The organism is Paenibacillus sp. FSL F4-0097 (assembly GCF_038593125.1).
Taxonomy (GTDB): Bacteria; Bacillota; Bacilli; order Paenibacillales; family Paenibacillaceae; genus Paenibacillus_AQ; species Paenibacillus_AQ odorifer.
In genome coordinates, this window is record NZ_CP151965.1 from 4,152,345 (window position 1) to 4,210,015 (window position 57,671).

At 44.2% G+C, this 57,671-nt stretch carries 60 protein-coding genes (2 of these 60 cut by a window edge); all 60 read right to left on the reverse strand.

Annotated elements, in window-relative coordinates; genetic code table 11:
* Nucleotides 1-293, reverse strand: the beginning of a protein-coding gene (locus tag MHH86_RS18540; RefSeq protein ID WP_340940485.1) for a polysaccharide deacetylase family protein. The gene continues 691 nt to the left of window position 1, outside the view; the window shows 293 of its 984 coding nt (coding positions 1-293); the start codon lies at nucleotides 291-293; its stop codon lies off the left edge, out of view.
* Nucleotides 294-528: 235 nt separating this feature from the next.
* On the reverse strand, nucleotides 529-2,631 hold the full coding sequence (pnp, locus tag MHH86_RS18545) for a polyribonucleotide nucleotidyltransferase (RefSeq protein ID WP_036688453.1): 2,103 nt from the start codon (nucleotides 2,629-2,631) through the stop codon (nucleotides 529-531).
* A gap of 293 nt (nucleotides 2,632-2,924) precedes the next feature.
* Nucleotides 2,925-3,194 (reverse strand): 30S ribosomal protein S15, encoded by a 270-nt coding sequence (gene rpsO, locus MHH86_RS18550; RefSeq protein WP_036656390.1) that lies wholly within the window; start codon nucleotides 3,192-3,194, stop codon nucleotides 2,925-2,927.
* 148 nt (nucleotides 3,195-3,342) lie between these two features.
* A complete protein-coding gene (locus MHH86_RS18555; RefSeq protein WP_036688455.1) occupies nucleotides 3,343-4,290 on the reverse strand; it encodes a bifunctional riboflavin kinase/FAD synthetase in 948 nt (315 codons plus the stop codon).
* A gap of 37 nt (nucleotides 4,291-4,327) precedes the next feature.
* Entirely contained in the window at nucleotides 4,328-5,242 is a 915-nt protein-coding gene (truB, locus tag MHH86_RS18560; protein ID WP_036688456.1) for a tRNA pseudouridine(55) synthase TruB, read from the reverse strand.
* Nucleotides 5,239-6,216 carry a bifunctional oligoribonuclease/PAP phosphatase NrnA gene (locus tag MHH86_RS18565; RefSeq protein ID WP_036688459.1) on the reverse strand — a complete coding sequence of 326 codons (978 nt, stop codon included), beginning with the start codon at nucleotides 6,214-6,216 and terminating at the stop codon, nucleotides 5,239-5,241. Before MHH86_RS18565 ends, truB begins: the two co-directional genes overlap by 4 nt.
* A 72-nt stretch (nucleotides 6,217-6,288) precedes the next feature.
* Complete coding sequence (gene rbfA / locus MHH86_RS18570; protein ID WP_036688461.1) at nucleotides 6,289-6,636, reverse strand: 30S ribosome-binding factor RbfA; 348 nt, start codon at nucleotides 6,634-6,636, stop codon at nucleotides 6,289-6,291.
* A gap of 18 nt (nucleotides 6,637-6,654) precedes the next feature.
* A complete protein-coding gene (gene infB, locus MHH86_RS18575) occupies nucleotides 6,655-9,315 on the reverse strand; it encodes a translation initiation factor IF-2 (RefSeq protein ID WP_036688463.1) in 2,661 nt (886 codons plus the stop codon).
* The gene (locus MHH86_RS18580) at nucleotides 9,308-9,631 is read right to left on the reverse strand and encodes a YlxQ family RNA-binding protein (protein ID WP_036688466.1); all 324 of its coding nucleotides are present in this window, start codon (nucleotides 9,629-9,631) and stop codon (nucleotides 9,308-9,310) included. The genes infB and MHH86_RS18580 overlap by 8 nt, the downstream gene beginning before the upstream one ends.
* On the reverse strand, nucleotides 9,624-9,932 hold the full coding sequence (locus MHH86_RS18585) for a YlxR family protein (RefSeq protein WP_036688467.1): 309 nt from the start codon (nucleotides 9,930-9,932) through the stop codon (nucleotides 9,624-9,626). The genes MHH86_RS18580 and MHH86_RS18585 overlap by 8 nt, the downstream gene beginning before the upstream one ends.
* 28 nt (nucleotides 9,933-9,960) lie before the next feature.
* A complete protein-coding gene (gene nusA, locus MHH86_RS18590) occupies nucleotides 9,961-11,058 on the reverse strand; it encodes a transcription termination factor NusA (protein WP_036688470.1) in 1,098 nt (365 codons plus the stop codon).
* A 26-nt stretch (nucleotides 11,059-11,084) separates the two neighbouring features.
* Complete coding sequence (rimP, locus tag MHH86_RS18595) at nucleotides 11,085-11,552, reverse strand: ribosome maturation factor RimP (protein WP_036688473.1); 468 nt, start codon at nucleotides 11,550-11,552, stop codon at nucleotides 11,085-11,087.
* Nucleotides 11,553-11,751: 199 nt separating this feature from the next.
* A complete protein-coding gene (locus MHH86_RS18600; RefSeq protein ID WP_076100393.1) occupies nucleotides 11,752-16,080 on the reverse strand; it encodes a PolC-type DNA polymerase III in 4,329 nt (1,442 codons plus the stop codon).
* A gap of 269 nt (nucleotides 16,081-16,349) precedes the next feature.
* Nucleotides 16,350-17,798: a proline--tRNA ligase gene (gene proS, locus MHH86_RS18605; protein WP_036688477.1), complete on the reverse strand. Its 1,449-nt coding sequence runs from the start codon at nucleotides 17,796-17,798 to the stop codon at nucleotides 16,350-16,352.
* A 25-nt stretch (nucleotides 17,799-17,823) separates the two neighbouring features.
* Nucleotides 17,824-19,098: an RIP metalloprotease RseP gene (gene rseP / locus MHH86_RS18610; protein ID WP_036688480.1), complete on the reverse strand. Its 1,275-nt coding sequence runs from the start codon at nucleotides 19,096-19,098 to the stop codon at nucleotides 17,824-17,826.
* A gap of 247 nt (nucleotides 19,099-19,345) precedes the next feature.
* Entirely contained in the window at nucleotides 19,346-20,485 is a 1,140-nt protein-coding gene (locus tag MHH86_RS18615; protein ID WP_036688483.1) for a 1-deoxy-D-xylulose-5-phosphate reductoisomerase, read from the reverse strand.
* A 23-nt stretch (nucleotides 20,486-20,508) separates the two neighbouring features.
* On the reverse strand, nucleotides 20,509-21,312 hold the full coding sequence (locus MHH86_RS18620; protein WP_076100390.1) for a phosphatidate cytidylyltransferase: 804 nt from the start codon (nucleotides 21,310-21,312) through the stop codon (nucleotides 20,509-20,511).
* Between the two features lie 20 nt (nucleotides 21,313-21,332).
* Nucleotides 21,333-22,100, reverse strand: a complete 768-nt coding sequence (locus tag MHH86_RS18625) for an isoprenyl transferase (RefSeq protein ID WP_036688488.1) — start codon at nucleotides 22,098-22,100, stop codon at nucleotides 21,333-21,335.
* A gap of 78 nt (nucleotides 22,101-22,178) precedes the next feature.
* The gene (gene frr, locus MHH86_RS18630; protein ID WP_036688489.1) at nucleotides 22,179-22,733 is read right to left on the reverse strand and encodes a ribosome recycling factor; all 555 of its coding nucleotides are present in this window, start codon (nucleotides 22,731-22,733) and stop codon (nucleotides 22,179-22,181) included.
* Complete coding sequence (gene pyrH, locus MHH86_RS18635; RefSeq protein ID WP_036688491.1) at nucleotides 22,733-23,461, reverse strand: UMP kinase; 729 nt, start codon at nucleotides 23,459-23,461, stop codon at nucleotides 22,733-22,735. The genes frr and pyrH overlap by 1 nt, the downstream gene beginning before the upstream one ends.
* A 102-nt stretch (nucleotides 23,462-23,563) precedes the next feature.
* On the reverse strand, nucleotides 23,564-24,214 hold the full coding sequence (tsf, locus tag MHH86_RS18640) for a translation elongation factor Ts (RefSeq protein WP_036688492.1): 651 nt from the start codon (nucleotides 24,212-24,214) through the stop codon (nucleotides 23,564-23,566).
* Between the two features lie 132 nt (nucleotides 24,215-24,346).
* Nucleotides 24,347-25,048 carry a 30S ribosomal protein S2 gene (gene rpsB / locus MHH86_RS18645; protein ID WP_036688493.1) on the reverse strand — a complete coding sequence of 234 codons (702 nt, stop codon included), beginning with the start codon at nucleotides 25,046-25,048 and terminating at the stop codon, nucleotides 24,347-24,349.
* Between the two features lie 161 nt (nucleotides 25,049-25,209).
* Nucleotides 25,210-25,866, reverse strand: coding sequence for an endolytic transglycosylase MltG (locus MHH86_RS18650; RefSeq protein WP_076223195.1), 657 nt, complete (start codon nucleotides 25,864-25,866; stop codon nucleotides 25,210-25,212).
* Entirely contained in the window at nucleotides 25,863-26,441 is a 579-nt protein-coding gene (locus MHH86_RS18655; RefSeq protein ID WP_076223193.1) for a hypothetical protein, read from the reverse strand. The genes MHH86_RS18650 and MHH86_RS18655 overlap by 4 nt, the downstream gene beginning before the upstream one ends.
* A 49-nt stretch (nucleotides 26,442-26,490) precedes the next feature.
* Nucleotides 26,491-26,805, reverse strand: coding sequence for a hypothetical protein (locus tag MHH86_RS18660; protein ID WP_036688496.1), 315 nt, complete (start codon nucleotides 26,803-26,805; stop codon nucleotides 26,491-26,493).
* A gap of 51 nt (nucleotides 26,806-26,856) precedes the next feature.
* Complete coding sequence (locus tag MHH86_RS18665; RefSeq protein ID WP_036688497.1) at nucleotides 26,857-28,260, reverse strand: FapA family protein; 1,404 nt, start codon at nucleotides 28,258-28,260, stop codon at nucleotides 26,857-26,859.
* 29 nt (nucleotides 28,261-28,289) lie between these two features.
* Complete coding sequence (locus MHH86_RS18670; RefSeq protein ID WP_036688498.1) at nucleotides 28,290-29,078, reverse strand: FliA/WhiG family RNA polymerase sigma factor; 789 nt, start codon at nucleotides 29,076-29,078, stop codon at nucleotides 28,290-28,292.
* An 89-nt stretch (nucleotides 29,079-29,167) separates the two neighbouring features.
* Nucleotides 29,168-29,572 (reverse strand): hypothetical protein, encoded by a 405-nt coding sequence (locus MHH86_RS18675; protein ID WP_036689092.1) that lies wholly within the window; start codon nucleotides 29,570-29,572, stop codon nucleotides 29,168-29,170.
* Nucleotides 29,573-29,580: 8 nt separating this feature from the next.
* Nucleotides 29,581-30,078, reverse strand: a complete 498-nt coding sequence (locus MHH86_RS18680; protein WP_036688499.1) for a chemotaxis protein CheD — start codon at nucleotides 30,076-30,078, stop codon at nucleotides 29,581-29,583.
* Complete coding sequence (locus MHH86_RS18685) at nucleotides 30,071-30,697, reverse strand: chemotaxis protein CheC (protein ID WP_036688500.1); 627 nt, start codon at nucleotides 30,695-30,697, stop codon at nucleotides 30,071-30,073. Before MHH86_RS18685 ends, MHH86_RS18680 begins: the two co-directional genes overlap by 8 nt.
* A 3-nt stretch (nucleotides 30,698-30,700) precedes the next feature.
* Nucleotides 30,701-31,162 (reverse strand): chemotaxis protein CheW, encoded by a 462-nt coding sequence (locus MHH86_RS18690; RefSeq protein ID WP_036688501.1) that lies wholly within the window; start codon nucleotides 31,160-31,162, stop codon nucleotides 30,701-30,703.
* 27 nt (nucleotides 31,163-31,189) lie between these two features.
* The gene (locus MHH86_RS18695) at nucleotides 31,190-33,256 is read right to left on the reverse strand and encodes a chemotaxis protein CheA (RefSeq protein ID WP_076100385.1); all 2,067 of its coding nucleotides are present in this window, start codon (nucleotides 33,254-33,256) and stop codon (nucleotides 31,190-31,192) included.
* A gap of 34 nt (nucleotides 33,257-33,290) precedes the next feature.
* Nucleotides 33,291-34,622 carry a chemotaxis response regulator protein-glutamate methylesterase gene (locus MHH86_RS18700; protein WP_076316348.1) on the reverse strand — a complete coding sequence of 444 codons (1,332 nt, stop codon included), beginning with the start codon at nucleotides 34,620-34,622 and terminating at the stop codon, nucleotides 33,291-33,293.
* A gap of 33 nt (nucleotides 34,623-34,655) precedes the next feature.
* A complete protein-coding gene (locus tag MHH86_RS18705; RefSeq protein WP_036688505.1) occupies nucleotides 34,656-35,537 on the reverse strand; it encodes a MinD/ParA family protein in 882 nt (293 codons plus the stop codon).
* Complete coding sequence (gene flhF, locus MHH86_RS18710; protein WP_036688507.1) at nucleotides 35,534-36,919, reverse strand: flagellar biosynthesis protein FlhF; 1,386 nt, start codon at nucleotides 36,917-36,919, stop codon at nucleotides 35,534-35,536. The genes MHH86_RS18705 and flhF overlap by 4 nt, the downstream gene beginning before the upstream one ends.
* Nucleotides 36,916-38,949, reverse strand: a complete 2,034-nt coding sequence (flhA, locus tag MHH86_RS18715; protein WP_036688509.1) for a flagellar biosynthesis protein FlhA — start codon at nucleotides 38,947-38,949, stop codon at nucleotides 36,916-36,918. The genes flhF and flhA overlap by 4 nt, the downstream gene beginning before the upstream one ends.
* 18 nt (nucleotides 38,950-38,967) lie before the next feature.
* Complete coding sequence (gene flhB / locus MHH86_RS18720; protein ID WP_036688512.1) at nucleotides 38,968-40,062, reverse strand: flagellar biosynthesis protein FlhB; 1,095 nt, start codon at nucleotides 40,060-40,062, stop codon at nucleotides 38,968-38,970.
* Nucleotides 40,063-40,084: 22 nt separating this feature from the next.
* Nucleotides 40,085-40,870 (reverse strand): flagellar biosynthetic protein FliR, encoded by a 786-nt coding sequence (fliR, locus tag MHH86_RS18725; RefSeq protein ID WP_036688514.1) that lies wholly within the window; start codon nucleotides 40,868-40,870, stop codon nucleotides 40,085-40,087.
* A gap of 9 nt (nucleotides 40,871-40,879) precedes the next feature.
* Nucleotides 40,880-41,149 carry a flagellar biosynthesis protein FliQ gene (fliQ, locus tag MHH86_RS18730; protein ID WP_036688516.1) on the reverse strand — a complete coding sequence of 90 codons (270 nt, stop codon included), beginning with the start codon at nucleotides 41,147-41,149 and terminating at the stop codon, nucleotides 40,880-40,882.
* A 21-nt stretch (nucleotides 41,150-41,170) separates the two neighbouring features.
* Entirely contained in the window at nucleotides 41,171-41,932 is a 762-nt protein-coding gene (fliP, locus tag MHH86_RS18735) for a flagellar type III secretion system pore protein FliP (RefSeq protein WP_036688518.1), read from the reverse strand.
* On the reverse strand, nucleotides 41,929-42,453 hold the full coding sequence (locus MHH86_RS18740) for a flagellar biosynthetic protein FliO (RefSeq protein WP_036688521.1): 525 nt from the start codon (nucleotides 42,451-42,453) through the stop codon (nucleotides 41,929-41,931). The genes fliP and MHH86_RS18740 overlap by 4 nt, the downstream gene beginning before the upstream one ends.
* Nucleotides 42,454-42,462: 9 nt before the next feature.
* On the reverse strand, nucleotides 42,463-42,828 hold the full coding sequence (locus MHH86_RS18745; protein WP_036688523.1) for a response regulator: 366 nt from the start codon (nucleotides 42,826-42,828) through the stop codon (nucleotides 42,463-42,465).
* A 26-nt stretch (nucleotides 42,829-42,854) separates the two neighbouring features.
* A complete protein-coding gene (fliY, locus tag MHH86_RS18750) occupies nucleotides 42,855-44,159 on the reverse strand; it encodes a flagellar motor switch phosphatase FliY (protein ID WP_036688526.1) in 1,305 nt (434 codons plus the stop codon).
* A complete protein-coding gene (gene fliM, locus MHH86_RS18755; protein ID WP_036688529.1) occupies nucleotides 44,149-45,147 on the reverse strand; it encodes a flagellar motor switch protein FliM in 999 nt (332 codons plus the stop codon). The genes fliY and fliM overlap by 11 nt, the downstream gene beginning before the upstream one ends.
* Before the next feature lie 39 nt (nucleotides 45,148-45,186).
* The gene (locus MHH86_RS18760) at nucleotides 45,187-45,654 is read right to left on the reverse strand and encodes a flagellar basal body-associated FliL family protein (RefSeq protein WP_036688532.1); all 468 of its coding nucleotides are present in this window, start codon (nucleotides 45,652-45,654) and stop codon (nucleotides 45,187-45,189) included.
* Nucleotides 45,651-45,875 carry a flagellar FlbD family protein gene (locus tag MHH86_RS18765; RefSeq protein ID WP_036688535.1) on the reverse strand — a complete coding sequence of 75 codons (225 nt, stop codon included), beginning with the start codon at nucleotides 45,873-45,875 and terminating at the stop codon, nucleotides 45,651-45,653. Before MHH86_RS18765 ends, MHH86_RS18760 begins: the two co-directional genes overlap by 4 nt.
* 89 nt (nucleotides 45,876-45,964) lie before the next feature.
* Nucleotides 45,965-46,783, reverse strand: coding sequence for a flagellar basal body rod protein FlgG (flgG, locus tag MHH86_RS18770; RefSeq protein WP_036688538.1), 819 nt, complete (start codon nucleotides 46,781-46,783; stop codon nucleotides 45,965-45,967).
* Nucleotides 46,784-46,887: 104 nt separating this feature from the next.
* Nucleotides 46,888-47,271, reverse strand: coding sequence for a TIGR02530 family flagellar biosynthesis protein (locus tag MHH86_RS18775; RefSeq protein WP_036688541.1), 384 nt, complete (start codon nucleotides 47,269-47,271; stop codon nucleotides 46,888-46,890).
* Complete coding sequence (locus MHH86_RS18780; RefSeq protein ID WP_036688543.1) at nucleotides 47,268-47,765, reverse strand: flagellar hook capping FlgD N-terminal domain-containing protein; 498 nt, start codon at nucleotides 47,763-47,765, stop codon at nucleotides 47,268-47,270. Before MHH86_RS18780 ends, MHH86_RS18775 begins: the two co-directional genes overlap by 4 nt.
* 33 nt (nucleotides 47,766-47,798) lie before the next feature.
* The gene (locus tag MHH86_RS18785) at nucleotides 47,799-49,280 is read right to left on the reverse strand and encodes a flagellar hook-length control protein FliK (RefSeq protein ID WP_051491577.1); all 1,482 of its coding nucleotides are present in this window, start codon (nucleotides 49,278-49,280) and stop codon (nucleotides 47,799-47,801) included.
* A gap of 24 nt (nucleotides 49,281-49,304) precedes the next feature.
* Nucleotides 49,305-50,222 carry a kinesin gene (locus tag MHH86_RS18790; protein ID WP_036689098.1) on the reverse strand — a complete coding sequence of 306 codons (918 nt, stop codon included), beginning with the start codon at nucleotides 50,220-50,222 and terminating at the stop codon, nucleotides 49,305-49,307.
* A gap of 39 nt (nucleotides 50,223-50,261) precedes the next feature.
* Nucleotides 50,262-50,705, reverse strand: a complete 444-nt coding sequence (gene fliJ, locus MHH86_RS18795; protein WP_036688544.1) for a flagellar export protein FliJ — start codon at nucleotides 50,703-50,705, stop codon at nucleotides 50,262-50,264.
* Between the two features lie 9 nt (nucleotides 50,706-50,714).
* A complete protein-coding gene (gene fliI / locus MHH86_RS18800) occupies nucleotides 50,715-52,028 on the reverse strand; it encodes a flagellar protein export ATPase FliI (protein ID WP_036688546.1) in 1,314 nt (437 codons plus the stop codon).
* Nucleotides 52,021-52,869 carry a FliH/SctL family protein gene (locus tag MHH86_RS18805; RefSeq protein WP_036688548.1) on the reverse strand — a complete coding sequence of 283 codons (849 nt, stop codon included), beginning with the start codon at nucleotides 52,867-52,869 and terminating at the stop codon, nucleotides 52,021-52,023. Before MHH86_RS18805 ends, fliI begins: the two co-directional genes overlap by 8 nt.
* On the reverse strand, nucleotides 52,862-53,878 hold the full coding sequence (gene fliG / locus MHH86_RS18810) for a flagellar motor switch protein FliG (RefSeq protein WP_036688550.1): 1,017 nt from the start codon (nucleotides 53,876-53,878) through the stop codon (nucleotides 52,862-52,864). Before fliG ends, MHH86_RS18805 begins: the two co-directional genes overlap by 8 nt.
* Before the next feature lie 4 nt (nucleotides 53,879-53,882).
* The gene (fliF, locus tag MHH86_RS18815; RefSeq protein WP_036688552.1) at nucleotides 53,883-55,469 is read right to left on the reverse strand and encodes a flagellar basal-body MS-ring/collar protein FliF; all 1,587 of its coding nucleotides are present in this window, start codon (nucleotides 55,467-55,469) and stop codon (nucleotides 53,883-53,885) included.
* 34 nt (nucleotides 55,470-55,503) lie between these two features.
* On the reverse strand, nucleotides 55,504-55,815 hold the full coding sequence (fliE, locus tag MHH86_RS18820; RefSeq protein WP_036688553.1) for a flagellar hook-basal body complex protein FliE: 312 nt from the start codon (nucleotides 55,813-55,815) through the stop codon (nucleotides 55,504-55,506).
* Nucleotides 55,816-55,848: 33 nt separating this feature from the next.
* The gene (gene flgC, locus MHH86_RS18825) at nucleotides 55,849-56,295 is read right to left on the reverse strand and encodes a flagellar basal body rod protein FlgC (RefSeq protein ID WP_036688555.1); all 447 of its coding nucleotides are present in this window, start codon (nucleotides 56,293-56,295) and stop codon (nucleotides 55,849-55,851) included.
* A 6-nt stretch (nucleotides 56,296-56,301) separates the two neighbouring features.
* Nucleotides 56,302-56,709, reverse strand: a complete 408-nt coding sequence (gene flgB, locus MHH86_RS18830) for a flagellar basal body rod protein FlgB (protein WP_036688558.1) — start codon at nucleotides 56,707-56,709, stop codon at nucleotides 56,302-56,304.
* A gap of 388 nt (nucleotides 56,710-57,097) precedes the next feature.
* Nucleotides 57,098-57,671: the final stretch of an ATP-dependent protease ATPase subunit HslU gene (gene hslU, locus MHH86_RS18835; RefSeq protein ID WP_036688559.1), read on the reverse strand. 827 nt of this gene lie beyond the right edge of the window; only the last 574 of its 1,401 coding nucleotides appear in the window; its start codon lies off the right edge, out of view; it ends in the stop codon at nucleotides 57,098-57,100.

The window sequence follows — 57,671 nt, forward strand, 5'->3', positions numbered from 1 at the left end:
AGAGCATTCCGATATGTACTCTCTACATCAATCTCAAGTCCGTTATAACCCGGAATCGCCTTCCATACCCGATCAACCACGGCATTCACTGGAGGGGCATTAAGTTTGGCTGCGGCGGTCTCAATCCGTGTCCGAAGATCATTGTTCTCCGGCTTAGAAATATCCTTCCACACAGCTAGGTCATCCTGCGGCTTCAATTGCGCAAGCATGTCCTTTACCGGTCCCTGAGTGCTGCCAATTCCTATCACGATCGCAATACAAGCAATCACTAAAGCCACTTTTTCCGTCTTCATGACGACTTCCTCCCCGGCAGAAACGACTTGTAGTCCGTTCCACACGAATACAAAGACACTTTGTCCCAATCTATGAGACAAGAGAGGAATTTATGTCATAAGAACAGAGGCAAGAGGCGTGATAGTGATGCACTTTACTTTATTTCATATAAAAAAAGAGCCAGAACGCAATCGCTTCTGTCTCCTTTTATTATGCTATTAGGTACTTTAGAAAAGGTACCTCTACAATTGAAACTTAAGCTTTAGCTCCAGTTTCCGAAGTCAATACCGCTTTACGCGACAGGTTAACCCGGCCTTGTTGGTCGATTTCGGTAACTTTAACGGTAATTGTATCCCCGACAGCTACAACATCTTCAACCTTAGCTACGCGCTCAGTGGATAATTGGGAAATGTGTACCAATCCGTCTTTACCCGGAATTAGTTCAACAAATGCTCCGAATTTCTCAATACGTCTAACTGTACCCACATAGATTTCTCCGACTTGTACTTCACGCACTAGTCCTTCGATAATCGAACGTGCCTTTTGGATCATCTCTTCATCTGAAGAACCGATAAAGACACGGCCATCTTGTTCGATGTCGATTTTTACGCCGGTTTCTTCAATAATTTTATTGATAATCTTACCACCAGCACCGATAACATCACGGATTTTGTCCGGATTGATGTTGATAATAATAATTTTCGGAGCATATTTGGACAGATTAGGTCTTGGCGCAGAGATCGCTTCATTCATTTTGTCCAAGATGAACAGACGGCCTTCTTTAGCCTGCTGAAGTGCATCCTGAAGAATGTTGCGGTCGATACCGGCAATCTTAATGTCCATTTGAATAGCTGTAACACCTTCTGCTGTACCAGCTACCTTGAAGTCCATATCTCCGAGGTGATCTTCCATACCTTGAATATCCGTCAGGATGGAGACATGCTCTCCGTCTTTGATCAGACCCATTGCTACTCCGGCTACCGGTGCTTTGATTGGCACACCAGCGTCCATCATAGCCAGAATGCTGGCACAGATACTTGCCTGGGAAGTAGAACCGTTAGATTCAATCGCTTCTGATACTAGACGAATCGTGTACGGGAATTCAGTTTCACTAGGTATAACCTTGGATAATGCACGTTCTCCAAGTGCTCCATGACCGATTTCACGGCGTCCTGGTGCTCTAAGCGGACGAGCTTCCCCTACGCTGAACGGTGGGAAGTTGTAATGGTGCATGAAACGTTTCGTTTCAGTAGGATCGATTCCGTCGAGAATTTGCACATCACCTAGTGCTCCAAGGGTACAAACGCTAAGGATTTGTGTTTGTCCACGTGTAAACAGACCGGAACCGTGTGTACGCGGTAACAGACTTGTATCACATTCAATCGGACGGATTTCATCAAGTTTACGTCCATCTGGACGAACCTTATCATGTGTGATTAGACGTCTTACTTCATCCTTCACGATATCATGTAGGACTTCTTTAACATCTTTCAGAAGCTCCGGTGCTTCTATGTACTTCTCTACGAAATACGCAACCGCTTCATCATTAACGACATCAATCGCTTCCTGACGCGCATGTTTTTCAGCTATTTTAACGGCTTCCACCAGACGAGCCTCAGCAAATGCACGGACCTCAGTATTCACGTCAGCATTCACTGTATGCAGCTTCACAGCCATTTTTTCTTTACCAGCCACTTTAACCAGTTCTTCAATGGTTGCAACGATCTTGCGGATTTCATCATGACCGAACATAATCGCTTCGAGCATCACATCTTCCGTCACTTCGTTCGCTTCTGCTTCAACCATCATGATTGCATCCTTCGTTCCAGCAACCACTACATAAACATCACTGATTGCTTGCTGAGACATATCCGGATTGATCACAAACTCTCCATTAATCCGACCTACAGCAACGCCGCCGATTGGTCCATCAAAAGGCACATCGGAAATACTAAGTGCAGCTGAAGTACCGATCATAGCAGCAATATCTGGTGCGCAGTCCTGATCCACACTCATTACCATGTTCAACACCTGAACATCGTTACGAAATCCTTCAGGGAACAGTGGTCTGATTGGACGGTCTGTCAAACGGCTTGACAGAATCGCTTTCTCACTCGGTCTACCTTCCCGTTTAATAAATCCGCCAGGAATTTTACCTACCGCATATAATCTTTCCTCATAGTTGACTGTAAGCGGGAAAAAATCCAGATCCTTAGGCTCTTTCGAAGCCGTAACGGTACATAATACCGAAGTATCCCCGTAACGCACCATAACAGCTGCATTTGCTTGTTTAGCCAGGCGGCCCGTTTCCAGCACAAGGCGTCTTCCACCCAGCTGCATTTCTACACGTTTTTCCATAAATACCTCCTTGAATAGTAGTAGACCCGCAGTCTAAAATAGCAGGTTCACATATCGATCTAAATGAATTGGAAAGGCTTGTCCCAAAGGGAGGCTACCTATTCTGTATGCATATAAGAAGAAACGGCTGGGCCTTACTGAAAAGTAAAGCCGCCGTTTTTGCGAATAATCTCATCGATCCTAATATTAAGTTTTCCCTAAATTTTCAAAAAGCAACCCAGCTGTCCCGCTGTCGCTCCGAGAAGGACATACGGTATACAACCAGGCTGCTTTAAGAGTAATCTTATGGAAAATTAACGACGCAATCCCAGTCTTTCGATCAGGGCGCTGTAACGTCTGATGTCTTTGTTTTTCAAATACGCCAGAAGTTTACGACGTTGTCCAACCATTTTCAACAATCCGCGACGGGAGTGATGATCTTTCTTGTGCGTACGCAAGTGGTCAGTCAAATTAACGATGTTCTCCGTTAGGATAGCAACTTGCACCTCAGGGGATCCAGTATCGGATTCGTGAGTTTTGTGCTCGTCGATCAATTGATGTTTACGTTCTTGAGTTAATGCCATCCTGTTCACCTCCTTCAATATAATCGCCACTAGCCTCGTCACCGTCGGTGAGAACGTGCAACCAAGCTAAGGTTATGATGCTGTAAGCCAGCAACGTTACTTAGTATAGCATCTCCATTAACAAAAGTAAACGGCTTGTCCGGGATGACTATAAATTATACTCCAGAATCTTCTTCGCGGTTTCTGCATCCTCGCCAATCTGAGTAATCAATGCCCCAATGGAGTCAAACTTCCGTTCTGGACGAATGTAAGATACAAATTCTACCTTAAGCTCTTGATCATACAGGTCACCCTCGAAGTCAAACAGATGTACCTCAAAGCTCGGAGTCAACACACCCTCATGAAAGGTTGGTTTAACGCCCACATTCATAACCCCGTACAGAACTTTATCCTTATAAAAGACTCGAACCGCATATACACCTTTGGTCGGAATGACAAAATGATCACTGAGCTTCAAATTGGCAGTTGGAAAACCAATTGTGCGGCCTCTCTTCTCACCATGCCCCACTTCACCACGCAGATGATAGCAACGTCCGAACCAGGAGTTTGCCAGTCCCAGATCTCCATTTTGGAGACTTTTGCGAATGCCGGAGCTGCTAACCTTTTCGCCTTCAAGCAGAAAAGGAGGAGCAACTTCCACATTCATAACACCTTCACCCAGCTTACGAAGCATCTCAACATCGCCTTCACCTTGGTAGCCAAAGCGAAAGTCAAAGCCAACAACTGCAGTTACAATATGTAGCGGCAAAAGCATAACAGAGACAAAATTCTGTGGACTAACCCGGGAAAGCTGCTCATTAAATTCAATAACATACAGGATATCTACACCCATGCTGGCAAGAATCTCTTGCTTTTCAAAGGGTGGCGTCAAGTACCCTTCATAATCCCCCTTACCCATAACATCTTTGGGATGAGGATGAAATGTAAGGACTGCAGCCGGCACACCTTGTTTACGGGCTAAGGCCACAGCGGATGTAATGACACTGGCATGTCCACGATGCAGGCCGTCAAACTGCCCTAGAGCAGCCACTTGAGGTTGTGCCCATTCGGCAGCAGTCTCCGGCGACATCGGATAGGTTAACGTTACGGTTCTCACGCTGTTTCTCACCTACAATTCACTTGGTAAAATTGATTTAAGCTTGTGCAAACACTTTTACTGGGGCAATAGCACCTGTCTCTTCCAGCTCATAAATGCCAAGAAACAATCCCTGAAGATCGTATAGCCGAATTTGACCTGCTGTCTTCACTTCTGGAGCAATGAACCGCGAAGACAAACGTTGACCCTGCAGTGCTGCCTTCTTCTTCTCATCCATAACGGTATGCTTAGGCAAATGCGAAATTGCCTCATCAGCAGCGATTAAATGATCTTCTAATGTTCCGGCTTCCTTGTGCGCGGCAATATCCTCAAGGGATAAACAATGGCTGGCAGAAATTCCTGCCGACATTGTTCTCTCCAGCTTCACCATTACACCCGGCAGTCCAAGCGCACGACCGATATCAACACAAAGTGTTCGAATATACGTGCCTTTGGAGCATAATACCCGGAAAGTGATGTCGGGATGATTACCTTCCCAAGTCATATCCGTCATTTCGATTTCATAAATCTCTACTTCACGACTTTTTCGTTCAACGGTCTTGCCTTCTCTAGCCAATTCATAAAGACGTTTGCCATCCACTTTCACCGCAGAGTACATGGGAGGAACCTGAGAAATTACACCTTTGAAAGAGGCAAGCACTGCAAGAATCTCTTCCTCAGTTACATGAACCTCATCTACAGTTTCCGTAATGGTTCCAGTTAAGTCTTCAGTATCACTGGACATCCCCAGTCTCAGTGTTGCCACATATTCTTTGGGCAGCTCCTGAATATACTCCACAACGCGAGTCGCACGTCCCAGACAAAGCGGCAATACACCAGTCACTTGGGGATCTAGTGTCCCCGTATGACCAATCCGTTTCATGCCGAGAATACGACGTGCCTTGGCTACAACATCATGTGAAGTGAAGCCTGCCGGTTTATAAACCGCCAGAACACCTTCTAGTTCACTCATAAATGACGTCTTACCTCCTCAAGCACCTGAGCTATTGCCTCTTCAAGCGTAGCTTCTATACGCGCACCTGCAGCACGGGTATGACCGCCGCCTCCAAACGTTTGCGCCAATGCAGCCACGTCTACTTTACCTGCAGAACGTAGACTAACCTTGACCGCATGTTCGTGAATAACTTTAAAAAGAATGCCTACTTCCACGCCCCGAATATTACGAGGGTAGTTTACGATTCCTTCCAAATCTTCATTAGCAGCAGCACATTCGATCATATGCTCGGGTGTAACATATAGCCAGGCAATATCTCCTTCAGGAGATAATTCCAGCGTATTTAAGGCTTTATTTAATATTTTAACCTGTGGCAGCGTCATTTCTTCAAGCAATGTCTCAGCGAGTTCAGGACCGTTAACTCCAAGGGATAATAGCTCAGATACAGTTGCCATTACTTTTGGTGATGTGTTGGTATAACGAAAACCACCGGTATCTGTTAACAGACCCGTATATATAGCTGTGGCGATATCAATATCCCATTCGATCTCGAATGTCTTCAGCAGGTCGAACAATATTTCCGCTGTCGCAGCTGCATCCGGTTTGATTAAATTAACGAATCCATAACCGTTATTTGTTGGATGGTGATCAATGTTCAGGATAAGAGCCTCATTCGCAAAATAGCGGTTTGTCAGCCCTACTCGCTGAAAATCCGCACAATCCACACAGATGACGTTGCTGTATTGACGGGGCGGTTCACTAGAGGCCATATTGATGATTTCATCCGAATGCCATAGGTATTCCATTCGCTTCGGGATCGGTCCTTCATTCAGCATAGTGTATTTTTTGCCCAGACATGAGAGAAGCCAGCCCACCGCAAGGGTGGAGCTGACTGCATCTCCGTCCGGCTGAACATGCGACACTACAAGGTAATCGTCGTGTTCCAGCAGAAACTCACGGGTCTGCTGGAGACTTTGTTCATAGCTCTGCATTCGCCGTCTCCTTTTTAAAGGTTGTTCAAAATAGCATAACGCTATTTTGAACCCCACTTTAATCACTTATTTCTAATCGTTCTTATGAAGCTCTCCAAGAAGCTTCTCAATATGACTGCCATAAGCGACAGATTCGTCGATCTTGAAGATCAGCTCCGGTGTATGCCGAAGGCGAATGGCCTTGCCAAGCTCTGAGCGAAGAAAACCATTGGCTTTCTCAATCGCTTTAAGCGAGTCTGCCTTCTGCTCTTCATCCCCGAACACGCTTAAGTATACCTTGGCTTGCGATAGATCGTTAGTCACATCTACGCCAGTTACAGTTACAAAACCGATTCGAGGGTCTTTCAGACCGCTTTGGATAAGTTGACTAAGCTCTTTCTTGATCTGCTCGCCCACTCGTCCTGCTCTAATTTTAGACATCTATATTCACCTCTTCGCTTAGCGCTCTACAGTTTCCATAAGAAACGCTTCGATAATGTCGCCCTCTTGGACGTCATTATAGCGTTCCAAAGTTATGCCACATTCATAACCTTGCGCCACTTCTTTGGCATCATCTTTGAAACGTTTCAAAGTATCAACCTTACCTGTGAACACTACGATTCCGCTACGGATCAAGCGCATTTCAGCATTACGGGTAATTTTACCAGAAGTAACCATACATCCTGCAATGGTACCCACTTTGCTGATTTTGAACACGCTGCGAACTTCAGCGTGACCGATAACATTCTCTTTATAGATAGGATCGAGCATACCTTTCATGGCACTTTCGATTTCTTCAATTACGTTGTAGATAATGTTGTGCAGACGAACATCTACTTTTTCTTGCTCAGCAGCTGCTTTGGTCTGTGCGTCTGGACGAACGTTAAAGCCGATAACGATAGCATTAGATGCTGCTGCAAGCGTAATATCGGATTCAGTAATCGCACCAGCACCGCTGTGAATGATCTTCACTCGTACGCCTTCCACTTCGATCTTAGCCAAGGATCCTTTAAGCGCCTCGACTGAACCTTGTACGTCAGCTTTGATAATCACGTTAAGGTCTTTGATCTCGCCATCTTTAATGTGCTGGAACAGATCATCCAAAGTTACACGGGTGTTCGTATTCAGCTCAGATTGACGTTGGGAAGTAGAACGTCTATCAGCAATCGCACGGGCTTTACGCTCGTCTTCGAATGCCATAAACGGATCGCCAGCTTGTGGCACCTCAGTCAAACCAGTAATTTCTACTGGAGTAGATGGTCCAGCTTCTTTAATCTTACGACCTTTATCATTGACCATAGCACGTACACGTCCGAAGCAGTTACCTGCTACAAAGGCATCGCCGACTTTCAACGTACCGTTCTGAACGAGTATACGAGCAACTGGTCCACGGGATTTATCAAGCTCAGCTTCTATAACAGTACCGCGTGCCCGTTTGTCAGGGTTCGCTTTGTACTCATTAACTTCAGCTACGAGCAGGATCATTTCCAGCAGTTCTTCCAAGTTAATACGTTGTTTCGCAGAGAGGTTAACGAAGATGGTATCTCCACCCCACTCTTCAGGAACAAGTTCATAACTTGTAAGCTCTTGCTTCACCTTATCAGGATCTGCGCCCGGCTTGTCGATTTTATTAACAGCGACAATAATCGGAAGTCCAGCAGCCTTAGCGTGTGCAATAGCTTCAACGGTCTGAGGCATAACACCGTCATCAGCAGCAACTACGATAATTGTCATATCCGTAACCTGTGCACCACGAGCACGCATAGCAGTAAATGCTTCGTGACCAGGTGTATCAAGGAACGTGATTTTCTTTTGATTAATTTCGACTTGATAAGCACCGATGTGCTGAGTGATTCCGCCGGCTTCGCCTAGAGTCACATTTGTCGAACGAATAGCATCAAGCAGTGTAGTTTTACCATGGTCAACGTGACCCATAATAGTAACTACTGGAGGACGAGTCTGAAGATCCTCTTCATTGTCATTCTCTTCCACTGTTTCGAAGCTGTCCTCATCAACAGGAATCTTCACTTCTACTTCTACGCCAAATTCAGCAGCGAGTAGCAAAATGGTGTCGATATCAAGTTCTTGGTTGATGGTAGCCATAACACCCATTGAAATCAGCTTTTTGATTACTTCAGAAGCATCCTTGTGAAGCAATTTCGCTGTTTCACCAACGGTCATGCTGCCACGAACGATGATTTTCTTAGGTGTGTTATCGATCTTCTCGCGGTGTACCATTGGCTGGTTCTTGCCACGACCATTCTTACCACCACGACCGCGGTAGTTACCACCTTTACCATCATCAAAACGTCTTTGATTATTATTCGGTCTGCCACCAGTTGTGTTCTTTTTAGGACCTCTGTCATCACCGCGTGTGAAACCTCCGCCTGTGCCAGATTGACCTTGTGGACGGCTGTCAGTGCGTGGTGCACTGTTTTGTCCTTGCGGACGGCTGCCACTTGTGTTGCTTCCTTGTGGACGGCTTCCACCAGTGTTGCTGCCTTGTGGGCGGCTACCACCAGTATTGCTGCCTTGCGGACGGCTGCCACTTGTGTTGCTTCCTTGTGGACGGTTGCCGCCAGTATTACTGCCTTGCGGACGGCTGCCACCGGTATTGCTACCTTGTGGGCGATTGCCGCCGGTAGTGCTGCTTTGCGGGCGGCTGCTACTAGTACTGCTAGTACTGTTAGTACGTGGAGCACCGCTTTGTTGCGGACGTGCATTCTGCGTTGAACCTGTTTGTGTTCTGCGGGAATCTTGTCCGCTTTGGGGCCTTGGGGACGTCGTCGATTGGTTGTTGTTTTGGTTACTGTTCATACCTACCTGCTTTTCCTGTTGATTTTTGTTGGCATTCTGAGCACTTTGAGGTTCGGCTGTTACCGCACCGGTTGTTACCGGCCGGCTGCTGGTGCCGGTATCCCGCTTGGCTGCAGCGTTTGATTTGATATCCTTAAAGAACTGTTCAACTTTGTTCACGGATCCATTCTCCATGACACTCATATGATTATTCACGGGGACATTCAAACGCTTCAGAATAGTAATAATTTCTTTACTGCTCATGTTTAGTGACTTTGCGTATTCGTACACGCGCAATTTATCTTTGTTCTCTTCTTTAGTCAATAAATCCACCTCCGACAGTATCTCCGAGTTGCTTGGAGATCATTTCCGCGAATCCTTTATCCGTAATGGCCAGTACTACACGCTGGTCTTTACCAATACTTGCACCGAGTTCATCCCGGTGAAATGCGATTACTAGTGGAATATCGTAAGTTCCGCATTTATCACGGAACTTTTTTTGGGTATTATCTGAAGCGTCACCTGCCAGAACGACCAGCTTCGCCTCTGAAGACCGTACAGCTTTGAGTACAGCCTCGTCACCGGTGACTATCTTGCCTGCTCTCATGGCAAGCCCTAAATAAGAAAGCGCCTTACTCATTATCCTCACTATCCTTTGCTGCTAGAAACTGCTCTTCCACGGATGTAAACTCCCGGGCTAGCTGGGCGTAGATTTCAGGACTCACTTGACATTTCAATGCACGGTCAAGTGCTTTGTTCTTTTGTGCCAGCTGAAAGCATTCAAGCTTGCCGCATATGTAAGCACCACGGCCTGACTTCTTACCCGTCAGATCAATCAGCACTTCACCTTCAGGCGTTCTTACCACACGAATCAGCTCTTTTTTAGGCATCATCTCTTGGGTAGCAACGCATTTACGCAGCGGCACCTTTTTTTGTTTCATACCAAACGCCTCCCGTCAAGCAGGTTAATTAATCTATGGAGACGGAATCCTGATGCATTTCATCAATAGAAGATTTCGGTCTGCCGTATTCCTGCTCCGCTTGAGTTTCACTCTTGATATCAATCTTCCAGCCGGTAAGTTTAGCGGCAAGACGTGCATTTTGCCCTTTAATACCGATAGCCAGTGATAATTGATAGTCAGGAACGATAACTCTCGCCATCTTCTCCGCTTCAAAGACTTGAACTTCAAGAACCTTGGAAGGGCTTAGTGCATTCGCAACATATTCCTGCACCAGATCAGAATAACGGACGATATCGATCTTCTCACCGCGAAGCTCAGTAACGATGGTCTGAACGCGTGTGCCTCTTGGACCTACGCAAGAACCAACGGGATCTACTTCTGGATTGCGGGAATACACAGCAATCTTCGAGCGGAAGCCAGCTTCACGAGCTACAGAACGAATCTCAACTACACCGTCAAATATTTCAGGAACTTCAAGCTCGAACAGACGCTTCAGTAATCCAGGATGACTGCGGGAGAGCATAATCTGCGGACCTTTTGTTGTATTCTCAACTTTTGTGATATAAGCCTTGATGCGTTCGCTTTGTTTGAACTTTTCACCTGGCATCAATTCGCTAAGCGGAAGAACCGCTTCGATTTTACCAAGATCAATGTAAATGTTCCGCATATCTTGACGTTGAACTAGTCCAGTAACGATATCATCTTCTTTGTCGATAAAAGCATTATAGATAAGTCCACGCTCTGCTTCGCGAATCCGTTGAGTTACAACCTGCTTAGCAGTCTGTGCGGCAATACGTCCAAAATCACGTGGTGTCACTTCAAGCTCAGCGATATCTTCCAGCTGGAAATGCGGGTTAATTTCTCTGGCTGCCGGCAATGAGATTTCAGTCCTTGTATCCAGGACCTCCTCAACAATTAACTTGCGGGCAAACACTTTAATGACACCTGTATTGCGATTCATGTCAACACGCACGTTCTGTGCTGCATTGAAATTACGTTTATAACTAGAGATCAGCGCCGCTTCAATCGCTTCAAACAGCACATCTTTACTGATGCCTCTCTCCCTCTCCAGCTCATTCATTGCTTCAATAAACTCCATACTCATGAATTTCCGGCCCCCCTTTCAAGACGTTAAAAAATAATGGCCAATCTCGCACTTGCGACCTTGGCGTACGGTACTGCATGTTCTTTTTTGCCCGCGGAGATGAGCAGTTCCTCGTTCTCGAACGAGAGCAAACGACCTTCAAATTCTTTGAGTCCTTGAATCGGCTCATAAACAGTCACATACACGTCCTTACCTACCGCTTTAGCTACATCCGCAGCTTTTTTGAGAGGACGCTCTGCTCCCGGCGAGGAAACCTCAAGGAAATATGCCTCAGGAATAGGATCATTCTCATCTAACTTCTGACTGAAATATTCGCTAATGATCCCGCAGTCATCAATATCAATGCCGCCTTCTTTATCTACGAATATACGCAGAAACCAATTGGAGCCTTCCTTCACGTATTCAACGTCCACCAGTTCGAAACCATTGTCGTCGAGATAGGGCCCGAGCATCTGCTCTACCGTTTGTTTAATTTTAGATTTGGGTGTGCTCAAAAGAAAATTACCTCCACGAACTTGTCTTTTGCTATATACCAAAGATAAAGAGTGGGTTTCCCCACTCTTTACACAACGGACTTATCTCATTATTACCAAAGAAATTATACCATAGGGAAACTGGACTGACAAGTGCTAGCCCTTGACTCCCCCTTTGGAGCACTCTTTTCTAGCCATGAAATAAGTGTTGTTAAAGCCTTTAAAATAGGGAAAGTTGATTGCTTTCCGGTAAGCCGCGGAAGCAGCCCATGCCAGTCAGCAGCTCAATAACCGTCTTACTTGCCTTTGATTTCTGCTGGAAATCTTCAATAGACAGGAACTCTCCAGCATCTTTCGCAGCAGCTATGTTGATAGCAGCATTCTCACCAATTCCCGCTAATGCGGAAAACGGAGGAATCAAACTCTTGTCATCAACAATAAACTTATTCGCTTCTGAGCGGTAAAGATCAATGTTTTTGAATGTAAACCCACGTGCCGTCATCTCCAAAGCCATCTCAAGGACAGGCAACATAGCCTTTTCCTTAGGCAAAGCCTGAAATCCTTTTTGCTCGATTTCTACGATCTGACGGTTGATGGCTTCATACCCCTTACAGCACAATTCAATATCAAAATCTGCTGCACGTACAGAGAAATAAGTCGCATAATATTCAATAGGATGATACAGCTTGAAGTAGGCGGTACGTACTGCAGAAATTACGTATGCAGCAGCATGCGCCTTCGGGAACATGTATTGAATCTTCAGACAAGAATCAATATACCATTGTGGGACCTTGCACTTTTTCATTTCCTCGATCCATTCGTCAGACAAACCTTTACCTTTACGAACACTCTCGGTAATTTTAAAGGCCAAGCTCGCATCCATTCCCGCTTTATAAATTAAGAAGAGCATGATGTCATCACGACAACCGATAACGGTCTTAATGTTACACGTGTTATTCTTTATAAGCTCTTGAGCGTTACCAAGCCAAACTCCAGTACCATGAGACAAACCTGATATTTGCAGTAAGTCAGCAAAGCTGGACGGCTTCGACTCAATAAGCATTTGACGTACGAACTTGGTACCCATTTCGGGCACACCATAGGTCGCAACCGGTGATCTGATTTCGTCAGGTCTTACTCCAAGTGCATCTGTAGAGTTAAACATGCTCATTACTTTCGGATCATTCATCGGGATAGAAGTTGGATCAACACCTGTCAAATCCTGAAGCATCCGCATCATCGTCGGATCATCATGACCCAGAATATCAAGCTTCAGCAAATTCGCGTCAAAAGCGTGATAATCAAAGTGTGTGGTCTTCCATTCAGCATTGACATCATCTGCCGGGAATTGTACTGGCGTAATATCTTCTACCTCCATATAGTCTGGAACAACGACTATACCACCCGGATGCTGTCCCGTACTACGTTTAACGCCTGTACAGCCAGCCGCCAGACGGCCAACTTCAGCTCCACGCCAACGTTTCTGGTGCAGTTCTTCGTATTTTTTTGCAAATCCGAAGGCTGTCTTCTCAGCTACGGTACCAATCGTTCCGGCACGGAATACATTTTTCTCACCAAACATTTCTTTGGTAAAGTTATGTGCATTCGGCTGATATTCCCCTGAGAAGTTCAAGTCGATATCGGGGACTTTATCCCCTTTAAATCCAAGGAAGGTCTCGAACGGAATATCCTGGCCTTCACCTTTGAGCTTCTGACCGCAATCCGGGCAGACTTTATCTGGTAAATCGAATCCGCTCCGCACACTACCGTCCAGGAACCATTCACTATGGCGACACTCGGGATCTAGGCAAATATAATGCGCAGGCAAAGGATTAACTTCTGAAATCCCAAGAAATGTAGCGACTACAGAAGAACCTACGGAACCCCGCGAGCCTACGAGATACCCATCCTGATTTGATTTTTTTACGAGACGTTCAGAAATCAAATAGTTGGCAGAGAACCCGTATTTAATAATCGGTGCAAGCTCTTTCTCCAAACGGGCAATAACTACTTCAGGCAGCTCTTCACCGTAAATGGATTTGGCTGTATTGTAGCAGGTCTCGCGAATTTCTTCGTCCGCCCCGTCAATAATTGGTGTAAATAGCTTATCTGGAAATAGCTCCAGTTCTTCAAAACGCTCCGCCAGCTCAACTGTATTTGTGACAACGACTTCCATCGCTTTTTCAGCACCGAGAAATTCGAATTCAGACAGCATTTCATCCGTTGTGCGGAAGTGTGCATCCGGTTTGCGTTGGTCTTTAAGCGGACTAAAGCCTGTGATCCCATTAATCGTAATATCACGATACAGCTTGTCCCGGGGTTCAAGATAATGCACATTCCCCGTTGCGATAACAGGTTTATTTAACTGTTCCCCTATTTCGCAAACCTTGCGGACTACATCGCGAAGCTCATCAGGGCCTGCTACAAAACCCTTGTCCACCAAGTGCATGTACATGGTCAATGGCTGAATCTCCAGCACATCATAAAAATGAGCAACCTCCATGGCTTCCTCAGTCGTTTTGTTGAGTACTGCTTCAAAAAACTCTCCACGTTCACAACCGGAAATCACTAGCAGTCCATCTCTATGCTCTTCCAGCTTGGATTTTGGAATACAAGGTACACGTTTGAAATATTCCGTATGTGACATGGAAATGAGCTTATAAAGATTTTTTTTGCCTATTTGATTAAGTGCATAAATATTACAGTGGAACGGTCTTGTGTTCGAAAGATCATTACCCACATAATCGTTTAGTCGATCAAGGCGGGTCATGCCCTTCATCTTTTCAGCATCTGCGAGCAATCCTGTTAATATACCGCCGAGTGCTATGGTATCATCAATCGCACGGTGATGGCTTTCCAGAAGAACTTTATATTTATCGGCTAATGTGTTCAGCCTGTGATTCTTCATGCTTGGATATAGTAAGCGAGCGAGCTCAAGCGTATCAAGAGATGGATTCGGAAGATCAGGTTCACCTATTTTACGTAACGAGGCCTGAATAAAACCCATATCAAACCTGGCGTTATGAGCTACAAGGATACTGTCACCCACAAATTCAACAAACTTACGCAGTACTGGTTCAAGATCAGGAGCATCTTTTACCATTTCATCCGTAATATTGGTCAATTGCTGAATATGATAAGGGATTTTCTCATGCGGATTAACAAAAGTAGAATAACGGTCTACTTCTTTGCCTTCGCACATTTTAATGGCCGCCAGCTCCGTAATATTATTGCGGGTAATCGATAAACCCGTGGTTTCTATATCAAACACTACATAGGTAGCTGTCTTCAAGTCCAAAGGCTGAGCATTCTCGACAATATTCACAGAGTCATTCACAACATTAGCTTCCACACCATAAATCATTTTTATCTTATGCTTATGAGCTGCATGGTTTGCATCAGGAAAAGCCTGAACGCCACCATGATCAGAAATAGCAATCGCAGGATGACCCCACTGGGCAGCTGTTTTGACATAGGTAGTGATCGGAGTGACCGCATCCATCGTACTCATCGTAGTGTGAAGGTGGAATTCCACCCGTTTCTTAGGAGCAGTATCTTTACGTGCAGGCGGTGCCTTAACTTCCGTTAAATCCGAAGGGATCATCACGAGCTCAGGAATCTGCATAAAACGGTCATATTCTACTTTTCCGCGTGCTCTTACCCATTTGCCATTAGCTAGCTGACTCATAACCTTCAGATCATCTTTAGTCTTCGCGAACATCTTCATTTGTAGAGAATCCGTAAAATCGGTCAGACTGAAAGTGAACAAGGTACTGCCATTGCGAAGCTCCTTACGATCCAGACCAAAAATGGTACCCTGAATTGTAATTTTCTTCTCTTCATCTTGAATTTCAAGAATCGGCACAGCCTGTTCCTTAATTTCATACCCCACTTGAAGCTTAATTACTTCATTAGGATCGCTATCATCAGCAGGAGCTTCTGTTTCCACAGCAGTCATCATCTGCTCAACAATCTCGCGTTGTTCTTGCTGAAGCTTTTGCTGAAATTCTTCGAATGCTTCAACATTATTATTTTCGTTCTCCGCCATTAGTAATTTAACTTTTAAGGAGAGACCGAAATACTTATCATAAAATTTAATAATTGCTCCATCGATGCCTTTTTTGCGAGCCAGCTCCATCGAAGTGGAATCACTCATCGTTAACATTAAAGTATCCTCTTTAAGCTCCTGTGAGGAGCGGGTCAGCCAGCCGTTTACCGATGGAATCTCCCGATGCACCCACTCCAGAAACAGTCCCCAATATTCTTGGACAAGCTCCGCTCTACTAACCTTCTCATCATATAGGAACAAAAAGCTTACTTTAGCTATATGCTGTAGCTTCTCCCGCATTCTAAGGCTAAATGTCCGATATACCTGTGCTGGAACCAGACTTTCTTTCGTAATAACGATTTGCCAGTCCCGGTTGCCGCGACTGATCTCAACACGTTCTATATACCCGTCTAAAAAGTAGGGATCCATGATTGCAGGCGGAATTTCACCCTGCTTCATCAAGAGCTCGAACCTTTTTCTTCTCTCCTGGTTTTGTTCCATGCTTTCCTCCCACCTTTAATAACCCAGTTAAAACTATCCATGATATACAGTGAAAGTACAATATGATAAGAAGAAACGATGTTGTCGCCTTTTAAAGACGATAACTGTTTCTCGTAAAAATATAAGGATAATTTATAGCGAATTCCTATAAATTCTTATATTTTAAAAAGCTTCTGGTTTCAAAAAGCATTGGGTTCTTACGGCCCGCCGACTCCTCTCTCCAGAAGCTAAATTAAAATACTACAAGACTGTTGATCGGTGCCTAAAGATTAATATGCCTTTGCAAAAACCACAGTATGCTTGGCTGGTTGGCCACAGCAAATGCAGACTTGCTTAGTCTCCGCTGGATCAAAAGGAATATTGCGGCTACCCGCACCTGTCTCTTCCTTAACTTTGGACTCGCATTCTTCGGAACCACACCATCCAGCTAGAGCAAATCCACGTTTTTCATCCATCGAAGCCTTCATTTCCTCCAAGGAATCCACAGAATAGAAGTGGTCCTCGCGGAATTTCAGGGCACGTTCGAACATTTCGTTGTGAACCTGTTCAAGCATTGTTTGAACCTCTTCTACGAGGTTTTCCTGTTGAATAACCTTCTTCTCACCGGTGACACGTGAGACGAGAACGCAGACGCCATTCTCCATGTCGCGTGGTCCAAGCTCCAAACGTACTGGCACTCCACGCATTTCATATTCATTAAACTTCCAGCCTGGAGTAACATCTGAACGATCATCCACACGTACACGAACGCCAGCATTCTTCAATTCCTTGAACAGCTCGTCCGTCCGCCCAATCACAGCTTCGCGGGTCTTAGGAGGTCCGATAGGAATCATAATAACTTGCGTTGGAGCTACCTTAGGCGGCAGAACAAGACCGCGGTCATCTCCATGTACCATAATCAAGGAGCCAATCAAGCGAGTGGTTGAGCCCCATGAAGTAGTGTGTACATACTCCAAATTATTGTCACGGCTTAAATATTGAATCTCAAAAGCTGTGGCAAACTTGGTGCCGAGGTAATGTGAAGTAGCAGCCTGAACAGCGCGTCCATCCTTCATCATCGCTTCAATAGAATACGTATCTACCGCACCGGCAAAACGCTCGGAAGGTGTCTTTTGTCCAGTAATAACCGGAATGGCAAGATAGGTCTCGACAAAATCACGGTAGTTATCCAGCATCCGCATAGTTTCTTCGCGAGCTTCCGCTTCATTCTCATGCGCGGTATGCCCTTCTTGCCAAAGAAACTCAGTCGTGCGGATAAATGGTAATGTACGTTTCTCCCAACGAACCACGTTCGCCCATTGATTGATAAGTACAGGAAGGTCACGATAAGATTGAATCCATTTAGAGTACATGTGGCCGAACATGGTCTCTGAAGTAGGACGAACTGCGAGACGTTCCTCAAGTACGTCACCACCCGCTTCTGTTACCCATGGCAGCTCTGGATTAAAGCCTTCAATATGATCCTTTTCCTTCTGAAAGAAACTCTCTGGAATGAACACTGGAAAATAAGCGTTTCGATGCCCAGTTTCCTTGAGGCGACGGTTCATTTCCTCCTGAATATGCTCCCATATTTCATAGCCTTCTGGCTTAAATACAATACAGCCACGAACAGGAGAGTAATCCATCAAGTCTCCTTTTTTAATAACATCAATATACCAGCGTGAGAAATCCTCGCTTTGCGGCGTGATTTCCGTAACGAATTGTTTATCTTTAGCCATGTAATGGAATGCCTCCCGAAGAAAATTAGCCGCTGATCAAACGTAAAATATCATTATACGTAACAGCAATCATTAATAAAAATAGCAGTGCAAAACCTACAAAGTGAACCATGCCTTCATGACCCGGATCCACAGGTTTGCCACGCAGTGCCTCAACACCTAGGAATGCCAGACGGCTTCCATCGAGTGCCGGTATCGGCAAGAGGTTAAATATCCCCAGATATAGACTCAAAATAGCGGCCCAGTATGTAAGATACTGAATACCTTGTTGAGCAATTTGACCGGTTACCTCAAACGTACGAACCGGACCTCCAATATCATCCATATTGAATTTATTGATCAATTGTTTAAAGCCCAAAAAGATAGCTTCTGTCGTATCGACCATAGCTTTTCCTGAACCTGTTATCGTCTCGCCAAAACCAGCTTTACGAGTAGGTAGCTCAGGAGTGATGCCTATTTTACCGCCTTCTTGTCCTTCCATACTACGAGGAACTAGCTTAACGTTAAGGGTTTCTTCTCCCCGTTGCAGCGTCCAGTTCATTTCTTTACCTTTGGACTCCGAGGTCAAGCTAATCATTTTTTGGTAATCAGCACCGATTTTCTCACCATTGATGGAGACAATGATGTCGCCCTTTTGGAGTCCTGCTTCTTGCGCCGGCATTCCTTCGGAGACGTCGCCAATCTTAACAAAAGTAGGATTTTCAACTTGAATCCCGACCATTTGCAAATGAATGGCGAAGAGTACAAAAGCTAACAGAAAGTTCATCACAGGACCCGCAACGATAGCCAACGCACGCTGACCCACGGTCTTGCTGCCGAATTGACGATCTTTAGGTGCAATTTGTGTCTGTTGCGTCCCTTTAATCATCATCGCTTGCGGATGGACATCATAAGTAGTAACTTCTCCGTCCACATCTAAGGTAATCTGCAATTTATCTTCGAGATCGGTACTCAGCGCCTCACCACGGATAACATTTCTACGGGTATCTAGTGCATCCAGATAAATGTTTTTAACTTTATTGTCTTGTCCGAGCCTTACCGCAATGGTCTGTCCAGAACCAATCTCGACAATCTCAGGATCTTCACCAGCCATGCGGGCATAACCGCCAAAAGGCAGTAAGCGAAGAGTGAACTGAGTCTCATTCCGTTTATAAGAAAACAGTTTCGGACCGAAACCGATAGCAAATTCCCTCACGAGAATACCGGCGCGTTTGGCAAAATAATAGTGACCCCATTCGTGTACAGTCACAAGTACAAAAAACATGAGCACCGTTAAAAAAACGACCTGAACCATTTCCAAACGTATCATCCCCCTTTAGGTGTAAGACCGAAGTATGTCCTCTTAATTTATCATTATTCTCCGATCAGGCACAAGAGAATCAACTGTCCCAACCTATTTTTAGGGCAAAGTAAGTATTTCCAGTCAAGCAATAACGCCATCAGTGTTCCTTAAGGAGACGGTACGCGTTTACGCGAGAAATATAAGGATAATGTATAAAGTGAAACTTATACTTTCTTATATTTTTAAAAGGAGATCTTTCTACGTTCTACAGCGTAGCTGCCAGCTCTCGAACACGTCTATCACAGGATTCAATTTGTTCCAGATTCGGATTATGCTCGTTATTATGACAATCTAGCACTTCTCCGATAATCTCCTCAATACGCAGGAACGAGATCTCATGACTTAAGAATCGAGCAACTGCTATTTCGTTCGCAGCGTTGAAAGCAGTAGTCGCCGTTCCACCAGCTTTTCCGCAATCTATCGCTAGCTTCAGTGCAGGGTAACGTTCAAAGTCCATTTCACGGAAGGTCAAACGTCCTATCTCAGCTAACGACAAACGCTGTGCCGGAGATTCCCAACGATCTGGATAAGTAAGTGCATATTGAATCGGGACACGCATATCGGGATTGCCAAGCTGGGCAATAATACTGCTGTCACGGAATTCAACATAAGAGTGAATGATGCTCTCCGGGTGAAGCAGCACATTCACTTGTTCATACGGAAGACCGAATAACCAATGCGCTTCAATAACCTCTAAGCCCTTGTTCACCATTGTAGCAGAATCTATCGTTATTTTCGCGCCCATGCTCCAATTCGGATGACGAAGCGCATCTTCTACCGTCACATCCTTAAGCTGATCACGCGTAAAGTCACGGAATGAGCCGCCGGATGCTGTTAAAGTGATGTAGGCAATATCTGAGATATTCTCGCCATTGAGACATTGATATATAGCTGAATGCTCACTATCAATCGGCAACAGCTTAACTCCCTTACGATTAGCAAGATCAGTGACCAAATGTCCGGCCGTTACTAATGTCTCCTTATTGGCGAGTCCAATATGTTTGCCGGCTTCAATTGCCGCTAGTGTTGATTGAAGCCCTACGCTTCCCATAACAGCCGTTACGACCATTTCGGCATCGCCGCCAGCCGCCACTTCAACAAGCCCTTCATTCCCGCTGTAAAGCTCTATACCAGAAGGTAGGCTGGATCTAATCTCATCTGCCAGCTCTTTCGTTGCCACAGAGACTCTACGCGGGTTAAAACGACGAACTTGTTCCAGTAATAATGCTGTATTTGTTCCGGCCGCCAAGCCATCTACTTCAAAAGAGTCTGGGTGCATTGCGATGACATCTAGAGTCTGAGTGCCGATCGAACCCGTCGAACCTAGAACACTTATTTTTTTCATAGTTATACTCTCTCTCCCTTCGTTTAATAGTAAGGCATAAGCATTACAATATGTACGAATGGAAATACGATAATCCAGCTGTCACATCGATCAAGAATACCGCCATGCCCTGGCAAAAGTGTACCTGAGTCTTTAATGCCATACGCACGTTTATAAGCTGACTGCACAAGATCTCCAAGCTGTCCTAATATCGCACAAGAAAGCCCAATAAGCAATGCTCGTCCTATCGCCAAGTGTTCAGGAGCAAGCAGCGCAAACACGATAGAAATAAGCATCGAGATCAGTACCCCGCCAACAGCACCTTCCACCGTTTTGTTAGGACTGATGGCCGGCCAGAGCTTGTTCTTGCCAAAGCTTCTGCCTACAAAATATGCCCCCGCATCACTGCCCCAAATGCAGAACAGGAGCAAAAAAGTCCAGAACAAACCATGTCCGTCATCCGATGCACGAGCCTCGGCCATATAAGAGAAGCCCATTCCAATGTATACAATACCAGTAAACAGCAAGGCTGTTACTCGAATATCTAATTTATTTTTAGTGAAAACGGTGACCAGAAGGAACAATAACAGCAGAATCCAAATCCCTTGCTCCCAGGACAGCGGCTCAGAAACACCAAGCAAATTCCATGGGATCATGAAGCTTAGAATAGCTGCGTAACCCAGAAAAGTAGTACCGGAAAGCGTAGGAATACCTATCATTTTGACAAATTCATAAAAACCTATAAGAGCCATAGCAATAAGCAGAACCTGATACGGCCAGTTTCCCAGTACACATAACCCTAAAAATAATACTCCGGCAACAATTCCGGTAATCAATCGCTGCTTCAAAGGTTCCATCTCCTAACAAGCTACTTCAGTCCACCATAACGGCGTGTTCGTCGTTGATATTCAGCAACGGCCTGATGCAAATGCTCTTTGTCGAACTCAGGCCAGTACACATCAGTAAACCACAATTCACTATAGGCAATCTGCCATAACATAAAATTGCTAAGCCGAATTTCTCCACTTGTTCGTATCAACAAATCAGGATCGGGTAAACCAGCAGTTAATAGTCTGTTGTTAATCAACTCTGATGTAATTTCTTCTGGCGACAATATACCAGCTTGGATATCTTTCCCTAAACTGCGCATACAGCCTTCTATTTCATTGCGTCCACCATAGTTAAGAGCAAAATTTAAGATCAATCCAGTATTCTCTTTTGTTCGAGCTACCGCCTCTTCCATAGCCTTACGGGTATATGAAGGTAAAGCGTCAGCGTCACCCATCATGCGTACTTGAACATTCTTCTCGATTAGCTCATCAAGCTCAATCGCCAGAAACTCCCCAGGCAAACGCATCAAGTAATCGACTTCTTCTTTCGGGCGTATCCAGTTTTCTGTCGAGAACGCATACATCGTTAAGTATTTAATACCTAATTCGTCTGCAGCGATCGTAGCACGTTTGACAGCCTTCATGCCGTTTTGATGACCCATAACGCGCGGTAAGCCGCGCCGTTTAGCCCAGCGTCCATTACCATCCATAATCACAGCCACATGCCGGGGAATGTTATCCGGTGAAATCTCGACTGACTGTTGCCTGTCTTTACGGCTCAGCCACGCTTGAATCCGTTTGATCATTTCCGTTTCCTCCAAGCTCTTATCAGAAAGAGACAAACCCCACCATTAACGGAGGGGCCTTAAGTCTCTTGAATATCATTAAACTTCCATAATCTCTTTTTCTTTGGAGACAAGCACTTTGTCAACTTCGGCTATGAACTTATCCGTTGTTTTTTGAATGTCTTCCTGATGGCCACGGGACTCATCTTCAGAGATACCGTTTTTCTCCATCTTTTTAATATCATCGTTGGCATCACGGCGAATGTTGCGGATCGCTACTTTCGCTTCTTCACCAAACTTCTTAGTCAGCTTAACCAAGTCCGTCCGACGCTCTTCAGTCAGCGGAGGGATAGAAAGACGAATAATGGTGCCGTCATTGGCTGGCGTCAATCCGATATCGGATTTCATGATCGCCCGTTCAATATCAGACATCGATGTTTTGTCCCACGGCTGAATCAACAGTGTCCGGGAATCCGGAGTACTTATGTTGGCCAGCTGATTAATTGGAGTAGGTGCTCCGTAATATTCAACTTGAATACGATCGAGAAGCGATGTTGTTGCACGTCCTGCACGTAATGTTGCCAAGTCACGTTTCAGCGATGAAATCGCTTTGTCCATACGCTCTTCGGCATTTTTTTTGACCGATTGTGGCATTAATCTACACTCCCTTTAACAATCGTTCCGATCTTCTCACCGAGAACGACACGTTTGATATTGCCTTGTTCTGTAATGGCGAATACAATGAGCGGTATATTGTTATCCATGCATAAAGATGAAGCTGTTGAATCCATAACACCGAGGTTTTTATTCAGAACATCCATATAAGTAAGCTGTTCGAATTTCTCAGCTGTACTATCTTTGAACGGATCAGCAGAATATACTCCGTCAACCTTATTTTTCGCCATCAGAATAACTTCTGCTTCGATCTCTGCCGCTCTAAGTGCTGCAGTAGTATCTGTTGAGAAGAATGGGTTACCTGTGCCTGCTGCAAAAATAACAACCCGGCCCTTCTCCAAGTGGCGAATCGCACGACGACGAATATATGGTTCAGCAATTTGCTGCATCGAGATCGAAGTCTGCACTCTTGTTGGCACATCAATTTGCTCCAATGCGTCCTGAAGAGCAAGTGAGTTCATTACTGTTGCCAGCATGCCCATATAATCTGCAGTAGCGCGATCTATGCCGCTTGCGCTGCCCGCGATCCCGCGCCAAATGTTACCCCCGCCACAAACAATTGCAACCTGAACGCCAAGTTCTACAACTTCCTTGATCTGTTCAGCGATGGAAATAATCATGTCGGCATCAATACCATATCCGTTTTGTCCTGCCAAAGACTCTCCACTTACCTTAAGGACTACTCTCTTAAATACCGGCTGTTCCAAATGTATACCCTCACTTTCTGCAAAAGACGGAACACTACGTGTACGTGTTCCGCTCTTCTGATGCTTGCCTTTATTCAATTCTTCATATTTATGATGAAGCTATTATTGATTAACTTGTGCCATAACTTCTTCAACAAAGTTATCCACTTTCTTTTCCAAACCTTCGCCTAGTTCAAAACGAGCAAAACGACGGATCGAGATGTTTTCTCCGATGGTGCTGATTTTTTCATTCAACAATTGGGAGATTGTTTTGTCTGGGTCTTTAACGAAAGTTTGCTCAAGCAAGCAATATTCTTCGTAATATTTACCAATACGTCCTTCAACCATTTTTTCAATGATTTTCTCAGGCTTACCTTCGTTCAAAGCTTGAGCTTTCAGGATTTCTTTTTCTTTTTCAACATCTTCTTGTGGTACTTCTTCACGACGAACATAACGAGGGTTTGCTGCAGCGATTTGCATAGCGATATCGCGAGCAAATTCCTTGAAGGAATCTGTTTTACCAACAAAGTCAGTTTCGCAGTTGATTTCTACAAGTACACCAATGCGGCCGCCAGCGTGGATGTAAGATTCTACAACGCCTTCAGTAGCAATACGTCCTGCTTTGTTTGCTGCTGCGGACAGACCTTTTTCACGAAGCAATTCTGCTGCTTTAGTAATATCGTTATTAGCTTCTTCAAGCGCTTTTTTACAATCAAGCATACCAGCGCCTGTTCTTTCACGAAGTTCTTTTACTGCTTTTGCATCAACTGCCATTGTTTATTCCCTCCAGGTAATTGTCGTTTTCTTACATTATTCAAGGCCTTTATCCTAAAAAAAGGGCAGTGAGAGGTTATCCACCTGCCAACCACCCTTTTCATTTAAGTTCTTGTATGTGCTAGTCGCTACTTAAGCAGTAGTTGTGTCTTCGCCTTGGTGAGCTTCAACAACAGCGTCTGCCATTTTACCAGTCAACAATTTAACAGCGCGGATAGCGTCGTCGTTACCTGGAATTACGTAGTCGATTTCGTCTGGATCACAGTTAGTATCAACGATAGCTACGATTGGAATACCCAATTTGCGAGCTTCTGCAACTGCAATACGCTCTTTACGCGGGTCAATGATGAACAACGCGCTTGGAAGACCTTTCATGTTCTTGATACCGCCCAAGAATTTTTCAAGACGATCTTTCTCTTTGCGAAGAAGGATAACTTCTTTCTTAGGTAGTACTTCAAAAGTACCGTCTTCTTCCCAAGATTCCAATTTCTTCAAGCGATCAATACGCTTTTGAATAGTTTGGAAGTTAGTAAGCGTTCCGCCCAACCAACGTTGGTTAATGAAGAACATACCGGAACGTTCTGCTTCTTCTTTTACGGAATCTTGAGCTTGTTTCTTTGTTCCTACGAATAGGATTGTGCCGTTGTCACCAGCGACGCTTTTTACAAAGTTGTAAGCTTCCTCTACCTTTTTGACTGTTTTTTGCAAGTCAATAATGTAAATTCCGTTTCTTTCAGTGAAGATATAACGATCCATCTTTGGGTTCCAACGACGAGTCTGGTGACCGAAGTGTACCCCAGCTTCTAGAAGCTGTTTCATGGAGATTACTGCCATCTTCACACACCTCCTAAGTTTGGTTTATTGTGTGTCTCCTCCGCCATGCGTCATCTTTCAGCAAGACTTTCTTCAGAAGAAAGCACCCCTTGTCGAAATCAACCGGCGTGTGTTTTAACACCGTCAATTACTATACCATATTATCTCAGTGTATGCAACGATCACTTTAAAGTTATTAACTTCTCTATTATGGAGTCAATACTTTCTCCCTTATTAAAGCTATAAGAACCGGATTGAATTTTGGTATTAATCTTACGTTTGTTTGCAGCCTCTAGAAAAGTAGACTTATCTTTAATGACGCCAGCCTTCGCTAAAATATCTGTTGTTGCGGTCAATGTGCTGCCAGATGGAATTCGAACAGAAACACTAGCATTTGCTGTGACTTTAGGCGTTACAGGAGCTACAGCGGTTGGAGCGGCACTGGCCTTTGGAGTGACCTTTGGCTGCTCAACCTTGCCATTAGTAGGCGTAGATGGCTTGTTCGGCGCAATGGCTTTATCAGAGCTCTCAGGCGTTGTAGGTGACACTTCCGGCGTGGGGGAGGCTGCAGCTGCCGGCGCAGAGGGGCTGACATTCTCCTTGCTTTCTGCTGTCGGCCCCCCGGTCTCTGTGACTTCCTCTTTATTATCATTCTCAGTTTCCCCTGAGGAAAGTACTGCAGCTTCATCGATGACTTTCATATTCAGTTTCTCCGCACCCTGTAGAACTTGTTCTTTGGTAAGTGGAGCCGCTCCACCGGAGATCATTAATTGAAGTAATAAAGCGCCACTAATTAGTCCAGTGCCTAGCCCGAACAAGAATGAACGGTTCTTAATCATACCGATTCCTCCTGTTTGGCAAGTTGCAGAATCAGTTGCACTTCCCCTCGCTGAAGTCCAGCTGTCTTGGCAATGGAGTCTATCGATTTGCCCTGCTCATGCAGTTCAAACAATCTTGGGTAACGTAATTTTATCGAACTAATAGGTTTCGCTTTCACATCTGGCGACACTGAACTCATCTCTGCTTGGAGAGACGGATCTTCGTTAACACCAACTTTAACCTTCGAACCTTGTTCAACCGACACTGCAAGTTCTTTCAAACTCTTCTCTTCCTCGGCCACTCGTGCTTCTAGCTTTAAAGAGCTGTTCTGCAACTCTACCACTTGACTCTGTAATTCATTAACCTGTCCCTGCAGTACATTATGATTAGTTTGCGATTGTTGTTTAATACTACTAACTAATTGTACCAGTTCCTCATTCTCGCGCTCTATGTCTGCCATATATAGCTCAAGCGCAGCCTCTGTTTCCTTGAGGCTTTGCTGATTAGCTTTTCCTTCCTTTACACGTGCGGGAAGTAAAAGGGCATAAAGAATAGCAGCGACACCTACTAGCACAATATAAACCCATGGTTGCAAGTGCCTTATCTCCTTTTACATTTCAGATGTAGATTCATGTGGATTCTTATTAAAGACTTAGATCAATGCGTTGGCCTTTGTAAGGATGCTCGGCATCACGGGTTGCAGGCGAGTTCGAGTGTTTATCTGAAGAAGAATTTCCACCTGAATGAGGATTGCCTTTTCCACCGCCATCCCGTAAAGCTGATTCAGAAGACTCATCCACTTCAGTGCTCCGCATGGCCAATTCCTGACTTTGTTTTACATTTTGCCCAGCCAATTGATGTTGGTCGATAGCAGGACGTTGCTGAGATTCATTCTGAAGCTTGCCCGCCTCCGTGGTGCGAGGCAAAGCAATTTGCAGTTCCACCGGTTTTAGGCTCATCTTAACCCTTCTCTCACAAGTAATGGCCGGCCGCAAATGCTGCCCGCCCGATTAATTGTACGGCGTTAAAGATATATCCCCATCACTGTAAATAAACACAACCCGCTCCGTAGCATCCTTAACAAATCGGGTATATCTGCCGATCATGATCTTTGAACCGCCATAAATGGTTTTGATAACCTCAACTCTCGCTCTACCTGTATCTTCTAACATTCTTTCTATCTCTAGCACTCGTTCTTTAATTCTTTTTTCTTCACGTTGATGGGATTGTTTAGTAGCATTTAATTTGACGCGAAGCGCCACTTTATCCGCAGGGAGCTGACCGTTAGTAGCCAATTGATTTAATAGATACAAAGCTTTAGAGGTTTTATCCTCGTTCTCCAGCAGCTGCCGCAGCTCTTGACGAAGTTCGTTAATCTCATTTCTAAGCTCTGGAACCACGCCTACCTCAATCACAGTCGCAGTGGACATGGTGTTACCTATAGTTCTTGCTACAACTCTTTCTCCAGACTGAACGATTCCACCCACTATCAAACCTTTAGAGCCGTTACAGATAACATCTCTACCAGCACGTATATTGGAGTGCATAATACTCTGAGAAACAATTACATCTTCCCCAGCGGTTACGTTTCCATCTTGAATGAAAGAAACCTTCACACTTTTTCCAGCGGTAACTTGACCTTTGTTATATCCGATAATTCCACCAGTAATTTCAATGGAGCCCCCAGAGATTAACTCTGCACCTTCAACGCCGCCTACAACCCGAATATCACCGGCAGACTTTACCGTAAAGCCTGAAAGGACATTCCCACGTATGACGACTGTACCTACAAAATCAATATTTCCAGTGCCGTAATCGACATCACCATTCACTTCATATACAGGAAACACATTGATTTTCCCGTTATCAGTTAACGTGACCAGTCCATCAATCGCTGCGTACATCGAAGTGCCATCGTTATCAATGAGTACATTTTTCCCGATTTTAAAATGAGCTTCCTTTCCAGCCTTGAAAGCAAGCTCATCACCAGTTACAGTCATCCCTAGCTTTCCAGGCTGGGCAGGGATAATTTTAGCTATTAACTTTCCTTTAAGCACATTACGAAGCCGGACCAAGTCCTTGTAGTCGACCTTACCATCCGCTTTCTCAAGCGGTTTGCGGTCCTCTTCCAGATCAACTGTAAGCATAACTCGTCCATCCGTGCCATGCACAGCAGGATAACCTGCAGCAATCGGAACTTTACTCCAAAAAAACTCCTCAGGATGACTACTAATACGTTCGACAACATCACTCTTGATACCGTAGCGAATATTGTGACTGTGCAGGAAGGCTTCCAGTTCTGTAGATGAGCAGGAAAAATTCTCATCCTTTTTGGAGAACTGCAAATACGCGATTCCTTTGTCCTCCGAAAAAGTTATACTCAAGTACTGATTCAAAGCATATTGACCGATCAAATTTTGCTCCCCCTTGTCACCGCTAACGGTTAATCGTTCTGCATAAGGAGATCACGGTTCTTCTCGAGCGTTCCCCTCAGCCGCAAAATAGCTTTGGAATGCAACTGCGAAATTCTTGAAGGAGATAACGACATGACCTCAGCAATCTCACTTAAAGATAAATCTTCATAATATAAAAGGGACACAACGGTCCTTTCTTTCACCGTTAATTTCTCAATACCTTTGGTGAGCGCTTCGCGCAAGTAGAATTCATTTACCTTGCTATCCGGATTCTTAGCTTTATCGTCCACCAGTATGGACATTCGGGTCTCTGATTCCTCTTCACGAATCGGGTCTTCCAGTGAGCAAAGTGACATCACAGCCACATCCTGCAACATATTTTGAAATTCCAGTTCACTAATATTAAGGTATTGGCTCATTTCCTCGTCACTAACTGACCTTAAGTGCTTCTGCTCCAGCTGCTGATAAGCGTCCTCAATTTTTTTAGCTTTTTCCCTAACGGATCTAGGTACCCAATCACTTTGGCGTAATGAATCTAATATCGCACCACGCACACGCCAGGACGCATAGGTCTGAAATTGCAATCCTCGTTTGTAGTCGAATTTCTCAATCGCATCAATTAGTCCCATAACCCCATTGCTGGCTAAATCATCTTTGGATACATTTTTGGGTAATCCCACAGCCAAACGACTGGATACATAATCAACAATATGGAGATAACTCTCTATCAGCTTCTTTTTGGCTTCAGGGTCTCTGTGTTCTTTCCACTGTTCCCATAGCTCGTCAGTTTCCAATTGAGAAGCTTTACGCTCGTTCAATAGCTTTCACCCTTCCCAAAGTTTAGTCAGCGAGCATTCGCGGCGAAATGTACCTTCCAAAAGATCACCGATTCCGCCTCAGCCCTCACTTATTCTTCTTTCAGGTGACGAACGGCCTTGGCCAATTCTTCAGGATCCTTCATCGAAACTAGCTTAGGAGGTGTAAGAGGCTTAAATCCCTCGCTATTTTCGTTTCCTTGTCCTGGCTTCGGTTTTAGTAGATTGATTAATTCTTCATCCTCATTAGGGGTGCTGATGTCCAGCTTCGCCCCAAGTTCTTCACCGCCAGTGTCCACTTCATCCGGAGGCGATGTTTGAATCATAATAAAACCCAATACCCATCTTAAGAGAAAAGCAAGCAGAAACCAGATGATAAATGCAATTAGGCTTCTTAATAAACTAGTACCCAATACATTGTTACTGTAGGTTACAAAAAAGGTAAATATGAAACCTACCAAACCCGACACCAAGTTTATCAAAATGTTTCCAATCATATTCATAATTATAGTTCCTTAGCGCCTTTTTGCACACTGCGAATAAACAATATACCAGTGTTGCAGGCTATTTCTATCGTACGGCCATAATTGCCGCCTGTGTCTTCTGCGATTAACGGAATTTTTAAATTTTCAAGTGCTAGTTTACAAGATTCAACATTACGAGGCCCGATCCTCATGGTGTCGCTCCCCCCGGCAAAGGCAAACATTTGTGAACCTCCGGCCATCTTGGCTACGATCCGGCTCCGAACCGCCCCAAGCTCTAGCAGACGGGATAAGAGCTCCGGCACTGCGGTATCTGCAAACTTAGCGATGTTTAACTGCCCTTCCCTAGCAATCTCAGATGATGGGAGCATCACATGCGCCATCCCTGCGAGCTTTTTTCCAGGGTCAAACAATGTTAATCCCACGCAGGAGCCAAGACCTGTGGTACGAATTAAACTATCTTGGCTGCCAACGTTAAGATCCGCCATCCCTACTTTAATAATGCTTTGTTCTTCAATCATTTTCAAAAGGAACTCCTAGCGATTTGAAGATTTTCGGGAATGATTCCGGATCGGGAATAAGGAAAAATTGCCCTTCAATTTCGTTTTTCCCCTCAAAGAAGGTAGTGTCGATCAACAATGCATCGTCCCCCATCTGCCCGAATTGCAGCAGACCGTAGCTAAGGATGGCGCCAGCCATGTCCATAGCAAGGGCCGGAACCGTTGGATACATAGAAAGTGAGGTGAAGTCTGCTAGAGAAGAAAGATACGAACCTGCCAAAATATTGCCAATTTCGCTTAGCGCAGAAAGTTCCATTTCTCCAAGCTCTTCATCACTCGACAGCTCAATGCCTGCAATACGACTAAGCAAGTTCATTGCCGCTTCTGGTGACAGAATGAAAAACAGGTTACCTGGAGCTTCACCCTCCACACGTAGAAACACCGCATATACTAGTTCTTCGGCTCCGCCAACTTTATCAGTAATTTCTTCAAAGTTAAGGAGCTGTACCTTAGGAACAGCCATATCTATCGGCTTGTTCAAGAGCTGTGATAATGCGGTGGCTGCATTTCCAGCTCCAATGTTCCCAACTTCCTTAAGCACATCCATTTTGAAATCCTTATAGTGCTTAAATAGTTCCACAGGTTAGCCCTCTAGGCTTTCTAATTGAACGATTTCGCTTTTGTTAAGCACTTCTGACAAGTTGAGCATAATCAGTAAGCGCTCGTCTCCAATCTTGGCCACCCCATCCAAATACTTCGCCTTGATGCCGCCAACAACATCAGGAGGTGTATCAATAGAATCTCTGTTCAGATCTATAACATCATTTGCAGAGTCTACAATGAAGCCTACTTCCATTTCATTAACAGATACGATGATGATTCTTGTCTGATCGGTGTGTTCAGCCTCTTCGATGCCGAAACGGCCCCGTAAATCAATTACAGGAATAACAACACCACGTAAATTAATTACACCTTTGATAAATGAATAGGTCTTAGGTACACGAGTAATGGGCATCATGCGCTCAATAGTTTGTACCTTCTCAACTTCAATTCCATATTCCTCTACGCCTAATTTGAACACTATCACTTTAATATCTTCAGCCATGGAATGAACCTCCCTGTTCTATCCTAGTTATTTAATAAAAGCGTTGGGATCAATAATAAGTGCTACTTGACCATCACCAAGAATGGTTGCGCCAGATATTCCTTGTACATCAGGCAAATATTTACCCAGATTCTTAATCACAACCTCGTTCTGGCCAATAAAATCCTGTACTGCTAAGGCAACTAATCTTTCTCCCTTGCGCACAACTACGATTTCTGTTTCTTCTTCGGTACTCTCATCATAATCTGGTACTGAAAAGAGACGACTTAGCGAAACCAGAGGAATATGTGAATCACGGAATTCTACCATTTTATTGCCATGGATTGTACGGATCTGAGATTGCTTCACGATTCCGGTTTCCACTATAGAAGTCAAAGGAATGGCATACTTCTCAGAACCTAAACGGATAAGCATTGCAGCAATGATAGATAGAGTTAGAGGCAGTTGTACTGAGAAATTTGTTCCTTTACCTGGAGCAGAATAAATCGTTACATTGCCGCCCAAAGAAGAAATCTTAGATTTCACAACATCTAGCCCTACCCCGCGCCCTGAAACATCAGAAATGACCTCTGCTGTACTGAAGCCTGGGGCAAATAACAACTGAAAAGCTTCGTCGTCTGACATACTGGCTGCCTGCTCTTGTGTTATAACACCCTTCTTCACAGCAGATTTCAGAACCTTCTCCGGATAAATCCCTGTTCCATCTTCTTCGATCTCAATGAAGACGTGATTACCACTGTGGAAAGCCCGCAAATAGACCGTTCCGGTCTCCGGCTTACCAGCAGCAACACGATCCGCAATGGATTCGATACCATGGTCAACTGCATTACGCAATAAATGCACCAGCGGATCCCCGATTTCGTCAATGACCGTTCGGTCTAGCTCAGTTTCTGCTCCTGTGATGATAAGATCTACTTTTTTGTCTAGTGACTTGGCTAGATCACGAATCATACGTGGGAATCGGTTAAATACTGTATCTACTGGAACCATCCGCAGCTTCATTACAATATTCTGGAGATCTCCGCTTACCCGGCCCATATGCTCAACCGTTTCTGTAAGATCACCATTTTGAACCTCAGAAGCCAGCTGTTCCAATCGGACACGGTCGATAAGAAGTTCACTGAATAAATTCATCAACACGTCCAAACGTTCAATATCTACACGAATGGTACGTGATGGTGCACCACCTGTTTTGTGAGCTGCCGGTTTGTTGCCCTCTTCTTTGGTTGGCAGGGGTTTAGCGGCAGAAGCCGCAGGTGCAGCTGGAGCCTCAGTAGTCGTGGCTGCCACTTCAGAGGCTGCTGCTGCTTCCTGACCCAGCTGTTGCAGAGAATCTTGATCCAATGCTACTGCCGATACCTTGTCAATCTCAGACAGATTTAGAATCATAGCCTGAATTTGATCAGCACTTTTTTGAGTTATGTAATAGAGAGAGAAGCTTTGATCAAATTTCTCTTGTTCAATATCCTGAACGGATGGGAAGGATTTAACCACTTCACCTGAACGCTCCAAAAGATCAAACACCATATATGCACGTACTGCCTTAAGCTGACAATCCTTGCGAATGGTTACGTCCACATATAATACTTGATGTCCTTCTTGAATCGACTGTTCTAGAACAGAAAATTGAAACTCATCTAAATGAATCGGGGTTTCAACCGCTTGTGCAGCAGGTCCTGAGACAGAAGCTGCCTCACCACCCGCAACAGGAATCTCTCCCCGGACTATAGCCTGTAAGGAGGAGACGATAGACGAAACATCCGCTTTACCCTCGCCTCCTCCCGTAATATCCTCAACCATAGACTCCAAGGCATCCAAACTTTTGAACAACGTATCAAAAATGAAATCCTGCATGCGCAGTTTGTTGTTGCGTACCAAATCAAGAACATTTTCCATTTGGTGTGTGAGTGAAGCCAAATCTTCAAAGCCCATAGTTGCTGCCATACCTTTTAAGGTATGCGCAGAGCGGAATATTACCTGTACAATACTAATGTCCTCAGGATTCGCTTCCAGCCCCATCATGCTCTCGTTCAATGACTGCAGATGATCGTTCGACTCATCAATAAACATGGATAAATATTGGTTCATGTCCATCAGTGAGCACCTCCCCTTTGAGTTCGCTTTTCTGTTATTTAACAGCTTGCACCAGCCTTGGAGCAATTTCTTGCAAAGGCAGTACGTGCTGGACGCACTGTAATTCCACCGCAGATCGCGGCATTCCATATACGACACAAGTTTCTTCGCTTTCAGCAAAGGTTGAGGTTACCCCAGAGTCGTATAAGGATTTCATCATTCTTGCCCCATCACTACCCATCCCTGTCATTAGTAACAAATGACGTTCTAACGATGTGAGCGGCAGCAATGATTCAAATAAAACATCCACAGAAGGTCGATGGCCATTACGCGCCTCCTCCTTTGTGAGTACAACCACATATTGACCTCTAGAGGATGGGACAACTTGTAAATGATAGCCTCCAGGTGCTATATAAGCAGTTCCTTTTTGCAATATCATCCCCTGCTCAGCTTCAATCACTTCTAGCGGGCTAAAGGTATTCAGTCGCTGGGCTAGTGATTTGGTAAAGTTAGGCGGCATATGCTGCACGATAACAATAGGCGCTGGAAAATCCGCAGGAATCTTCTCCAGAAATACCTTTAGAGCACGTGGTCCACCTGTAGAGCACCCCACGGCAACCAACTTTTGCAGATCATTACTCCCATACTTCCGGACCTGAGGATTTGCAGGAGCGTCAGAAGACACTTCCACTTTAGGTTTAGGCAACGGTTTTGGTGGGGTAGCGTTATTCTCTACTCTTGACCTTGCATTACTCTTTTCTGATAAAGGTGGTGGAGTAGAGATTAATGGTTTGGCTGCTCTTTTAGGAACAGTATGATCTAACGGCTGCTTCACCCGCGGTTTTTTGATCACTTCATTTTTGAGTGAAGCTTTAGGTTCTACCTTGGGTTTGCCGGGCATCACTCTCGGTACAGTTGGCGGTGCGACTTCTACTGGCGGTATGTCTGGCAACTTAAATGCAGAAGCACGTGCTTCGCGCTGCTCCCGGGCCATCATAGCCTCTTTCATTTGTTCCCTTAAGGATTCTCCCACTCCCATGATATCCTGAGAGTTGGTAATCGAAGGTTTACGAATAAAGTCAAAAGCGCCCCATTCCAGTGCAAGAATGGTTTCCTTCATACCCTCTTCATTGATCCCTGACAGCATAATCACTGGCAGAGGGTCTGAGGCCATTATTATTTTCAGCGCTTCCAGGCCGTTCATTTCTGGCATTTCTACATCCATAGTAACCAGATCTGGACGAAGCTCATTGATTTTTTCGATAGCCTCACGACCGTTTTTTGCTGTTGCCGTCACCTGAAAGTCAGCGTCATTTTCAATTAAATCGGAAATGATCTTGCGCATAAATGCCGAATCATCAACAACCAATACTTTATATGGCTTCATATCATTTCCACCTCTGTCCCAAATTCAGAACAACTATTTACTCCGCTTTAACCATTTATGGATAAAGCCTTTAATCCCTTGGACTTTTGTGCTCTTTTTAGAATCAATGGTCAAATAACTTAGGGCAAGCCGATGTATATCTTTTGCAGCAATACTGTTTGGAAAAGCCAATGTGAATGGCGTTTGCCTTTTGACAGCTTGCACTACATGGGCATCTGAGCTTATATGACCAAGATAAGAAATATCTAATTGCAAAAAACGACTGGCGGCCATTCGGATCTTGTCGCTTGTCGCTATGGCTTCCCTTTCATCACCTGCCTGGTTCACAATCAATTTAAAGGAAGTCTCAGGATAGGAACGATTCACAACCTTCATTAATGCGTATGCATCTGTGATAGCTGTTGGTTCTGGTGTAGTAACCACTAGGCAATCGTCGGCAGAAGTTATAAACTTCATCGTTTCCTTAGATAAACCAGCGCCTGTATCGAACAAAATAAAATCCATGCTGTCCGCGATAAGTGTTATCTGATTTGTGAAATAATCAAGATCAGACTCTGAAAGCGTGAATAGCTCATCCATTCCAGAGCCACCTGCTATAAAAGGGAGCGAATTCGGACCGTATTGAATAATCTGCTCGATATCCGCTTCTCTTTTTAACAAATGATAAAGATTATATCTCGCCGATACGCCCATCAACACGTCTATATTAGCCATGCCGATATCTGCATCGAACAGCAAAACCCGTTTGCCCATAGCCTTTAAAGTTAGAGCGAAGTTAAGTGTAAAATTCGACTTACCAACGCCCCCTTTACCACTACACACCGTAATGATCCTGGCGGATGATCCCCCTCTTACAGCTACTTTAGAATCCTGACTGGATACAAGCTGTCTTAAGGATTGTGCCTGATCCATCATGTTTCACCTGTTCCAAGAAGCAACTCACTCAGCTGTCCTTTGGTAGCCATAAGCAGGTCATCAGGAACATTTTGACCATCGGTCATATAAGACAAGGTAAGCGGGAAGTCATTCAGGACATTAAAGAGCGGGCCGTAACTCCCCGTCTCATCCAGCTTTGTGAAAATAACCTTATCCAGCCTATATCTGCCGAAATGCTCTGCAATAAGTTTCATATCACGGCTTTTCGAGGTCAAGCTAAGCACAAGATAAGTTTCACTTCTCAATTCCTTCGCAAGCAAGCTTTGCAGTTCGGCTACTAGCATATCATTACGATAATTTCGGCCAGCTGTATCCATTAATACTAGATCACAACTCTCCAAGCGAAAGAGTGCTCTTTGCAAATCTCCTGGCGATTGGACAACCTCCAATGGAACATTGAGAATAGCAGCGTAGGTTCGCAACTGTTCCACAGCTGAGATTCTATACGTATCGGAGGTGATAAAACCTACCTTGCGTCCGTGCTTAAATAGCTGTTCTGCCGCAAGCTTAGCTATGGTTGTGGTCTTTCCAACTCCAGTGGGTCCGGCAATATATACAATTTGAGTATCCCGGGCAATTCCATCAGCAATTCGTCCCGTCAGGAAACCATCAATCTGTTCTTTAAGAGATCCCATAAATTTCTCTGGTCCCCAAGTACGCCCTTCATCCACCCAACGTTCCGAGATGTTACTGATCCATTCCTCAACAAGCACAGCATCCATTTCTTGCTCTAATAAAAGATCCCGTAGCTCCTGCAGACTGTCTGGCAGTTCTCTTCCACCTGAGGATTGTCTGGCAATTCGCTCCATCCAGAGCTTCATATCTCTAATCTCACGAAGAACATCATTTTCGAGAGCAGTGGCAACCTCTGGCGATTGTTCTAATCCTAATGATTCATACAACGCTGATATAGAAGGTGCATCTTCCAGATTTAATTCAGGAAGTTTTTGCTCAGGTTCTGGCTCCGGATGCTTGGCTATCGATTCTTGTACATTGATAGCTTCCGATAAGGCTGCAGCAATCTCTGCAAACGTCCGTGACTCTTCTGGCTTTTCTAATGAAACAGAAGGTACGGAAGGTATAGAAGGTGTAGTGGAAGCAGATGAAGCTTTTTGATAAGCCTGTGGTACTGCACTCCGTGGAATGTTCATCGCTGGCGCAGCCGGCTTTTTTGGAACATTATTCTTCTCTGCCTTTTCTACTGCTGCTACAACTTCTATTTTTTTCTTCTTAAATAACCCTAAAAATCCGCCGATTTTGATTTCCTTTGTACTTAAAATGACGGCCTCGCTCCCAAGCTCGTTGCGAATGGAAAGCATGGCGTCAGGCATCGAATCGACCACGTAACGCTTCACTCTCATAAATTCACCACTCCGACGCTTTGTATTTCAATGTTAGGCTCTAGCTCGCTATAAGACAGTACAGGAATATCCTGCATCGTTCGTTCAATCACCTGCCGCAAATACATACGAATGGTTGGTGATGTGAGCACTATTGGCTGTTGCCCTGTCTGCAGCAATCGATTAATCTGTTCACTTAACCGCTGATAGATCGTTTGTGTCGAAGTTGGATCTAGTGCCAAATAACTTCCCTGTTCAGATTGCTGCACACTCTCGGAAATTTTCTTTTCAAGATTAGGCCCCACCGTGATGACTTTCAGCGTCTCTCCTACTTGTGAGAATTGCTGGGTAATCTGTCTGGACAAGGACTGACGAACATATTCAGTGAGAATATCAGGATCCTTGGTGTATGTCCCATAATCCGCCAATGTCTCAAAAATCGTAACCAAATCTCTGATCGATATTTTTTCACGAAGCAGCTTAGCAAGAACCTTCTGCACATCCCCAATCGCCAATACGGAAGGAATAAGATCGTCGACGAGCACTGGATAATTATCCCTAAGGTTGTCCACCAGCATCTTAGTTTCTTGTCTTCCTATCAGCTCATGTCCATGACGTTTGATTAACTCCGTCAGATGTGTTGCGACAACAGATGGAGGGTCTACTACAGTATAGCCGGACAATTCAGCCCGCTCTTTAACCGATTCATCAATCCATAATGCTGGAAGCCCAAAGGATGGTTCGATGGTCTCAATACCGTTTATAGATTCATCATCATATCCTGGACTCATTGCAAGGTAATGATTAAGTAATAATTCACCACCGCCAACTGTATTTCCTTTAATTTTTATGACATATTCATTCGGTTTTAGTTGAATATTGTCGCGAATGCGAATAACAGGTACTACAAGACCCATTTCTAGGGCACATTGCCGTCGAATCATGATGATACGATCTAGCAGATCGCCTCCCTGACCTGTATCCGCCAAAGGAATAAGACCATAACCAAACTCGAATTCAATGGGATCAACTGACAGCAAATTAATGACACTTTCCGGACTTCGTACCTCTTCAATCTGCTTCTCTTCAACAAGTTGCTCTTCGGCAATCTGTTTCTTATTTAAATTTTGTCCCATACGGTAGGCTGCAAAAGCCAGCAATCCGGCCAATGGGAGCGTTGTAATCATATGTATGGGTGTAAAGAGTCCAAGAAAAGCTACCGTAACTGCGACAATATACAACAATTTCGGATAGGACAACAACTGTCCTGTCAGCTCTTCTGCCAGATTACCTTCCGAAGAAGCTCTAGTAACAATCAAGCCGGCTGCTGTCGAAATAAGCAAAGCTGGAATTTGACTGACGAGACCGTCCCCGATGGTCAATACAGAATAAGTGGATAACGCAGTAGCAAAATCCATCCCGTGAACCATCATACCGATGATAAATCCACCGATCAGGTTGATCAGCAAGATGATAATACTCGCAATCGCGTCTCCTTTAACGAATTTACTTGCACCGTCCATGGCTCCGAAAAAATCCGCTTCGCGTTCTACGTTACGCCGGCGCTCACGTGCCTGGGTTTCGTTAATCATGCCTGCGTTAAGATCGGCATCAATACTCATTTGTTTACCGGGCATCGCATCCAAGGTAAATCTAGCGCCTACCTCAGCTACGCGCTCTGAACCTTTGGTAATAACAATAAACTGTACTACTACCAAAATCAGAAACACGATAAATCCAACCGCAATCTGTCCGCCAGCGATCCAGCTACCGAAAGTAGATACCACTGAACCGGCATCTCCGTAAGTCAGGATCAGTTTTGTAGTCGAGATGTTAAGTGACAGACGAAAAAGTGTGGTTACTAGGAGCAGTGAAGGAAAAATTGAAAATTCGAGTGCATTTTTCGTATTCATAGCAACCAGAATGATAATTAATGCGATTGAGATGTTAATAACAAGCAAAACGTCCAATAGCCAGGACGGGATAGGCAGAATCATCATAAGCACGATCCCGATGATGCCTAGCAAAACTGTTAAATCTTTAGCTTTCAATGTCCTAACCCCCCCGCCTTATCTCCTCTTACCTTTAAGCTTATATACATATGCCAGCACTTCAGCCACAGCCTGGAACAGATCATTTGGAACGACATCTCCAATCTCTGCCCTTTGGAATAATGCCCGTGCCAGCGGTTTGTTTTCCATAGTCACGACGCCGTGCTCTTTAGCCAGCTCCCGGATGCGAAGTGCTACATAATCCTGACCCTTTGCTATAATCTGCGGCGCTTCCATCTTGGTACCGTCATATTTAAGCGCAACAGCAAAGTGCGTAGGATTCGTAATGATTACATCCGCATTTGGAACTTCCTGCATCATACGCTGCATGGCCATTCTACGTTGGCGTTCCCTGATCTTACCTTTGATTAGAGGGTCACCCTCCATTTTTTTGTATTCATCCTTGATATCCTGCTTGGACATTTTCAGGCTTTTTTCATGCTCGTACTTCTGATACATGTAGTCCAGAAAAGCCATAGCCAATAGGGCAGCCCCGATTTTCAAACCAAGACTCATCGTCAGCTTGGCCGCAAATTTAAAAATCCCCTCCGCACTGATATGCGACAGGGATGCAAAGTTCTTCTTTTCTCCCCATAAAGTGCTATATACCAGATAAGCAATAATTAGAAGCTTAAATATGGATTTCAGGAACTCGACAAACGAACGCATGGAGAAAATATTTTTGAACCCTTTTATCGGATTAAGCTTGCTGAATTTAGGGGTGATCCCCTCTCCCGTGGTCATAAAGCCCACCTGCGCCAGATTGCTTACCAGCGCCATAACAAAAACTATTCCAAGTAATGGAGCTAGCAAAATCAGTATTTGTAGTCCATATTGATTAAATAGCAGCGTTATATTCTCAGGAGTAACCTCCAGTGTCATTTGATTCTGAAATACATCCATATATAGCTTCATGAAGCGTTCTTTCATAAAACCACCAAACATCATCAAGCTAACTACTGCTGATAACAATACAACTGCACCGGATAGCTCAGCACTTTTGGCTACTTGACCCTTTTTACGAGCATCTTGCCGTTTCTTCGGGGTTGCTTTTTCCGTCTTTTCACCGGCGAATTGTTGAAGATCCAGTCTATACCGCTTCGTCTTAGGCATAATACGCTCCCCTTACGGTCACCTACGGACTCTTCCCCATGAGATTCAATAAATTCTCCATGGATTCGAACATGATATCGAAGAGATTCTGAAACAGCACAGCCAGACCAGGCATCAGCACTAAAAGCAGTGCAAGACCTATAATGATTTTGAGCGGAACCCCAATAACAAATACATTATATTGCGGAGCCGTTCTCGCCAAGAAAGCAAGGCCAACATCAGTCAGAAACAGCGCAGTTACTAAAGGAGCCGACATTTGAAAAGCGAGTACAAAGGACTGAGCAAATGTTCGAACCAGAAACTCTGATAAACTACCGTCAATCATGCCTAGAAATAAATCGTTATTCATAGGAACCCATTTATAACTGTACACAATAGCATCTAGCAGATGGTGATGACCATTCATGCTCAGAAACATTAGCAGGGCTATCATATATTTGAAATTACCAAGAATTGGTGCAGACGTTCCAGTCATAGGGTCGATAACATTAGCAATACCGAAGCCAATCTGAATATCAATAAATGAACCTGCTGTCTGAATCGCCATAAACATCAAATATCCAACGAAACCTAGCAATAATCCTATTAATACCTCTCTGGCAATCAGCAAAATATAACTGAAATCCTGCGGGATCGTAAGCCCTGTTCCGTTAGCACTAAAGACAACCAATGCTACAAAAAAAGAAATGCCAATCTTAAAGGTTGTCGGGACTCCTTGTGAAGAAAATACAGGAACGACAACAAAAAAAGCGGTTATTCGACAAAAAATAAGCAAAAAGACGGGTAAACTTTGCAGTATGGTCTCCATGTTCATTGATTAACCAATATACATATAGAGATTACCCAAAATTTGGCTTGTAAAGTCAATCAGCTTCGTGATGATCCACGGACCAAATAGCAATAAAGCCAATAGCACTGCGACGATTTTGGGAACAAACGCTAGCGTCTGTTCCTGAATCTGTGTCGTAGCCTGAAAAATACTGATTATTAGCCCTACCACCAGACCAAGAATCAGCATGGGTGCGCTGACTTCCAGCACTAAATATACGGCTTGGCTTGCTAGCCCGATTATAAACTCCGTACTCATCCCTCATGCCTCCTCTTTAGGTCAGGTGTTAAAACTAAGAAGTAGTGATTTAATGACTAAGTACCAGCCGTCTACCAGTACGAAGAGCATTATTTTAAAAGGTAATGAAATCATAACCGGGGGAAGCATCATCATCCCCATGGCCATCAGTGTGCTCGCCACAACAATATCAATAATCAGGAATGGTATGAAAATTAAGAAGCCCATTGTAAAAGCCTTTTTCAATTCGCCAATTGCAAAAGCTGGCACCATCACCGTCAGTGGAATATCACTGTATGTAGCCGGTTTAGTAGATCCGGTATAACCGGTGTATTTCATAAATAACAGAAGATCTTTGGTGTTCGTCTGTTTAAACATAAATTCTTTCATCGGATCAGCAGCTTTATCAAAAGCCTCAGTTTGTGTGATTGTCCCCTTCATATACGGCTGCAACGCATTTTCATTCACTGTGGCCAGCGTTGGTGACATAATGAACAGGGTCAGAAACAGAGCAAGTCCTACCAGCACCTGGTTTGGAGGCATAGCCTGAGTACCCAGCGAGGTTCTCACAAAGCCTAATACGATTACAATTCTAGTAAAGCTAGTCATAAGAACCAGAAACGCCGGAGCAATACTCAGAACCGTTACAAGAAGAAGAATTGATATGGAACTGGTACCACTGCTTGAACCTTCATTACCGACCTGAATATTAACATTAGGTATAGGATCAGCATGTATCGGCGTCATCATAACCACACTGATAATACCGAACAGCAGAATAGCAAGAATTAGCTTCTTTTTCATATATTCCTCGACTCATCCTTAGTAACATCATCCCGAAGCAGCTCTTCCATTTTCTCTTTACGCTCTGGTGCAGAACGAAGCTTGGATTGCAGAGTCTCGTAAAAAGATGATGTTTCACTAAGTTCAATTTCCTGAGATGGAACCTCCCCACGCAGCTTTACCTTTACCTTGGCAATAAGCGGTGCGAGGAAATTATTCTGGTTAGAGGACTGATCCTCAAATGCCGCAATGATCAATGCTACCTCATCCGGATCGGTGACTTTATCCAAAATGGATATATTTTCACCAATCCCGATTAAGTAAAGACTGCTTCCCAGTTCGATAACCTGCATCGACTTATTAGGTCCAAGCCCTATTGCACCAAGCGTTCTTATAGAACGGTTGCTCATAAAGGTCTGATTACGTCGTCCAAGAAAACGAATCAGTACCACTATAAGTACAATGATTATCGCCAGGACAATAATAACTTTAAACAAATTCAGCAGGGTGTTACTGCTTCCGAGCGTTTCGGAATATAACATGACTTTATCCTACACGCCCAACGTTTTGTTAATAGCTTCGATAACCCGGTCAGCTTGGAAAGGCTTCACTATAAAGTCTTTAGCTCCTGCTTGGATTGCATCGATAACCATAGCCTGCTGGCCCATGGCTGAACACATAATAACCTTTGCAGCCGGATCTACTTTTTTGATTTCTTTCAGGGCGGCGATTCCGTCCATCTCAGGCATAGTAATATCCATCGTGATGAGGTCCGGACGCAGTTCCTTGAATTTTTCTATCGCTTGAGAACCGTCCTGAGCTTCGCCCACTACTTCAAATCCGTTTTTCGACAAAATGTCACGGATCATCATTCTCATAAATGCTGCATCGTCCACGATTAGAATTCGGTTAGCCATTTTTACAAAATCCTCCCTAAGTATGCTTATTGTAATTTCTGAATTCGGTCCCACTGGCTGACGATATCCGTAACGCGTACGCCAAAGTTTTCGTCGATAACAACGACTTCACCTTTGGCAATAAGCTTGTTGTTAACCAAAATATCTACAGGCTCACCTGCGAGCTTGTCCAGCTCAATAATTGAGCCTTGTGACATTTCTAAAATATCTTTGATCTGCTTCTGGGTCCTTCCTAATTCTACGGTTACTCTAAGCGGTATGTCCATCAATAAATTTAAATTATTTTCATCAATATGACCAAAGGCCCCACCATTCAGATTTGCAAATTGCACAGGCTGTACATTTACATTGCGATTTGCCTCAGAATTAAGCGGTGGTGTCTGTCCATATGGCATCCCTTGCGGTGGCATACCGTATGGTGGCATCCCAGGCATTCCGTACGCTGGCATACCCGCTGGAGGATAATAATACCCGCCTTCTGGCATCCCTGGATACGCTGGCATACCCTGCGGTGGATATGGTGGTTGCGTTCCTCCTGCGGGCTGTGAGGGCGCCTGTTGCACCGGAGGTGCTGGAGGTGGTGTCTCCGCAGAATTAGTCATAGCAGGTGTTTCAGCCATTGTGACCGCTGCCTCCTCCTCTGCCGGACTAACATCACCAAGTAGCATGGATACCATATCTTTTGCGAACTGAACAGGCAAGAGCTGCATAATAGTAGAATCTATCAAATCACCAATTTTAAGCCGGAACGAAATACGAATTAGGGTTTCATCGTCTGGCAGACTGCCTACTCCTTCTCCGCTGGACATATTCAAAATGTCGATACCCGGAGGCGAGATATTAACAAAACGATTAAAAATCGTAGACATCGATGTAGCAGAAGAACCCATCATTTGATTCATAGCTTCTTGCACAGCGCTAATATGAATTTCATTCAACTCTTCATCCTTAGGTTCGCCGGCACCGCCAAGCATCAGATCGGCAATGACCTGTGCATCCCTAATCTTAATAACAAGTGAGTTAATCCCTTGAAACCCATCCACATATTGAACGTGAACAGCTACATGCGGTTTAGGAAAAGCAATTTCAAACTCCCCGCGTGTAATGATCGAAACTTGAGGGGTTGTAATATCTACTTTTTTCCCTAGTAAAGTGGAAAGTGCTGTTGCTGCACTGCCAAACGTTATATTACCAATTTCGCCCAAAGCATCCTGTTCAAACGGTGTTAGATAGTCATCTACCGTTTTCTCCGTAGGAGCTAATGAGCCCTCCGCAGATTGTCTCAGAAGGGCGTCGATTTCTTCTTGGGATAAATAATCTTTACTCGTCAAATTCTTCAACTCCTTCATTGACAATTTCGTCTATTTGCACGGCTACCCGATCTTTAACCATTCCGGGACTTCCGATGAACTTAAGCTTCTCCCCTACCTTAATTGACAGTCCAGAATCTACGTTTCTGTTGAGAGAAATCACGTCACCGACACTAAGCCCTAGGAATTCAGATATGGATAAGCTCGATTCTCCAAGTTCAGCAACAATCGGCAGCTTCGCTTTATGAACTCTAGCTCTAATGGCCAGTAGCTCATCTTCATCCCGCGTCTTCTTCTCTGTCACAAACCATTGGTGAACAGAAAGTCTGGACATGATAGGCTCTAGAACGACATGCGGTATACAAAGATTGATCATGCCTGTTGTATCTCCAATTTTGGTACTTAGAGAGATTAATGCAATGGTCTCATTGGGCGATACAATCTGCATGAACTGCGGGTTCGTCTCAAGAGCTTCCATCCGCGGATGAATATCCAGCACCGTTTTCCAAGCCTCCTGCAGACTCTCAAAACATCTACTAAAGATACGCTCCATAATCGTTGTTTCGATCTCAGTTAGAGCATTAATCTTAGAAGGTGCAGTTCCAAAGCCCCCAAGCAACCTGTCCAGCATAGCAAAAGCAATGTTTGGATGAACTTCCATTACCATGCGGCCCTCTAAAGGTTCAGCTTCAAAAATGTTCAATATCGTCATTTTCGGTATGGAGCGAATAAATTCATCATAAGGGAGCTGCTCTACTTGAACGACATTAATCTGAACGAAGGTGCGCAATTGGGCTGAAAAATACGTTGTAAGATAACGGGCGAAATTGTCATGTATCCGTGTAAGACTGCGGATATGATCTTTGGAAAAGCGGACAGCCCGTTTAAAGTCATAAGAGCGGATTTTCTTCTGAGTTTCTTCCTTTTTAAGTTCATCGGCGTCCATCTCACCTGAAGAAAGTGCAGCAAGCAGAGCATCAATTTCGTTTTGTGATAGTACATCAACCAATTCAATCACCCCCCTATCAAAGAATTATCAGGAATAAAGCTACACAGAAGCCAAAAGGAATTTGGTGATTTCGATCTGAGTAATTTGGCCCTCAGTCAATGTCTTATTGATCAGATTAATAAGCTTACTGCTAAGCTGATCTTTTCCATTCGCTCCATTAAGGTCCTCAGGTTTGGTATCTGCAAGCGTCTTGATAATTATTGGTTTGATTTTGATCTCTTTTATTTTTTCGAATTCTTCCTTTGATTTCGCAGAACTCAGTTGGAAGGCGAAATCTACTTGAAGGATAAAATCGGGATCAGCAAGATTTGTTTTGATATCAATGATCTCTGCCGTCAATTCGACGATTTCATCTGCAGTTAAATGTTTTGTTTCCACATTTTGAACAGCAGCACTTACCTCGTTCGTATCTTTCGGAAAGATCCTGTCCAATAGTAAAAATGCGGCGACCACGATCAGAGTAATCGCTAGTAATATCGTGATGAGCCACGGCATCATCTTTTTCATGTTAGCTCCTCCATTGACTGGATTTTAATGGTGGCAGCATATGTGCCTATGTCCCTGTTATAATCCCGGATCTTCGTAATAACCTCATCGGCTTTTTCGAGAACGATCAGTCTTTTTCCGGTTACGAGCGTAATGTATGTATCCGGGCTTTCTTCTACCATTTCGACCAGTAGGGCATTGATCCACATCGGTGTTCCATTTAATCTTGTTACCGATATCATAACAGGCCTCCTAACAAAATAGGGGGAGGAGTAACTCCCCCACGACTCCGCATGAACCATTTAAGAAAATATAGAATTTATTGATTAAATTAACGCTTCAGGTTTACTACTTCCTGCAGCACTTCATCAGAAGTTGTGATGATACGGGAATTCGCCTGGAATCCACGCTGTGATACGATCATTTCTGTAAATTCATTGGTAAGATCCACATTGGACATTTCCAGCTGTCCAGAGATGATTGCCCCGGTGCCATCTTCTGTATTGTTCGCTGTAGTCGGAACTAGTTCGCCTTCTGCATTCGCATTAAGTGTCATACGATACAGATTGCCTCCGATTTTCTCCAGACCAGATGGGTTAGTAACCTTGGCTACACCAATCTTCACCCCAGCTCCAGTCGTTCCATCTTCCATGGTCTGAACAATTGTTCCATCATTAGAGATAGAAAACGCCGTTACATCGTCACCTAATTGAATGATCCCACCGTCGGAATCTAAAACATGAAGTCCGTCAGCGGTAACAAGATTACGCGCAGCGTCAATGTGGAAATCTCCGGCGCGGGTCAAAAATGCAGTATCTTGATCCTCAGTAAGCTTAACCAGAAAAAAACCATCTCCATCGATACGTAAATCTGTTGGGTTGTTGGTGGTTTGAGCACTACCAGCCAAATGTAGGGTATCTATAGAAGCAATACTAACACCTAGTCCAACTTGTTTCGCATTTACCCCACCTTGACCATCCTCACCCGGTGCAGTAACACCAGAAACGGTTTGGCTCATAATATCCTTGAACATAACACGTCCGGATTTAAACCCGATAGTGTTGACGTTAGCAATATTATTACCGATTACATCAAGCTTAGTTTGAAAGCCTCTCATTCCTGAAACCCCTGAATACATTGATCTTAACATGTTTAATGTCCTCCCAGATTATAGAGTCCTAATAACTTTCCAAGTGAATTGGGACCGCGTCAGTCGGTCAGCGGCCGCCTCGGCTTTCCGTTAGGACCAGCCTATTATGAAATCACTATTGCACTATCGATTTGTGTAAATACATTATCTTTGATCGAGTTACCATCCATAGCAGTAACTACTGTGCGATTAGGAACGCTAACGATAAACGCCAAATCCTTCATTAATATCAAGGATTCTTTACTTCCTTTAGCAGCAGCTTTGTCCACAGCAGATGAAATTTGATCCAGCTGACCGCTTCCAAGCTCTATCCCTCTTTGTTCTAGGCGCTTAGCAGCATGATTGCTGAATTTTAATAGTTTCTGTTGCAGCAAACTCTCAAAAGAAGCTTCCCCCGCCACAGACTGCTTAGGCAGCGAAGATCGTTGTAACGTTGTAGAATGCAGGGACGCAGGATACAGCTGGCCTATAGTAAGCCTGTCACTCATATGCTCGCCCCGCTTCCTCCGCTATTCTCCGGAGTATTACTATCTGTACCAGAACCGCTTTCTGGCGTTGCTGCGGCATTCTGAATTTGTGTAATATCGGTTAAAGCAATTCTGTCTTTTCCCACAACCGCATATTGAATACCATTGCTAACAACGATAGATTCAACATTACCTGTCTTAGGCAGCTTTGTGGCGGTGTCTGTCCAAGTAATATCTTTACCAATCAACCCGGATACAGATCCAAGGGACTGATTCATAGCATTAAGCTGAGTAGAGATATTCATCAATTGCTCCACGGATGTAAACTGGGCCATTTGCGCAATAAATTCTTTATCTTCCATCGGTTGCATCGGATCTTGATTTTGCAGCTGAGTAATCAAAATCTTCAAAAACTGATCCTTACCTAAAGTAGAATTACCCGTTGTCCGTGCACTAGAGTCGGGAGTTGTATAATTCCACTGATCTTTAGTAGAGACCGGAACTGTTGTCGCCATAACCACTCACCTCTCTTTCGTTTGTTATTAGAGTTAAGCCTTAGCAGAAAAAGATCCACCTTGGGACTGATCTTCTTGTCCCGCATTTGAAACCCAGTCCTTCCATTCACCATTCAGCTCTGCGGCAAGAACGGCATCACTGGCTTCCTCTCTGCTTTCTTTGGAACGTCTACCCTGCTGTCCACTTCCGGAATTAGGTTGGCGTCCTTCCTGCCCCCATTGCGAATTAAGTGGGGTATTATTTTGCGTAACTTCCAGCTTCTCCACTTGAAGACCCTGAGATTGCAATGCAGCGCGAAGCTGGTTCATTTGTTGCTCCAGCATATCTTTAGCACCGGTATGTTCAGTCATGAACTGGGCAACTAAATGACCATTTTGCATGGTGATCTTAACATCAACTTGTCCGAGATTTTCTGGAAAAAGGGATATAGTCGCTTCAGCGATCCCACCTTTTTGCACAACCTCTAATTTGCCTGTAATGAAACCTGTCATTTCTTGAGCAAATTGCTGAACCGGAACAGGCGCTGCTGGCACTTCAGCCTTCAGCGGTGCTGTAATTCCTCCGCGCAGAGATAACTGACCCGCAGTAACAACCTCATGATCCCCTTCGTTAGCTGTAATTCCTAGCGTGGAATCTAGAGTGGATTCTGTTGACTTCGTTTCCCCGGTTACACCTGTCTTGATTAACGGCGTGTTCGCAGTCTCTGCTTCAGCTTCTTGCACAGTTCCTGAGGTCACTGGCGAGCTGACAACCGTATCATTTTTCACTACAACAGCTTCTCCGGAACGATTGCTCACATTCTGAAGTGTTTTATCCGTTGGATTATTTTTGCTTTCAGTGATAGCGGGCTGTTCTACGGAAGAAACAGAAGCAACATTCACATTGCTCGTCTTTCCCTTCCCTTTATTAGTGTTAGAGGAGGACTCTTCTAAAAGCGCTGTGAAATTATTCAATAAACTGATTCCCTTAGTTGCTACTTCCTCATTGCCACTCACTGCAGCTTCCTGAATCATAGAAACTAAACTTTGCAGGTCGTCTTGAACTGCAAATCTCAATGTATCAGCATTCTGTGCCAATGGGGACAAGCTTCCAGCCACTTCTGCTTCCGTTGTAGCAGTGCCATCCTCTGCGGCATGGCTTCCAGATAAAAGTGCAGATACCTGAAGAATCCAAGCCTGTAAGGCTACCAACAGAGCAGGATCACTACTGATACTTTCATCCAGCTTCTCAACATCAGCAGCAAGTTTTTCAAGGAGATCACCCTTCTGAGTGTCTTGCCCTGCTTGCTCTTCTCCAGTCGGCTGCACTTCCTTTAACAGGCCTTGCAGCAAAGAAGCTAGATTTGCCAATAGGGGTTCAGCTGGAGTCGACGAGGTGTTGGCATTGCCTCCCATGGTTTGTACCAGGGTTTGAGCAAATGGTGCAGCTGTCGTTGTTGTGCCCGTTGTAGTCGATGTACTCCCATTTACTGCAGTTGTGTTTGCACTCACAAGCGATTGAACGACTAAACTCATTTATTTTTCACCTCCTTTCCCTATCTATTTAGCACCCATCAGACGATTAACAATTTTCGCAGTTTGCGCGCTATCATTTTTAGTCATTTCTCCCAAAATAGATGAACGAACACTATCACTTACGGTATTCATAATCGTCACAACCTTATCAGGGCTAATCTTGTACATTTCTCCTAGTAACGATGCTGCATTAGCAGGAGTCATTGAACTGAAGGTCTGATTCAACTTTTCCTTATCCAAATTCGTACTGGTTGTCGCAGTTGCTGTTGTACCGGCGTCTTTCTTCAATCTAGATTGAAGAGCTGCAATCGCCATGTCACTCGAAGATGTAGTTTCTTTTAACTTTATCGTTACATCTGCAGCTTTTTGCGGATCCATTTTTTCCAAAATCGCAGTTTTACTCGCTTTACTCATGACACTGAAGATCTGCACCATTTCTTCTGTAGTTAAATTCTCCATGATCGGTGCAGCCTTCGAAGCTTTCATGCCTGCATACAGCTTAGCCAAATCAGAAACTTGTTTCTGATAAGGATCCTCAGCTTCTTCTGTGCTTGCCTCTGCGGTTTCAGCTTCCTTCTTCATTCCTTCAATCTGTGACTCTAGCGCCTGAACCTTGGTATCCTGGGCTGTTTTTTCATCTGTAACCTTCTTCAGGTTTTCTTCCTGCTGGGCGAGCTGAGCTTTAAGCTCCTTTATCGTTGTCGCTGAGCTCACTTCCTGCTTTTTGCTTTCTTCCTTCGGTTTAGAAGGATCTGCAGGCGGATCAGGAACCCATTTTTCCAGGATAGGAATTTTATTCGCAACTTCAAGTACATTATTACGAATGTCCATATTAAAAAGCGTCAACAGTACTCCAAGCAGTACTAGCGTGAATATAATCGGTATCATTAAGAATAAGAACCGCTCAAATTTCCCCGCTGACCCTTCATTTTCAAGTTCCATATCATTATCAATATTAGCCACTAGCGGAAACCTCCCGGGTTAGAGGGATTTCATCGCGAAGCGGACGGTTGCCATCTCATCCAGTTCGTTTTGTTCCCGTAAAATCATACTTTGCTGAAACAGTGTCTCAGCCTTGTCTTTTGCCTTCAACCATACTTTTTCATCTAAAACCTTAGTGCTTAACTGATCTTGTTTCTTCTGGACTTCTTGATGTGCACGGCTAATGTCCGTATGCTTACGGGCAATGCATTTATCCAGATATTCCACATACTCCTGCATTTCACGAATCTTAATCATAGGTGTCTTTTGCTCTGCGGCATTTTGTAAGGATAGCATGATAGCACTCCGCTGAAAGATGAGTTCATCCAGGCTTCTTTCCTGTGCCTGCAATTCTCCAAGCGCGCTTGAGAGCATCCATTCTGCCTGTGTCTTCTCATTGCCCTTCAAGTCAACGACTTTTTGAAAAGTATAATGAAACCTCATAATACCGAATCAACTCCTTGAGAACTGTGAAATTAAAGACTGTTGAACTTCAGCCAGCGTAACTTTTTCATTCACCTTTTGTTTGGTGAAATCCCATATACTGTCGATAAATTCCATCGACTCGTCAATTTGAGCATTAGAGCCTCTTTGATAAGCTCCAATATTAATCAAATCCTCTGAATCTTTATAAACGGCCATAAGGCGTTTCACATTCTCCGCTGCTGCAATCTGTTCTTCTGGAGCAATATCCTTCATTACTCGACTTATGCTGGAAAGAACATCTATTGCTGGAAAGTGTCCTTTGTTAGCAATATTTCGATTGAGTACAATATGTCCGTCAAGTATTCCTCTGACTGCATCTGCGATTGGCTCGTTCATGTCATCACCATCAACCAGTACCGTATAGAAGGCTGTTATAGAGCCTGTAGGACCTGTACCGGCGCGTTCCAGCAGTTTGGGTAAGCTGGCAAACACCGAAGGTGTATATCCCCGCATGGCTGGCGGTTCTCCAACTGCAAGTCCAACTTCACGTTGGGCCATGGCATAACGGGTGACCGAATCCATCATCAGCATTACATTAAGGCCACGATCGCGGAAATACTCGGCAATCGTTGTAGCGATAAGCGCACCTTTTATGCGAATCAATGCAGGTTGGTCAGAGGTAGCAACAATTACTACGGATCGCTGCAAGCCCTCTGGTCCCAAATCACGTTCGATGAAATCCAATACTTCTCTGCCACGCTCACCAATCAGAGCAATAACATTTACGTCGGCCGATGTATTCCGGGCAATCATCCCCATCAAAGTACTCTTGCCGACCCCCGAGCCAGCAAAAATACCGACCCGTTGTCCCTTGCCAATCGTTAGCAAACCGTCAATCGCTCTCACACCAATACTGATGGGTTCCTGCACCCGCGGTCTATTAAGTGGATTGGAAGGAATATTAAAGGTAGAGCTATGTGGCATTCGTGCTGGAATGAGAGAGCCATCAAGCGGCTGCCCCAGACCATCCAGTACTTTTCCTAACAATTCAGAACCTACTTGCACGCTAAGCGGCTTACCAGTGCCCACTACATCACAACCAGGTCCAATCGCCTGCAGTTCACCAAGTGGCATCAATAGTACCTTGTTATCACGGAAACCAACGACCTCAGCTTGCAGCGGTTTGTTTCCTTTAGAAGGGTAGATGTAGCATACATCACCTATACTTGCGTCAGGACCTTCCGATTCAACCATTAGACCGATTACCTGCGTCACTTTCCCATTGATCCTCACCGGATCGAGATTACGAAGTTGCTCCTTATAACGGTTGCTATTAAGCATCGTCTTCCCCATTTCTCTGCTCATCGGTGTCCAGCGCAATTCTTACCAGCTCTTTCTTGATCTCTGCGAGCTGTGTGTCGATTCGAGCATCAATGCTGCCAAAGGAAGAGCGGATAACACATCCTTGGTCTTTTACCGTTGAGTCGGGTAAGATTTGCAGTTCGGCCTGTGAATCAACAGCTAGTGATAATTCTTCCCGAGCAGCATTCACAAAAGCGAACTGCGCTGGGGATACACAAAGTGAGATCAAACCCTGTTCTCGCTTACGAGCCAGATTTTTGCGAATTAAGTCCATTGCGAATTGTGGTTCTACCGTTAACTGCTTGTCCACAATTTTCTCTGCAATATCACAGCTTAACTCTACTAAAAAAGGCTCTGCTTCCTGAATAATCACTTCTCTTGCTTTATACGCCTCAGTCAAAACAGCACGCGCTTCTTCCATCATCTCTGCGATCTTATGCTTCATCTCTTCCTCAGCCTGAGAAACACCTTCCTCATAACCTTGCTGATGAGCTTCAGCTTTGATAGCTTCGATCAGATGTTCATCCTGCTCACGCCGTTGTTTCCACCACTCTTCAGCCTCCGCTTTCGAGGACTCTACAATCTGTTCCGCTTCAAGAGATGCATTCCGAACCTGCTCTTCAGCAAAATCCTGAGCGTCCTTAAGCATTTGCTTACGCGTCTCTTCTGCCTCTTCACGTGCGGGATCATGATAGTCAGTCTCGCTTAAAGTCTCCTCGGGAACGGGCTCCTCAGTTAGGCCCGCATATTGCCGGGCCTGTTCCAGTCTCTTAAAGACATCAACCGGAACATACTGGGAGTGTTTGATCAGCTTAGACAATGATGTCATCTCCTCCGCCACGAGCGATGATAATTTCACCAGACTCTTCGAGTCTGCGGATCGTGCCTACAATACGAGTCTGTGCTTCTTCAACATCACGCAGCCGCACAGGACCCATGTATTCCATTTCTTCTCGGAACGTTTCTGCCATACGCTTGGACATATTTCTGAAAATAACATCCCGTACTTCTTCGCTGGCAACCTTGAGTGCAAGCTGTAAATCCGCATTATCGATATCACGAACAATGCGCTGTATTGAACGATTGTCAACATTAACAATATCTTCGAATACGAACATCCGTTTTTTGATCTCTTCGGCAAGCTCTGGATCTTGAATTTCGAGAGAATCCAGAATCGTACGTTCTGTCCCCCGGTCAACCCCATTCAAGATTTGTACAATTGATTCGATACCACCGGCATTTGTATAATCCTGGGTTACTGTAGCGGAAAGCTTCTGCTCCAGCACACGTTCAATTTGCGTAATTACCTCTGGAGAGGTACTGTCCATCACAGCAATTCTTCTAGCCACCTCTGCCTGCTTCTCTTGAGGAAGCGAGGAAAGGATTGCAGCAGCTTGTTCAAATTGCAGATAAGACAATACAAGTGCAATAGTCTGTACATTTTCATTCTGGATAAAGTTGAGAATCTGATTAGGATCCGCTTTTCGTGCAAAATCGAAAGGTCTTACTTGCAATGTTGCAGTCAGACGATTAATGACCTCCATTGCTTTTGTTGACCCAAGCGCTTTCTCCAGAATTTCTTTAGCGTAGTTAATACCGCCTTGTGATATATATTCCTGGGCGAGGCATATCTGATGGAATTCAGACATGATCGACTCTTTTTCACCGCTGTCCACTTTGCGAACATTAGCAATTTCAAGAGTCAGCTGTTCAATCTCCTCGTCTCTTAAATGTTTGAAAATTTGCGCCGATACCTCGGGCCCTAGTGTGATAAGCAGGATCGCAGCTTTTTGACGGCCACTAAGTCCCTGCTGGCTAGCCTTTGCCATTAGTTCACCTCTGTTCGTCTGCAAGCCATGTACGCAGCAGATTTACGAATTCGTCTGGCTTCTTCTTGGCCAAACTTTCCAATTGCTTACGAACTTGACTTTCATTCGTCACGCTCTCCAAGTTAATAGAAGGAAATTCAGTAGGAACCTGCAATGGAATGTCTTCATCTTCCTCTTCCACAGTCTGTTTACGACTCCGGTAGATTAGATATCCTCCACCTGCTCCAACCAGCAATGCTGCTGCTCCGATAGCCCATATCATCCAAGAAGCGAGACCACCTTTAACGGTGTTGGCATCGGTGCCACCAAATTGTTGCGAGTAGACCGAAACCTTTTTGGTCAAATCAGCGTCTGTATATGTAGTACCTGAATCTGCAAGAGAAGCGCGAACAATATTCACCAAAATATTTTGAATTGCAGCTGATGTTGCATCATCTAAACTTTTTTCTCCTGAAGGTGGTTCAACTGCAACATTTATGGTTAAGTCTTTAACAGTATACGGACTAGCAATAACATCTTTAGTAATTCGGTTAACTTCGAAGTTCCTCGTTTCCGAAGATTCCTCCGAGGTAGAAGTATCCGCACCCGCATTAGAAGGATAGCCCGTAACATCTTGAGAACCAGTGCCAGCCACTCCGCCAGTCGTGTTACCTTGACCCGAATACGAATTACTAATTATTTGTGAACTGATCTCAATCCCCCTCATGTTCTCTGTATCCACAGGGGTAACAAGATCTTCCTTCCGGTTTTCCTTGTCAAAGTTCAACTTTGAGAACACAAGAACATCCACTTTATCAGGACCGGTAAGAGTGCTAAGGAATTGTTTCACATTTTTCTTTACTTCTTCTTCGAATTTCTTCTGAAGAGCGAAGTTTTCTTCAACTTGGTTTGTGACACCAGCCTGTCCACCTTTAGCTGTTGGCATTAATTCAATTTCATTATTTGCAATGGTAATGTTGTCAATTGGTAAATTAGGCACAGCAGTTTTCACAAGATTGAAATACCCGTCAATATTGTCTTGGGTAGGTCTAAATCCTGAATCAAATGAAAGCACAACGGATGCAGATGCCTGCTCCTGATCAGCCTGTGAGGCAAAAACTGTCTCTTTAGGCAAATTAATCAGCACTTTTGCATCTTTAATCCCTTGCATACGTCTCATTAACTGTTCAACTTCACCGTTTAATGCATTATTGTACTTCACGTTAAACTCGCTATCTGTTGTACCTATCATTGACGAATTTTCGTCAAAGACTTTATATCCGATAGAGCCACCTTGAACAATCCCCTGAGAACCGATATCCACCTTGACCCGAGCTGCTTCTGTACTAGGTACAGAAATACTCTTTCCATCTTGACTTAATCGGTATGAAACACCTGCTGAATCTAAGGCCTTCATTACTCCAGCCGAATCCGTACTGTCCAAATCTTGAAATGCTACTTCATATTCTGTTTTTGAAAGCTGCATGGTCATAACTACGATTATTATTAGAATGATAAACAATGTTGAAAAGAATAAAATCTTCTGTTTACCACTAAATCTGTTCCAATACAAGAGAACCTTCTCCCGATATTGGGCAAATCTTTCATTCACAGTGTCACCCCATCCGAAACTAAGCTAGGATTTATTATATTTGAGTTCTCATAATTTCTTGATAGGCTTCAATCACTTTGTTCCGGACTTGTGTAGTCAACTGTAAACTCAGTAGAGCCTGTTGGGAAGAAATCATCACTTCGTCAATGTTCACTTCTCCCAATACAAATTTATTACTCATATCCTTAGCTTGTTGTTCCTGATCAGCCACTTTATTGAGCGCATCCTCAAGATAAGAGCCAAAGCTCTCCATCGAATTAGCAGGAGTGGATGAAACTTCGGAAGATGTCGGTTTCATTGCAAGCTGCTGTACAGCCTGAACCCCATTAGATATATTCTGTATCAACTGTTTCCCCCCCTTAAGTTAATTAACATTCATTTATCTACCAATTTCGAGTGCCTTGCTTACCATAGCTTTGGATGCATTAAGCATCGTAACATTGGCATCATAAGAGCGTGATGCAGATAACATATCAACCATTTCTTTGGTAATGTCTACGTTTGGCATATAGACATATCCTTCAGCATCCGCATCGGGATGGCTCGGATTGTATACCGGCTTCAATGGTGAAGTGTCTTCTATGATCGACTGCACCTTAACCCCTTCATTGCTATTATTCATTTTCGAATTTAGTATATTCGAGAATTTATTACTTTCGTTCGTTTCCAAAACAACCAACTTACGTCGGTAAGGAACAGCCTTGCCATCCACCACGGATGCTCTTGTAGTTTCAGCATTGGCTACGTTGGAAGAAATTACATCCATCCGCAACCGTTGAGCCGTTAATGCAGATGCGCTGATCCCAAAACTACTTCCAAAGTTCATACTCTCTTATCCTCCTTGAATTACGGCTCGCATCATCGAAATCTGACTGTTAATCTGTTCAACATAAGAACTATACCTAAGCTGATTCTCTGCGCTTAACGCCATTTCGCGATCTACATCCACATTGTTGTCGTTATTGTTCATAGAGGTAGTTTCATCAGTATTTTCAACAGCAGCGGGAACAATTGTGTTGCTGCCAAATTGATAATGCCGGGTATCCGAAACTTTCGCTCTAAGTGTAGATTGGATTCCACTTTCCTGTTGTTGCAGGATACTTTCGAATGAAACATCAGAACGTTTGAAATTGGGCGTATCTTGATTAGCCACATTATTTGCTAGAGCATTTTGTCGTTTATAGGCAGCATCAATGCCTCCCTGCAATCGTTGAAAACTGACACTATTCAGCAATCCCAAGACAATTCCTCCTTTCAAAGCTATCATAATGAAAAGAATTCCACAACTTCCATCAAAAAACCTGCTTGCTTTCGACAAATAAAGAAAAAAATACTCTAAATTTACGGTATTCCGTCGAACGCTGTCGCAATGAATAACACTTAGCATTTTCACATACATTGATTTTCATTTAATTTGTATATTATTACAATAAGAAATAAGCCCTATCTTTTTAGAAAAGACAGGGCTTTTAGCACTTTATTACTATTTATTTACATTTTAAACTCATTTTTTTCTTTTTAATTGCATGTTTTGACATAATTTTACGTTTTCACGACACCAATTTGTAATTTATCTAATCCGTTATGCCCAAATTCAAAATACATAGATTTTTTGTTTTTTTGTCGCTTTAAAGAATATACTGACTTAAATCACGATCCTGAGCTATACTTGCCAATTTCTCGCGCACATACTCCGGGGTAATAACCATTTTTTCTAAAGTCAGCTCAGGTGCTTCAAAAGAAAGATCCTCTAACAGCTTCTCCAAAATAGTATGAAGACGCCGTGCACCTATATTCTCCATATTTTGATTCACTGAAGCCGCTATTTTGGCGATCTCATGTATAGCATCCTTCTGGAATTCCACTTCTAAATTTTCTGTTTTAAGCAGATTCACATATTGTTTAGTTAAAGCATTCTCTGGTTCCGTCAAAATAGAAACGAAATCCTCTAACGTTAGACTACTCAGCTCTACGCGAATCGGAAAACGACCTTGAAGTTCTGGAATCAAATCTGAAGGCTTAGCAATATGGAAAGCTCCGGCAGCCATAAAGAGTACATAGTCTGTCTTCACAGGACCGTATTTCGTCATAATGGTCGAGCCCTCTACAATCGGCAAAATATCCCGTTGCACGCCTTCACGCGACACATCCGGTCCAGACCCTTTTCCCTGACTCGCTACTTTATCGATTTCATCAATAAAA

Excerpts from the sequence above, each read along its gene's own strand:
- MHH86_RS18580 (WP_036688466.1), bottom strand. The coding sequence starts at position 9,631 with ATGAGTAAGGCGCTTTCTTATTTAGGGCTTGCCATGAGAGCAGGCAAG.
- MHH86_RS18700 (WP_076316348.1), bottom strand. The coding sequence starts at position 34,622 with ATGAAGCCATATAAAGTATTGGTTGTTGATGATTCGGCATTTATGCGC.
- MHH86_RS18765 (WP_036688535.1), bottom strand. The coding sequence starts at position 45,875 with ATGATATCGGTAACAAGATTAAATGGAACACCGATGTGGATCAATGCC.
- flgG (WP_036688538.1), bottom strand. The coding sequence starts at position 46,783 with ATGTTAAGATCAATGTATTCAGGGGTTTCAGGAATGAGAGGCTTTCAA.
- truB (WP_036688456.1), bottom strand. The coding sequence starts at position 5,242 with ATGAGTGAACTAGAAGGTGTTCTGGCGGTTTATAAACCGGCAGGCTTC.
- rpsB (WP_036688493.1), bottom strand. The coding sequence starts at position 25,048 with ATGGCAGTAATCTCCATGAAACAGCTTCTAGAAGCTGGGGTACACTTC.
- flhF (WP_036688507.1), bottom strand. The coding sequence starts at position 36,919 with ATGAGAGTGAAGCGTTACGTGGTCGATTCGATGCCTGACGCCATGCTT.
- MHH86_RS18690 (WP_036688501.1), bottom strand. The coding sequence starts at position 31,162 with ATGGCTGAAGATATTAAAGTGATAGTGTTCAAATTAGGCGTAGAGGAA.
- MHH86_RS18615 (WP_036688483.1), bottom strand. The coding sequence starts at position 20,485 with ATGAAAAAAATAAGTGTTCTAGGTTCGACGGGTTCGATCGGCACTCAG.
- fliR (WP_036688514.1), bottom strand. The coding sequence starts at position 40,870 with ATGGAGACCATACTGCAAAGTTTACCCGTCTTTTTGCTTATTTTTTGT.
- MHH86_RS18740 (WP_036688521.1), bottom strand. The coding sequence starts at position 42,453 with ATGTTATATTCCGAAACGCTCGGAAGCAGTAACACCCTGCTGAATTTG.
- fliG (WP_036688550.1), bottom strand. The coding sequence starts at position 53,878 with ATGGCAAAGGCTAGCCAGCAGGGACTTAGTGGCCGTCAAAAAGCTGCG.
- MHH86_RS18705 (WP_036688505.1), bottom strand. The coding sequence starts at position 35,537 with ATGATGGATCAGGCACAATCCTTAAGACAGCTTGTATCCAGTCAGGAT.
- MHH86_RS18790 (WP_036689098.1), bottom strand. The coding sequence starts at position 50,222 with ATGGAACTTGAAAATGAAGGGTCAGCGGGGAAATTTGAGCGGTTCTTA.
- MHH86_RS18785 (WP_051491577.1), bottom strand. The coding sequence starts at position 49,280 with ATGAGTTTAGTCGTTCAATCGCTTGTGAGTGCAAACACAACTGCAGTA.
- rpsO (WP_036656390.1), bottom strand. The coding sequence starts at position 3,194 with ATGGCATTAACTCAAGAACGTAAACATCAATTGATCGACGAGCACAAA.
- MHH86_RS18745 (WP_036688523.1), bottom strand. The coding sequence starts at position 42,828 with ATGGCTAACCGAATTCTAATCGTGGACGATGCAGCATTTATGAGAATG.
- fliP (WP_036688518.1), bottom strand. The coding sequence starts at position 41,932 with ATGAAAAAGAAGCTAATTCTTGCTATTCTGCTGTTCGGTATTATCAGT.
- flgC (WP_036688555.1), bottom strand. The coding sequence starts at position 56,295 with ATGAACTTTGGAAGTAGTTTTGGGATCAGCGCATCTGCATTAACGGCT.
- tsf (WP_036688492.1), bottom strand. The coding sequence starts at position 24,214 with ATGGCAGTTGATGCAAAAGCAGTAAAAGAACTTCGTGAAAGAACAGGC.
- fliQ (WP_036688516.1), bottom strand. The coding sequence starts at position 41,149 with ATGAGTACGGAGTTTATAATCGGGCTAGCAAGCCAAGCCGTATATTTA.
- MHH86_RS18760 (WP_036688532.1), bottom strand. The coding sequence starts at position 45,654 with ATGAAAAAGATGATGCCGTGGCTCATCACGATATTACTAGCGATTACT.
- MHH86_RS18625 (WP_036688488.1), bottom strand. The coding sequence starts at position 22,100 with ATGATCAAACGGATTCAAGCGTGGCTGAGCCGTAAAGACAGGCAACAG.
- MHH86_RS18695 (WP_076100385.1), bottom strand. The coding sequence starts at position 33,256 with ATGGACATGAACCAATATTTATCCATGTTTATTGATGAGTCGAACGAT.
- MHH86_RS18780 (WP_036688543.1), bottom strand. The coding sequence starts at position 47,765 with ATGGCGACAACAGTTCCGGTCTCTACTAAAGATCAGTGGAATTATACA.
- flhB (WP_036688512.1), bottom strand. The coding sequence starts at position 40,062 with ATGCCTAAGACGAAGCGGTATAGACTGGATCTTCAACAATTCGCCGGT.
- MHH86_RS18600 (WP_076100393.1), bottom strand. The coding sequence starts at position 16,080 with ATGGAACAAAACCAGGAGAGAAGAAAAAGGTTCGAGCTCTTGATGAAG.
- nusA (WP_036688470.1), bottom strand. The coding sequence starts at position 11,058 with ATGAGTATGGAGTTTATTGAAGCAATGAATGAGCTGGAGAGGGAGAGA.
- MHH86_RS18775 (WP_036688541.1), bottom strand. The coding sequence starts at position 47,271 with ATGAGTGACAGGCTTACTATAGGCCAGCTGTATCCTGCGTCCCTGCAT.
- MHH86_RS18650 (WP_076223195.1), bottom strand. The coding sequence starts at position 25,866 with ATGATTAAGAACCGTTCATTCTTGTTCGGGCTAGGCACTGGACTAATT.
- fliI (WP_036688546.1), bottom strand. The coding sequence starts at position 52,028 with ATGCTTAATAGCAACCGTTATAAGGAGCAACTTCGTAATCTCGATCCG.
- MHH86_RS18680 (WP_036688499.1), bottom strand. The coding sequence starts at position 30,078 with ATGATTGAAGAACAAAGCATTATTAAAGTAGGGATGGCGGATCTTAAC.
- MHH86_RS18660 (WP_036688496.1), bottom strand. The coding sequence starts at position 26,805 with ATGAGCCTAAAACCGGTGGAACTGCAAATTGCTTTGCCTCGCACCACG.
- MHH86_RS18565 (WP_036688459.1), bottom strand. The coding sequence starts at position 6,216 with ATGCAGAGCTATGAACAAAGTCTCCAGCAGACCCGTGAGTTTCTGCTG.
- pnp (WP_036688453.1), bottom strand. The coding sequence starts at position 2,631 with ATGGAAAAACGTGTAGAAATGCAGCTGGGTGGAAGACGCCTTGTGCTG.
- frr (WP_036688489.1), bottom strand. The coding sequence starts at position 22,733 with ATGCCACAATCGGTCAAAAAAAATGCCGAAGAGCGTATGGACAAAGCG.
- MHH86_RS18675 (WP_036689092.1), bottom strand. The coding sequence starts at position 29,572 with ATGATTGGAAACATTTTGATAAACTTGGTGTCGGGTTTGGTAGGTTTC.
- MHH86_RS18585 (WP_036688467.1), bottom strand. The coding sequence starts at position 9,932 with ATGAAACAAAAAAAGGTGCCGCTGCGTAAATGCGTTGCTACCCAAGAG.
- rbfA (WP_036688461.1), bottom strand. The coding sequence starts at position 6,636 with ATGTCTAAAATTAGAGCAGGACGAGTGGGCGAGCAGATCAAGAAAGAG.
- proS (WP_036688477.1), bottom strand. The coding sequence starts at position 17,798 with ATGGCTAAAGATAAACAATTCGTTACGGAAATCACGCCGCAAAGCGAG.
- fliJ (WP_036688544.1), bottom strand. The coding sequence starts at position 50,705 with ATGAGGTTTCATTATACTTTTCAAAAAGTCGTTGACTTGAAGGGCAAT.